The sequence below is a fragment of the Bacillus timonensis genome (assembly GCF_004799755.1).
Classification (GTDB): domain Bacteria; phylum Bacillota; class Bacilli; order Bacillales; family Bacillaceae_L; genus Ferdinandcohnia; species Ferdinandcohnia timonensis_A.
The window spans coordinates 115136-158624 of the sequence record NZ_SLUB01000005.1 but is presented as its reverse complement, the minus strand read 5'-3'; the positions used below and the strand labels follow the sequence as shown (position 1 = coordinate 158624).

General features: G+C 38.2%; 43 protein-coding genes and 2 riboswitches (1 of these 45 only partly in view). Of the genes, 6 read left to right on the top strand and 37 right to left on the bottom strand.

Going from position 1 to position 43489, the window contains the following annotated elements:
- Both E1I69_RS05265 and E1I69_RS05260 read right to left on the bottom strand, forming a co-directional pair.
- Window positions 1–966 (bottom strand): IS110 family transposase (locus E1I69_RS05265; protein WP_136378548.1); only part of this gene is annotated, 966 nt, incomplete at its 3' end.
- A gap of 149 nt (window positions 967–1115) precedes the next feature.
- Entirely contained in the window at window positions 1116–2114 is a 999-nt protein-coding gene (locus tag E1I69_RS05260; RefSeq protein ID WP_136378547.1) for a VOC family protein, read from the bottom strand.
- Window positions 2115–2643: 529 nt separating this feature from the next.
- Here E1I69_RS05260 and E1I69_RS05255 point away from each other — a divergent pair.
- The gene (locus E1I69_RS05255) at window positions 2644–3438 is read left to right on the top strand and encodes an IclR family transcriptional regulator (RefSeq protein ID WP_136378546.1); all 795 of its coding nucleotides are present in this window, start codon (window positions 2644–2646) and stop codon (window positions 3436–3438) included.
- Between the two features lie 139 nt (window positions 3439–3577).
- Here E1I69_RS05255 and E1I69_RS05250 read toward each other — a convergent pair whose 3' ends face one another.
- From E1I69_RS05250 to E1I69_RS05135, 24 genes are all read right to left on the bottom strand, one after another.
- Entirely contained in the window at window positions 3578–4288 is a 711-nt protein-coding gene (locus E1I69_RS05250) for an ABC transporter ATP-binding protein (protein WP_116352940.1), read from the bottom strand.
- Window positions 4281–5036, bottom strand: a complete 756-nt coding sequence (locus tag E1I69_RS05245) for an ABC transporter ATP-binding protein (protein WP_136378545.1) — start codon at window positions 5034–5036, stop codon at window positions 4281–4283. Before E1I69_RS05245 ends, E1I69_RS05250 begins: the two co-directional genes overlap by 8 nt.
- On the bottom strand, window positions 5033–6025 hold the full coding sequence (locus E1I69_RS05240; RefSeq protein WP_136378544.1) for a branched-chain amino acid ABC transporter permease: 993 nt from the start codon (window positions 6023–6025) through the stop codon (window positions 5033–5035). Before E1I69_RS05240 ends, E1I69_RS05245 begins: the two co-directional genes overlap by 4 nt.
- On the bottom strand, window positions 6026–6886 hold the full coding sequence (locus E1I69_RS05235; protein ID WP_136378543.1) for a branched-chain amino acid ABC transporter permease: 861 nt from the start codon (window positions 6884–6886) through the stop codon (window positions 6026–6028). It abuts the gene before it with no gap.
- Window positions 6887–7003: 117 nt separating this feature from the next.
- Window positions 7004–8239, bottom strand: coding sequence for an ABC transporter substrate-binding protein (locus E1I69_RS05230; RefSeq protein ID WP_136378542.1), 1236 nt, complete (start codon window positions 8237–8239; stop codon window positions 7004–7006).
- Between the two features lie 579 nt (window positions 8240–8818).
- Window positions 8819–10216, bottom strand: a complete 1398-nt coding sequence (sufB, locus tag E1I69_RS05225; RefSeq protein ID WP_136378541.1) for a Fe-S cluster assembly protein SufB — start codon at window positions 10214–10216, stop codon at window positions 8819–8821.
- Window positions 10217–10273: 57 nt separating this feature from the next.
- Window positions 10274–10720, bottom strand: a complete 447-nt coding sequence (gene sufU / locus E1I69_RS05220) for a Fe-S cluster assembly sulfur transfer protein SufU (RefSeq protein ID WP_136378540.1) — start codon at window positions 10718–10720, stop codon at window positions 10274–10276.
- A complete protein-coding gene (locus E1I69_RS05215; RefSeq protein ID WP_136378539.1) occupies window positions 10710–11930 on the bottom strand; it encodes a cysteine desulfurase in 1221 nt (406 codons plus the stop codon). The genes sufU and E1I69_RS05215 overlap by 11 nt, the downstream gene beginning before the upstream one ends.
- Window positions 11930–13237: a Fe-S cluster assembly protein SufD gene (gene sufD, locus E1I69_RS05210; RefSeq protein ID WP_136378538.1), complete on the bottom strand. Its 1308-nt coding sequence runs from the start codon at window positions 13235–13237 to the stop codon at window positions 11930–11932. The genes E1I69_RS05215 and sufD overlap by 1 nt, the downstream gene beginning before the upstream one ends.
- A gap of 17 nt (window positions 13238–13254) precedes the next feature.
- Complete coding sequence (gene sufC / locus E1I69_RS05205) at window positions 13255–14040, bottom strand: Fe-S cluster assembly ATPase SufC (RefSeq protein ID WP_136378537.1); 786 nt, start codon at window positions 14038–14040, stop codon at window positions 13255–13257.
- A 405-nt stretch (window positions 14041–14445) separates the two neighbouring features.
- On the bottom strand, window positions 14446–14700 hold the full coding sequence (locus E1I69_RS24600) for a hypothetical protein (RefSeq protein ID WP_162604327.1): 255 nt from the start codon (window positions 14698–14700) through the stop codon (window positions 14446–14448).
- Window positions 14701–14882: 182 nt separating this feature from the next.
- Entirely contained in the window at window positions 14883–15746 is an 864-nt protein-coding gene (locus tag E1I69_RS05195) for a MetQ/NlpA family ABC transporter substrate-binding protein (protein ID WP_136378535.1), read from the bottom strand.
- A gap of 17 nt (window positions 15747–15763) precedes the next feature.
- A complete protein-coding gene (locus E1I69_RS05190) occupies window positions 15764–16432 on the bottom strand; it encodes a methionine ABC transporter permease (RefSeq protein ID WP_136378534.1) in 669 nt (222 codons plus the stop codon).
- Window positions 16429–17451 (bottom strand): methionine ABC transporter ATP-binding protein, encoded by a 1023-nt coding sequence (locus E1I69_RS05185; RefSeq protein WP_136378533.1) that lies wholly within the window; start codon window positions 17449–17451, stop codon window positions 16429–16431. Before E1I69_RS05185 ends, E1I69_RS05190 begins: the two co-directional genes overlap by 4 nt.
- 126 nt (window positions 17452–17577) lie before the next feature.
- A riboswitch (SAM riboswitch) is annotated at window positions 17578–17684 on the bottom strand.
- Window positions 17685–17794: 110 nt separating this feature from the next.
- A complete protein-coding gene (locus E1I69_RS05180; protein ID WP_136378532.1) occupies window positions 17795–19117 on the bottom strand; it encodes an O-acetylhomoserine aminocarboxypropyltransferase/cysteine synthase family protein in 1323 nt (440 codons plus the stop codon).
- A 77-nt stretch (window positions 19118–19194) separates the two neighbouring features.
- Window positions 19195–19296: riboswitch (SAM riboswitch) on the bottom strand.
- A 186-nt stretch (window positions 19297–19482) separates the two neighbouring features.
- Window positions 19483–20760, bottom strand: coding sequence for an MFS transporter (locus E1I69_RS05175; protein ID WP_136378531.1), 1278 nt, complete (start codon window positions 20758–20760; stop codon window positions 19483–19485).
- Window positions 20761–20855: 95 nt separating this feature from the next.
- Window positions 20856–21161 (bottom strand): thioredoxin family protein, encoded by a 306-nt coding sequence (locus E1I69_RS05170; protein ID WP_136378530.1) that lies wholly within the window; start codon window positions 21159–21161, stop codon window positions 20856–20858.
- A 74-nt stretch (window positions 21162–21235) separates the two neighbouring features.
- Entirely contained in the window at window positions 21236–21589 is a 354-nt protein-coding gene (locus E1I69_RS05165) for a toprim domain-containing protein (RefSeq protein ID WP_223254457.1), read from the bottom strand.
- 151 nt (window positions 21590–21740) lie between these two features.
- Window positions 21741–21986 (bottom strand): YusG family protein, encoded by a 246-nt coding sequence (locus E1I69_RS05160; protein ID WP_161974834.1) that lies wholly within the window; start codon window positions 21984–21986, stop codon window positions 21741–21743.
- A 144-nt stretch (window positions 21987–22130) separates the two neighbouring features.
- Window positions 22131–22514: a glycine cleavage system protein GcvH gene (gene gcvH, locus E1I69_RS05155; RefSeq protein ID WP_116352922.1), complete on the bottom strand. Its 384-nt coding sequence runs from the start codon at window positions 22512–22514 to the stop codon at window positions 22131–22133.
- A 100-nt stretch (window positions 22515–22614) separates the two neighbouring features.
- On the bottom strand, window positions 22615–22974 hold the full coding sequence (locus E1I69_RS05150; protein WP_136378528.1) for an arsenate reductase family protein: 360 nt from the start codon (window positions 22972–22974) through the stop codon (window positions 22615–22617).
- A gap of 161 nt (window positions 22975–23135) precedes the next feature.
- Window positions 23136–24920, bottom strand: coding sequence for an acyl-CoA dehydrogenase family protein (locus E1I69_RS05145; RefSeq protein ID WP_136378527.1), 1785 nt, complete (start codon window positions 24918–24920; stop codon window positions 23136–23138).
- A gap of 58 nt (window positions 24921–24978) precedes the next feature.
- On the bottom strand, window positions 24979–26157 hold the full coding sequence (locus tag E1I69_RS05140) for an acetyl-CoA C-acetyltransferase (protein WP_136378526.1): 1179 nt from the start codon (window positions 26155–26157) through the stop codon (window positions 24979–24981).
- A 70-nt stretch (window positions 26158–26227) separates the two neighbouring features.
- Window positions 26228–28612: a 3-hydroxyacyl-CoA dehydrogenase/enoyl-CoA hydratase family protein gene (locus E1I69_RS05135; RefSeq protein ID WP_136378525.1), complete on the bottom strand. Its 2385-nt coding sequence runs from the start codon at window positions 28610–28612 to the stop codon at window positions 26228–26230.
- A gap of 245 nt (window positions 28613–28857) precedes the next feature.
- Here E1I69_RS05135 and E1I69_RS05130 point away from each other — a divergent pair, with 245 nt between their 5' ends.
- Entirely contained in the window at window positions 28858–29007 is a 150-nt protein-coding gene (locus tag E1I69_RS05130; protein ID WP_136378524.1) for a YuzL family protein, read from the top strand.
- Between the two features lie 371 nt (window positions 29008–29378).
- Here E1I69_RS05130 and E1I69_RS05125 read toward each other — a convergent pair whose 3' ends face one another.
- A complete protein-coding gene (locus E1I69_RS05125) occupies window positions 29379–30296 on the bottom strand; it encodes a proline dehydrogenase family protein (RefSeq protein ID WP_136378523.1) in 918 nt (305 codons plus the stop codon).
- Between the two features lie 198 nt (window positions 30297–30494).
- Between E1I69_RS05125 and E1I69_RS05120 the strand changes: the two genes are divergently transcribed.
- Window positions 30495–30824, top strand: coding sequence for a hypothetical protein (locus E1I69_RS05120; protein ID WP_136378522.1), 330 nt, complete (start codon window positions 30495–30497; stop codon window positions 30822–30824).
- A 13-nt stretch (window positions 30825–30837) separates the two neighbouring features.
- A complete protein-coding gene (locus E1I69_RS05115) occupies window positions 30838–31191 on the top strand; it encodes a spore coat protein (protein ID WP_207308508.1) in 354 nt (117 codons plus the stop codon).
- A gap of 36 nt (window positions 31192–31227) precedes the next feature.
- Here the strand turns inward: E1I69_RS05115 and E1I69_RS05110 are convergent, their stop codons facing one another.
- From E1I69_RS05110 to E1I69_RS05090, 5 genes are all read right to left on the bottom strand, one after another.
- Window positions 31228–31476, bottom strand: coding sequence for a YusU family protein (locus E1I69_RS05110; RefSeq protein ID WP_136378521.1), 249 nt, complete (start codon window positions 31474–31476; stop codon window positions 31228–31230).
- Window positions 31448–32254, bottom strand: coding sequence for an IucA/IucC family C-terminal-domain containing protein (locus E1I69_RS05105; protein ID WP_136378520.1), 807 nt, complete (start codon window positions 32252–32254; stop codon window positions 31448–31450). The genes E1I69_RS05110 and E1I69_RS05105 overlap by 29 nt, the downstream gene beginning before the upstream one ends.
- A 2-nt stretch (window positions 32255–32256) precedes the next feature.
- Window positions 32257–33066 carry an ABC transporter ATP-binding protein gene (locus tag E1I69_RS05100; protein WP_136378519.1) on the bottom strand — a complete coding sequence of 270 codons (810 nt, stop codon included), beginning with the start codon at window positions 33064–33066 and terminating at the stop codon, window positions 32257–32259.
- 77 nt (window positions 33067–33143) lie between these two features.
- Window positions 33144–34202 carry a FecCD family ABC transporter permease gene (locus tag E1I69_RS05095; RefSeq protein ID WP_136378518.1) on the bottom strand — a complete coding sequence of 353 codons (1059 nt, stop codon included), beginning with the start codon at window positions 34200–34202 and terminating at the stop codon, window positions 33144–33146.
- Entirely contained in the window at window positions 34199–35203 is a 1005-nt protein-coding gene (locus E1I69_RS05090; RefSeq protein ID WP_136378517.1) for a FecCD family ABC transporter permease, read from the bottom strand. The genes E1I69_RS05095 and E1I69_RS05090 overlap by 4 nt, the downstream gene beginning before the upstream one ends.
- A gap of 285 nt (window positions 35204–35488) precedes the next feature.
- Between E1I69_RS05090 and E1I69_RS05085 the strand changes: the two genes are divergently transcribed.
- Entirely contained in the window at window positions 35489–36460 is a 972-nt protein-coding gene (locus tag E1I69_RS05085; protein WP_136378516.1) for an ABC transporter substrate-binding protein, read from the top strand.
- 41 nt (window positions 36461–36501) lie between these two features.
- Here the strand turns inward: E1I69_RS05085 and E1I69_RS05080 are convergent, their stop codons facing one another.
- From E1I69_RS05080 to E1I69_RS05060, 5 genes are all read right to left on the bottom strand, one after another.
- Window positions 36502–37452: a Gfo/Idh/MocA family protein gene (locus E1I69_RS05080; RefSeq protein ID WP_136378515.1), complete on the bottom strand. Its 951-nt coding sequence runs from the start codon at window positions 37450–37452 to the stop codon at window positions 36502–36504.
- Between the two features lie 96 nt (window positions 37453–37548).
- Window positions 37549–38313 (bottom strand): (S)-benzoin forming benzil reductase, encoded by a 765-nt coding sequence (locus E1I69_RS05075; protein WP_242634534.1) that lies wholly within the window; start codon window positions 38311–38313, stop codon window positions 37549–37551.
- Window positions 38314–38415: 102 nt separating this feature from the next.
- Window positions 38416–39498, bottom strand: coding sequence for a Ger(x)C family spore germination protein (locus E1I69_RS05070; RefSeq protein ID WP_136378513.1), 1083 nt, complete (start codon window positions 39496–39498; stop codon window positions 38416–38418).
- Complete coding sequence (locus E1I69_RS05065) at window positions 39495–40583, bottom strand: GerAB/ArcD/ProY family transporter (protein ID WP_136378512.1); 1089 nt, start codon at window positions 40581–40583, stop codon at window positions 39495–39497. Before E1I69_RS05065 ends, E1I69_RS05070 begins: the two co-directional genes overlap by 4 nt.
- 24 nt (window positions 40584–40607) lie before the next feature.
- Complete coding sequence (locus E1I69_RS05060) at window positions 40608–42092, bottom strand: spore germination protein (protein ID WP_136378511.1); 1485 nt, start codon at window positions 42090–42092, stop codon at window positions 40608–40610.
- 183 nt (window positions 42093–42275) lie between these two features.
- Between E1I69_RS05060 and E1I69_RS05055 the strand changes: the two genes are divergently transcribed.
- Window positions 42276–43489, top strand: the 5' portion of a protein-coding gene (locus E1I69_RS05055) for a S8 family peptidase (protein WP_136378510.1). 166 nt of this gene lie beyond the right edge of the window; the window shows 1214 of its 1380 coding nt (coding positions 1–1214); it begins with the start codon at window positions 42276–42278; the stop codon falls past the right edge of the window.

The following is a 43489-nucleotide window of genomic DNA, read 5'->3' as shown; positions in this document are numbered from 1 at the left end:
GAGTTTAATGAGTTGGCGTGGATCATTGTAGTGTGAAAAGCTTCCGATTTCAGCTAATAAATCAACAATCGTCGTATCTCCAAGTCCTTGAACCGTTGAGAGCCATTCGTACTCTACAGACGTTTTTACAAGTTCAACTAAGTGCTGTGTAATGCTTTGGATTTCTTGTTCTAACTGATGGTAACGGCGAACGAGTGTGGTAATTTCAAAACGGGCCATCTCACGTCCTTCTGTTACACCAATGGAGTTAGCAGCTACTTCAATTAGACGCGTAGCTTTTGGTTTCTGAGGAGATTTCATCCCCTCTACTTTACGGTACATTACGAGCACCTCATCGGGCTGTTTCTGATATAGATCTCCCGGGAACGGGGTGCATTCTAGTACAGCTAGTGCCATTTTTCCGAATTTCGGAAATACCTGTGTAAATTCCGGAAAATAGCGATCTAGCCATCGAATCATCATGTTTTTGACAGCACCTAATTCCTCTGTCAATTTCCCTCGAAAAGTAGACCCTACTCGAAGTTCAGCCTCCACTTCTTTAAGAATACGTGGATAACTGAAGCGCCCGTCTTTTAATAGTCGCGCAATAACCAGCGCATCTTTACGGTCGTGTTTCGATTGTAGATTGTCATCTAACTCCTTTGAACGTTTGACGTGCATAGGATTCGTCATGACAAGAGGAATGCCTCGCTCTTCAAGAAAATAGGCTAAATTGAGCCAGTAGTGCCCAGTAGGTTCAATTCCAACGATGACTTCTGTTTTCTCGTATTCTTTCATGGCTGTCAGAATCCGTTTGTAGAATAACTCAAAGCCATCCCGAGATTGCGTTACAGAAAATGATTTTTGGAGCACTCTACCACGATCATCTACAAAGCAAGCGAAATGTGTACGCTTTGCAATGTCGATTCCTACGACGAGTGTTTTTTCAGTGACTTGATTAATTTTTTGATTTTGTTTAAAATCCATTATGGAGTCCTCCTTGGTTAACAAATTAGGGGTCAATTTCTGCAGATCTTGACACCCCGTATCATACCAAGAGGGCTCTTTTTTGTTCAAGTCCCCGAAAATCCTTCTAACAGGAATGCTCCTTTCTTAAAATCTAGTAAGCAATCTATCTATTTTTTTATTTCCGTACCATAAGTTAAGTAGCTTTTTGGTGGTGTGCTTCCCCACATATCAAGCCCAAACTGCCCCGTTCCTGATTGCCACTCAATCGGCTCCCAGTCTGGTGCGAAAATAAGCATTCCACCTGTCCACAGTTCAACTCGGTTACCAGAAGGTTCAAAGGCATAAAGGAATTGTGCTCCGCTTGTACCGTGCTTTCCTGGTCCCCACTCGATTTTAATGTCATTTTCAGCCATGATATTCAACGCACGCAGCAATTCATCTGGGGAATCCAAGAAATAAGCTACGTGATGAAGAAGTGCCCCTGATTGATTACTGTTACGCATAAGTGCAATTTCATGTGCAATATTTGTTTTGCTTAGCCATGAGCCAAGGCGAACATCTGCTTCATTTTGGATATAGTAACGATGATGGATTCCTAGGAAATTTGTCCACCATTCCTGTTCATTTGCAACATCATTCACCATTACATTCACATGGTCAAAGCGGCGAGGTGCTGCACCTTTTCCAGTGTATTTCATTGGGTGACTTGGCAATTTGGAAGCTGTTAGAGGGTTAGAGTACTTTTCCATTTCCCAATATAGCTCAACAGGAATTCCAGCTGGGCTGTGGAATTTGATAGCATCCCCCTGTCCTAGCTCAGTTCCACCTTCAATCCACTCATATTCTGTTCCTGATTCTCTTAAAGATTTTTCGAATGCATAAAGCGATTTTTCTGAGTTAACTCTCCAACCAAAGTGATCCAGCCCTGACTTTTCAGACTGATTAAGAACCAATGTGTGATGATCCCAGTCTTGCCATGCTCGAAGATAAACCTTATCTTTTTCTTCTGCGGATACATGCAGTCCGAGAACCTCAGTGAAAAACCATGTAGATCTTTCCAGGTTTGTCACATTGATTGATGCATGACCAATGTGTGCAACATTCGATAATTTCAAATCTAGTTCAGTAAGTTCTAGCTCCTTTTGCTTTGCATTTGATAAATTCATGATTTTATACCTCCGTTTTTTCTTATAGATTTCGGATAAATTATCAAGATAGAAATCGCTTGCACCTTTTCTGCCGTTATTCAAATAATTTATCAAACAAAAATATATTTCTTGGCTTGCAGGATTTTGTTCCCGTTCTAGTTCCTATTATATGACTGTGAAAATGCAAACAAAAGCGCTAGATTCCTCTATGTGGAACAATAGTTAAAAAATTAAAATAACTCAAAAAATTATTTTCTTGGTTTAATCATTTATCTTTCTTTCATATAAAAAACGAGTTTCGGTATAAAGCCACCTCCGAACCCGTTTCCGTATCTGCAAAGTGCTAAATCCCTCTATATGAGACAGCCGACAATCTTTGTAGAAAAAATAGAAAACCCTAACGAAATAATTGTAAACGTTACCATTTAAATATACAATCGAATTTAAATGATAGAATATTTAGAACATAACCAACTTTTAACTTAGTTATCAATAACTCTCATAAATTTTTCACTATATGGAACAGCACACGAAAGGGGAATGGAAAATGTCTAAGGAAAGAAGTAATCCACAAATTCTCTCATCCGTTAGTAATGCATTACGTATTCTCAAAAGCTTTTCTACTTTTGAACCCACACAAAAGGTGAGTGATCTTTCTGAATCTCTTGGCCTAGCGAAAAGCACAGTAAGTCGGTTGCTAACCACACTAGCCCATGAAGGTTTTGTAGTAAAAGAAAAAAGCACTGGAAAGTACAAACTTGGATTATCCGTATTAACATTAGGTGGAATTGTTACAAATCACTTGGAAATTCATAAAGAAGCAGCCCCCCTACTACATAAATTAGTGAATGATACCGGGGAAACCGCACATTTATCAATTCTAGATGGAACGGATACAATCTATATTCATAAGGAGGAATGCAGTCATCCAGTTCGAATCCTTACCCATCTAGGAAGAAAAAACCCAGCTTACTGCACAAGCTCCGGGAAAGTACTACTTGCTTTTAACGAAAACAACCTTGTTGAAAAGGTAATCGAACAAGGCTTGCATGCCTATACAAGCAAAAGTATTACAGATCCTGATGAGTTGCGGAAAGAAATGCAGATAATCCGAGAAAGAGGATATGCAATTAGTACCGAGGAGTTAACCGAAGGCACAAGATCTGTGTCAGCGCCTATCCGTGATTATACAGGGAAAGTGATCTCTGCCATAAATGTAGTTGGCCCTCTCCAGCGCATGCCAGACTATAAGGTACCTGATATTGCAAAAAAAGTGTTGAATGCAAGCAATGAAGCTTCTGAACGTTTGGGGTATGATAAGAGATTTCTGGAGGTTAGATAGATTAAAAGATGGGCTCTTCAAGCCACTATAGTAAGAAGTCCCTTCTATCTATAAGTATCAATCCTAATTCAATTCATAAAAACAAGAATTTAATGAAGCAAAAGGTAGACTCGAAATGTGAGTCTACCTTTTTTGGAATTTACGAAACTCCCAAATATTTATGCTGAATATCCTTATTTTCTAACAATTCATCTGGCGTACCATTCCAAACAATCGTACCCTTGTTCATGATTAAGATCTCATCCGCTACCTGGCAGGCAAGTGAAATATTTTGCTCAACCATTAATATCGAAAGTCCGGTCTCTTTTAGCCTACTCACAATCTCACCCACTTGATCAATAATAACCGGGGCGAGTCCTTCAGATGGCTCATCCATTAAAAGAAACTGCGGATTAGTCATCAATGCCCGTCCAATTGCCAGCATTTGCTGCTGTCCACCGGATAGCTGCGTACCCATATTATTTTCGCGTTCCTTAAGAATTGGGAATAGTTCATAAACCTTATCGATATCCCAGTTTACAGCTTTACTATTTCCTTTTCCTTTCCGAGCAGGCATCGTTAAATTTTCTTTAATGGTGAGGGAAGGAAATATTCTTCTTCCTTGTGGTACTAAGCCAATGCCATGACGAGTAATTTGGTGTGTTGGTAAAGCCTGTACTTGTTTATCTTTAAAAGTGATGGTACCGCGTTTTGATTTGACGAGACCAGATATAGTATGAATCGTTGTTGTTTTTCCTGCTCCATTTCGCCCCAAAAGTGCGACACATTTTCCCTCTGGCACGTTAAATGTAACCCCTTGAAGGATATGACTTGTTCCATAATAGGAATGAACATCTTGTAACTCAAGCATGTTTTTTCGCCCCCCCACCGAAGTAAATTTCCTTTACCATATCGCTATTTCTAACTTCTTCAGGAGCACCAGTTAAAATTGGCTCGCCATGATGAAGTACAGTAATTCGATCTGCAATCGCAAAGACTACGTCCATATCATGTTCAATTACTACTAACGCCATCGAGCGGGGCAGTCTTTGAATCATCTCAGAAGTTTGAGTTGTTTCTGCTGGAGACATTCCTGATGTTGGTTCATCTAATAAAAGAAGCTTTGGTTTACTAGCCATCGCCAATAGTACTTCTAGTAAACGTTGTTCCCCATAGGATAGATTGTTTATTTTCACATCACGGCGATGAGTTATCTTCCATTCTTCTAATATCTCATTTGTTTCTTTTTTTATATCAGAACGACTAGTTAGGGAATACCATATATCATGACGATATTTTTTCCTGGCTGCCAATGCAAGATGAATATTCTCTTCCACCGTTAAATCACCAAATAAATTATTCTTTTGAAATGTTCGTGACATCCCCAAATGAACTAATCTATGGGCAGGAAGATTTGTAATATCCTTCCCTTCAAAATGCACCGTTCCTGAAGTAATCGGAAGATGATTTGTAATCGAATTAAAAAGAGTTGTTTTCCCAGCACCATTTGGACCAATGATAACATGCCGTTCGCCTGGCTCTACTTCCAATGATACATCATGTAGTACTTGTAGGGTTCCAAATGATTTATTGATTTTATCTACTTTTAGTAAACTCAACTGATAACCTCCTCCTTTTCTGATTGATTAGTAGAGGAAACCTGATTATTTTTGGGTTTTCTTTTAAAAATCATATCGACACCTAATTTCAACCACTGGATGACTCCGCCTTTTCCAAGTAGGACAAGGAAGATGAGAATGCTGCCCAATATCAATGGCCATCTTTCCGTATAGGTACTGATAAAGTTTTGTAAAAAGATGAATACACCTGCTCCAATCGCAGGTCCAAGCAATGTCCCTACGCCCCCAATGATAACCATGATCATTACTTGACCAGAGAACAGCCAACCAGATAACTCTGGAGAGACGAAAACGTTATAGAAGGAATAAAGTGACCCAGCAAACCCTGCTAATGCTCCAGAAAGGGTATAGGCTAATAGTTTATAAACACGAACGTCATAGCCAAGTGCCCTCATACGTCCTTCGTTTTCCATGACGCCTTTCGTGATTTTTCCTGCGGGAGATTCAACGAATAATCTTAGTAAAATAAAGACAGTGACAAAAATAATCCCCATCACATAATACATCGTTTGCGGATCAAATATATCACCAAACCCCAGATTCATAATAGCGGAAACAGTCATCCCATCCGCTCCACCTGTTATATCCTTCATTTGCCAAAATAGAGTAAATATCAATTGGCTAAAGGCAAGCGTAATCATAAGAAAGTAGAATTGAGAAGTACGAATAAATACTGCCCCAGTAATCAATGCAAGCAATCCAGCGATTAGAACCGCGATAATAATGATTAAATACGTATTAGTCACAAACTGCCCGATTAATGCAACAGAATAGGCACCAATTCCAAAAAAGGCAGCATGCCCTAGTGAATCTAAACCTGCATAGCCCATAATTAAGCCTAAACTCATGGCGAACATGGCCATAATAAAAATTTCAGTTGTTAAATTCGTTCCAAAATCAGAAAGTACTTGCGGCACTATGAAAACGACGAGGAGAAGTAATACAGCATAAAGGATATTTTTCTTCAATTATGCCACCTCTCTTCCAAATAGACCTTGAGGGCGAATGATTAATATAATCATCATGATTAAGAATACAATGAGCATGGATAAGGATGGGAACCAAACTTTTCCAAATATTTCTAATACCCCAATAATTAATGCTCCAATAAACGATCCCTTCCATGAACCTAAACCACCTATAACAACAACTATTAAGGATGTGATAAGAATCTCAGCATCCATTCCTGTATACATACCTAAGAGTGGTCCACCTAATACACCACTAAATCCAGCTAAGGCTGCTCCAAAGATAAATACACCTGTAAATACAACTCCTACATTAATACCAAGAGCACTAACCATTGCGCGGTCATCTACCCCTGCACGAATGACCGCCCCTACACGTGTCTTTGCTTCTAAATACCATAGTAGTACGGCTAATAAAATACCAACAAATACTACAAACAAACGAAATACCGGGAATGCCATATCCCCAATTGGGATGGACATATTAAGAATTGCAGGTGCTGGAATTAATTGCATTTCTGTTCCCCAAATCCACTTAACTGAGTCTGCAATAACTAGCATTAAACCAAATGTCAGCAACACTTGCTGCAGCACTTTTCCATAAACACGTTTGATTAATACTTTTTCAAGGATAAAACCAAATATCCCTACTGAAATAGCGGATAATAGTAGGGCAAACCAAAAGTTAATCCCATTGCTAATAAAGGTAAAGGCCAAATAGGATCCTAGCATAAATAGTGCTCCATGAGATAGATTGACAACATTCATAACGCCTAGAATAATCGTTAGCCCTGCTGCAATCATAAAGTACAGCATTCCATATGCAATACCCGTTATAAGTTGAACTAGAATTATATCCAAGGACTCTCCCCTCTCTTCCTTTAAATGTAGTAGAATAATCAGTTTTTTAATGAATAAATGGGGTTGTCTTTTTGGACAGCCCCATTTATTTAGTTTATCAGAATTTTTTAGTAACCATTATTCAAATGGTGATGTTTCCGGCATTGTTACTTTTTCTTTTGTTTCAATTACCTCAGGAACAAGTTTTCCATCTTTCATCACATTTTTCGTAATATAGATATTCTGAATAATGTTATGCGTTTTTTCATCAATTGTACTTGGTCCGCGTGGACTATCATAAGAAATACCTGGTAATTCTTTGATTAACTTTTCTGCTTCTACGCTGCCTGCTGCATCTAGAGCTTTGTCAATAACTGTTGCTGAGTCATATCCATTAACAGAGAACGTATTTGGAAGCTTTCCGTATTTCTTTTCATAAGCTTCAACAAATTTTTTATTTAAATCATTCTCCAACCAAGGCGAGTATACTGTTCCAGCAAGATATCCTTCCGAACCATCCCCAGTAGGCTCTAACATTAGTAAATCACCAAACTCTAACGTTCCAGACATTGGTATTTTATCTTTTAATCCAAATTCCTTGTATTGTTGAATATAACGAATACCGTCACTACCAGCAAAGAAGGAATAGATTACATCTGGCTCCAGACTAGATGCTTCCTGTAAATAAGTAGAAAAGTCATTTGTCCCTAATTTCGGATAAAGTTCTTTTATTACTTCACCGCCCGCTTCTTCATAGGCAGCCTTAAAGGATCTTAACACTTCAATACCAGCAGGGAAATCAGAACCCATAATAACCGCTTTTTTACCAACATTTTCTGCTACATACTCTCCAAGAGCATATCCATTTTGCCAGTTAGACCAAGATACACGGTATACATAATCACTCTTTTTACCCCAGTTAAGATCGTCTGCTGCTGCGTTTGGTATAATCATTGGAATTTGGTCTTTATTTACTTCATCACGTAATGCAAGAGCGATAGATGAGTTAGTTGTTCCAACTAGAAGGTCTACTTTTTCACTATGAACTAATTGACGATATTTTCTTAAACCAACTTGTGGATTTCCTTCGTCATCTTCAAATTTAAGCTCAACATTTTTACCACCTAATTTTCCACCATGTTCCTCTAAATATAGTTCGAATCCTTCTTTAATACTGTCGGATAATGGTGCCAATGGACCCGTAAAGGATAGGACAAAACCAATTTTAATTGTTTCTCCTTCTGCTGATTGAGGTTTTTCCCCTGTTGAGGTAGATTTTTGTTTTTCCCCTCCGCAGCCTGCAACAAAAAGCATCATTGTTACAAGAAGCAGACACATTAATTTCCATTTTGACTTCGTTTTCTTTTTCTCCATTTTCAATTCCCCCTTTTGTGATTTAAAATTGGTTACTATTTCAAAACTACCCTTTTAAACGCTTACATATTTGTTTTATAAAATATGACAATACCTCATTTTCCCTTTCAACACCTTTCTCGAAATGTTCTGATTTTTCTATCTAACTCGATGTTAATCTGACTTTGTTCCTACTGCAACACCCTTGTTCCGCTATATGCAACTTATCATTTTTTTTATAAAAAATAAAAAACCACCTCAGAATTAAAGGTGATTTCTCAAATTTCTATACCAATTTCCTTTTTCTATCAGTACACAACTCTAGCAAAGGCTGGCTAATATAAAAACAAATTACGTTTCCTTACTAGAATTAATGTAACGATAATCGCAAAAATCAAAAAAAGATTCTATCAATGCGGTTCTGTAATAAATGCTTCAAGATTTCTCTACCGGAGAATAAAACCATGCAGCATGTAAATATTCCACTCCATAAAAAATACCACAGTCCAAATGACCGTGGTAGACCACAAATCTTAAACGTTCTTACAAAAAGGCAAGGGTTTCCCCTTGCTTTTTAGAACGACAATTTTAAACTATTGGTTATCCGATTGAACCTTCCATTTCGAACTTGATAAGACGGTTCATTTCAACAGCATATTCCATTGGAAGCTCTTTTGTAAATGGCTCGATGAAGCCCATTACGATCATTTCAGTCGCTTCTTGTTCTGAAATACCACGGCTCATTAGATAGAATAATTGTTCTTCAGATACTTTAGATACCTTTGCTTCGTGCTCTAATGAAATATTGTCATTTAGAATTTCATTATATGGAATTGTATCAGATGTCGACTGATTATCCATGATTAAAGTATCACATTCAATATTTGAACGAGCTCCGTCAGCTTTACGTCCGAAGTGTACAATACCACGGTATGTTACTTTACCACCATGTTTTGAAATGGATTTCGACACAATCGAAGATGTCGTATTTGGCGCAAGGTGCATCATTTTCGCACCTGCATCTTGGTGTTGACCTTTACCAGCAATCGCGATAGAAAGAGTCATACCACGAGCTCCTTCACCGCGAAGGATAACTGCAGGGTATTTCATTGTTAATTTAGAACCGATGTTTCCATCAATCCATTCCATTGTTGCATTTTCATCACAAACGGCACGCTTTGTAACAAGGTTATATACGTTGTTTGCCCAGTTTTGAATCGTTGTATAACGGCAATACGCGTCTTTTTTAATGATGATTTCAACAACCGCACTGTGAAGTGAGTTTGTTGTGTAAACAGGTGCAGTACATCCTTCAACATAGTGTACACTTGCACCTTCATCAACAATAATTAATGTACGCTCGAACTGACCCATGTTTTCAGAGTTGATACGGAAATATGCTTGAAGTGGCGTATCAACCTTAACACCTGGTGGTACATAGATGAATGACCCACCAGACCAAACAGCAGAGTTCAATGCTGCGAACTTATTGTCAGTTGGAGGAATAACTTTTGCCCAGTGCTCACGGAAAATATCTTCGTTTTCTTTAAGAGCTGAATCTGTATCTTTAAATACGATTCCAAGTGCTTCAAGATCTTCCTTCATATTGTGATAAACAACTTCTGATTCGTACTGAGCAGAAACACCAGCAAGGTATTTTTGTTCAGCTTCAGGAATACCTAATTTATCAAAAGTAGCTTTGATTTCTTCTGGAACTTCATCCCAAGATTTTTCGGATTTCTCAGATGGTTTTACATAATACGTAATCTCATCAAAGTTCAAGGTGTTTAAGTCTCCACCCCATTGTGGCATTGGTTTGTTGTAGAAATGCTCTAAGGATTTAAGACGGAAGTCTAACATCCATTGAGGCTCTTCCTTCATGCGAGAAATTTCTTCAACAATTTCTTTTGTTAATCCACGTTTTGAACGGAAGATGGAAACGTCTTTATCTGCAAAGCCATATTTATAATCGCCAATTTCAGGCATTTTCTTTGCCATTCTACTTCACTCCATTCTCTGTAAGAGACTCTTGAAATAAAGTCTGCAAGAGGTCACTTACGATTCATTTTCCTCGTTCTTAAATCCCTTTTCCATTGCTTTCCAAGCTAATGTTGCACATTTGATACGCGCTGGGAATTTTGAAACGCCCTGAAGTGCTTCAATGTCTCCTAAATCAATGCTATCATCATATTCGTTTCCAAGCATCATTTCTGAGAAGATTTGTGACATTTTTAATGCATCTTCAATTTTTTTTCCTTTAATCGCTTGAGTCATCATAGATGCGGATGACATCGAGATGGAACAACCCTCACCATCGTATTTTGCGTCTTGGACAACCCCATCATCCACTTTTAACGTAAGATGAATCCGGTCTCCACAGGTTGGATTATTCATGTCGATTGTTAAGGCGCCCTCTTGAATAATCCCACGATTTCTCGGCTTTTTATAATGATCCATTATCACCTGTCGGTACAAGGTATCAAGGTTTATCTTAGAATCCATTGCTGAAATACTCCTTTGTTTTTATGAGTCCTTCAACTAGTTTATCAATTTCTTGTTCCGTATTGTAGAGGTAAAAACTTGCACGAGCAGTAGCAGAGACCTTAAGCCATTTCATTAATGGCTGTGCACAGTGATGACCTGCTCTTACAGCGATACCATCTGCATCTAAGACTGTCGCAACATCATGTGGATGGACATCATCAATATTGAAAGTTACGAGCCCTGCACGATGCTTAGGTCCATAAATCGTTAGACCCTCTACTTGCGACAATCGTTCCATTGCATAATTTGCTAGGTTATGCTCATGCTCTAGGATTTGATCAAGACCAATATCCTCTAAAAAGTCAATTGCAGCACCTAATCCAATTGCTCCAGCGATGATTGGTGTTCCAGCTTCAAATTTCCACGGAAGCTCTTTCCATGTTGATTCATAAAGGTCAACGAAATCAATCATTTCACCGCCAGTTTCAACTGGCTCCATTTTTTCAAGTAAAGCTTTCTTTCCGTATAATACACCGATACCAGTTGGTCCACACATTTTATGGCCTGAAAAAGCAAGGAAGTCGCAGTCAAGATCTCTCACGTCAATTTTCATATGCGGAGCAGCTTGTGCACCATCTACAACCATAATTGCTCCGTTTCGATGGGCAATTTCGGCAATTTCTTTAATAGGGTTAATTGCTCCGAGGACGTTTGAAACCATAGTGACTGATACAATTTTAGCTTGATTTGTAACAGTAGCCTCAACATCCTTCAAATCAATTGAGCCATCCTCTTGTAAAGGAATATATTTCAATTTTGCACCAGTGCGTTTTGCAATTTGCTGCCAAGGAATAATATTGGCATGGTGCTCCATATAGGTAATGACAATTTCATCGCCCTCTTTAAGATTATCACGCCCATAGCTTTCTGCAATTGTATTCATTGCAGTTGTTGTTCCCCGGGTAAAAATAATCTCTTGAATAGAGGAAGCATTGATAAATTTACGAACCTTTTCACGCGCATTTTCATAAGCATCAGTTGCTTTTGTTCCAAGGGTATGAACCCCGCGGTGTACATTCGAGTTATATTCTCGATAGTAGCGATCAATTGCTTCGATAACAGGAACCGGTTTTTGAGATGTAGCAGCACTGTCCAAATAGACAAGTGTATTACCATTTACTTCTTGATCCAGGATAGGGAACATGGAACGAATATCTTGGATATTCATTATCTTACTTTCCTTTCGATTACCTCAACAAGTTGCTTTTTAACACCTTCAATTGGAAGTTGGTTGACAACTGGTGCAAGGAATCCATGAATCACTAAGCGTTCAGCTTCCTTCTGAGGAATACCACGGCTCATTAAATAATATAATTGCACTGGGTCAACCCTACCAACCGATGCAGCGTGACCTGCTGTTACATCATCTTCGTCAATAAGTAAAATTGGGTTAGCATCTCCACGAGCTTTTTCGCTAAGCATCAATACTCTTGATTCTTGTTCTGCATTTGATTTAGATGCACCATGTTCAATATGCCCAATACCATTAAAGATTGAGCTGGCGCTGTCTTTCATCACACCGTGCTTTAAAATATAACCTTCTGAATTTTTACCATGGTGCGTAATTCTTGTAGTGAAGTTTTGCTTTTGTTCACCACGACCAACAACTACTGTCTTCGTATCTGCAAACGAACCATCACCAACTAAGTTCGTGATGTTTTCTGAAATCGTATCACCATCATTCATGAGTCCAAGAGCCCATTCGATTTTACTATCACGGCCGATGACCCCACGACGAGTTACATAGGTTGTGTTTCCTGTTGCTAAGGCATCTACAGCACCGTAGGTTACCTTCGCATTGCTACCAGCAATGACCTCTGACACAATGTTTACAATCGTATTTACAGAGTCTGTAGTTGAAATATAGTTTTCAACATAAGTAACAGAACTATTATCTTCAGCCACAACGATTACATGGTTAAAAGTGGCCACTTCGCCATTTTCTTGAATAAATACAGCATGTAGTGGAACGGATACTTCAACATTTTTAGGTACGTAAACGAATGCACCACCATTTACTAATGCTGCATGTAATGCAGTAAGACGATGTTCGTCAACCTTAACAGCTTCTGTCATAAAGTATTTTTGAAGAAGTTCACCGTGTTCACGAGCAGCTGTATGAATATCTGTGAAAATAACGCCACTTGCTTTTACATCTTCAGTTAAAGAAATAAATGCTGGCGTATTGTTTCGTTGAATATATATATTCTTTTCTTCTTCAACATGAATTAAAGATTTAATTTCTTCAGGTAATTCGTCAATTGAGTGATATGGAGCACTTTCTACAACATGGTTTGCAAATTGTGTAAAGTTCCATTTGTCAATTTTCGTTTTATCTGGTCTTGGCATTGGAAGGTCTTCTGCTTTTTCAAGAGCTTGTAAGCGAAGATCCTGTAGCCAACTTGGTTCACCAAGAGAAGACGAAAAACCTCTGACATACTCTTTATCAAATGGTAATTTCGTATCGATTGTCATAATAATCCTCCTAACGCTTACGCTTCTTGATCTGCAGTTTCATCTTCAATTCCTAGTTCCTTTTTGATCCAATCATATCCTTCTGCTTCTAGACGTTGTGCAAGCTCTGGACCACCAGATTTCACAATACGTCCTTGCATCATAACATGTACTTTATCTGGTGTAATATAGTTAAGTAAGCGTTGGTAGTGAGTGATGATTAGGCAACCAAACTCTTCTCCGCGCATTTCATTGATTCCTTTAGAAACAACCTTCAATGCATCGATGTCAAGTCCAGAGTCAATCTCATCAAGGATTGCAATTTTAGGCTGTATCATCATTAATTGTAGGATTTCATTACGTTTCTTTTCTCCACCTGAGAAGCCTTCGTTTAGGTAACGTTGAGCCATATCAGGATCCATTTCTAAGAACTCCATGTTTTTATCCATCGTACGGATGAATTTCATTAGTGAGATTTCATCGCCTTCTTCGCGACGTGCATTAATTGCTGAACGAAGGAAGTCAGCATTTGTTACACCACTTATTTCGCTTGGATACTGCATCGCTAAGAAAAGACCAGCACGTGCACGCTCATCCACTTCCATTTCTAATACATCTTCTCCATCTAAAGAAACGCTACCACTTGTAACCTCATATTTAGGATGACCCATGATTGCAGATGATAAAGTTGACTTACCTGTACCATTTGGTCCCATGATTGCGTGAATTTCTCCACCTTTTATTTCAAGGTTTACTCCCTTTAAAATCTCCTTGCCTTCGATTTCGACATGAAGATCTTTTATTACTAAAGTAGATCCTGCCATAACTACTACCTCCATTAAACAAAAAATATTTTGTAAAGAATTGACAAATAACGTCAAAACTCTATTCTCATTTTATTCTCATTACAATCTTATAACAAATTCAAAGTGTTATCAACCTTTACACATTGCGAATAAGATTACATTTTTGACAATGAGATGATTGACTATTGATTATGAATTTCAATCATTTTTTGAGAATGATAATAAGTACTTAAGTAAGATGTTTCTTCCTTAAAACTTGTCCATCATTAAGATAACATAAATCAATAAGATATGTAAGGACGAGGGGATTAGCACTTTTCTATATATCGCTTTTATCCCTTGGCTTATTTTTCACACATTTAGTGAATTCATTCTATATAAAAACCCAGTGTTGGCCACTGGGTTTATCGTTCGATAATATATTTAAAAATGAACTTTTCGATCAAATTGAGCTACAATCATTCGACCTTGCTTATACTCTTGTTCACGGGTTTTCTCCACACGTAAACGTTCCTTGAATTTTCGACAATAGTCCTCATAACCAATTCCATGTGCCTGATGCATGGCCTTTTCCATTTCGCCCGTATAGTTTAAACGGATTCGATTGATAATGAACCAATCCCTTCGTTGTTTTAAAAACGTTTTACTACAGTTAATGTTAACACCAGCTTCGATCATCCACAAACACGTGTTTAACAGATATTTACTGATTCCCTGTCATATCAACGCGTCGCAAAAACTTATCATATCAAATATGTAATAAAACAATAAATAACTCCCATATCCTTTTATTTACTCAAGGTTTGCCTAGCCAAACAAAAAAATGAGGTTGACCATTATTTTGGTCAACCTCATTTTAATTACTCATTTGCTGGAATTACAGATCCACTATACTTTTCTTCAATGAATTTAGTAATTTCTTCAGAATGAAGTACTTCTAATAATGTTTGGATTGCTTCACTATTTTCTTCACCTTTTGGAACTGCAACTATATTCACATATGGATTATTCTCTGGAGATTCAACAATAAGCGCATCTTTAGTAGGGTTTAGGCCAGCATCTAGTGCATAGTTACCATTGATAGCAACCAGATCTCCTTCTTCTCCCTCATATACTTTTGTTAACAATGCAGGGTCTAGCTCCATTTCGAATTTAAGTTCCTTAGGATTATCAACGATATCATCGGGAGTTGCGTTAACCTTTTCAATGCCTTCTTTTAATGTAAGAAGCCCTTCTTTTTCTAACATAGCAAGGACGCGTCCGTGATCAGCTACGGAGTTACTCATAATTAATGTTGCTCCAGTAGGGATCTCGTCGATAGATTTATATTTCTTTGTAAAAATACCAATTGGTTCAATATGAACACCACCAGCATTTACAATATCATATCCTTTTTCTTCAACTTCTGTATCTAAATATGGAATGTGTTGGAAAAAGTTTGCGTCTAAATCGCCTTCATTTAAAGCTCTATTTGGAAGAGCATAATCTGTAAACTCCTTAATTTCTAACGTAATTCCTTTTTCCTCTAATAAAGGTTTTGCTTCTTCTAAAATCTCTACATGTGGTACAGGAGTTGCTCCAATTGTTAAGGTTACATTTCCAGCATCCCCATCTGATTCACCATTACTATCTTTGTTTTCTGCTCCTTCATTATCAGCAGTTCCACATGCAGCTAATACAAGTACAAAAACAAATACGAGAATTGCTTGTAAAAACTTTTTCATCTTATTTTCCTCCATTATTATCTTTTATCTATTATAGAAGTGATGATATCACCTATAAGCTGAATGATAAATACGATTACTAATATTAAAATAGTGGCTACGAAGGTAACATCGAGGTTAGAACGATGGTACCCTTCTAGGTATGCCAATGTTCCAAGTCCACCTGCTCCTACAGTTCCTGCCATAGCCGTATATCCAACTAAAGCAATTGCAGTGACAGTAATACCTGAAATAATGGCTGGCAATGATTCTGGAATAAGAACCTTCCAGATGATCGTGGATGTCGTAGCACCCATTGATTTCGCTGCTTCGATTACTCCCTTATCTATTTCACGGAGAGCAATCTCTACCATTCTCGCATAGAACGGTGCGGAGCCTATGATTAATGCTGGCAGGGCACCCTTCACTCCTAACATCGTTCCCATAACAAGGCTTGTAAAAGGTATGAGTAAAATAATTAAAATAATAAATGGAATTGAACGGAAGATATTTACAAAAGATGCAATAGTTACGTTCAGCGATTTATTTTCCCATAAATTACCCTTTGATGTTAAAAATAGGGCTAATCCTAAAATAAGTCCGATAATAAATGTTAAGAGCACGGAAATAGCAGTCATACTTAATGTTTCCATTGTAGATTGCCATACGTTTTCCCACTTTACATTGGGAAGATATTTTTCAATCATTCGCTAAGCACCTCCGCTTCAACTTGTTGCTCGCGGATATACTGTATGGCTTTCTCAATTTCACTAGATTCGCCATTAAGATGAATGAATAACGTACCATATGAACCACTTTGTGTTTGTGAAATTTTCCCTTGAATGATGGTTACACTCACCTTGAAATTCCGAATAACATCTGTAATAAGTGGAGTTTCTGCTGCTTTCCCAACAAAGGTTAATTGCACAACCTTCCCACTTGAATATTGCTCTAAAAGATGTTCAATGGTTTCCCTTGTTTCTTCAGGTTCGGTAACCTGCTGTACAAAGATTTTCGTTATTTGAGCTTGAGGCTTTTTAAATACATCTAAAACTCGACCTTGTTCAACAATCTCTCCATTTTCCATCACGGCAACACGGTGACAAATTTTACGAATAACATGCATTTCATGAGTAATCAACACTATCGTTAATCCTAAACGTTCATTAATATCGACAAGCAAGTCCAATATCGAGTCAGTTGTTTGTGGGTCTAACGCAGATGTTGCCTCATCACATAGCAAAACCTTTGGGTTGTTAGCCAGTGCCCGCGCGATTCCTACCCTTTGTTTTTGACCACCACTGAGCTGTGAAGGATAAGCATCCTCTCTTCCTTCTAAACCAACCAGCTTAATAAGCTCTGTAACTCTCTCATCCCGTTTAGTTTTTGGGACTTTTGCGATTTCAAGGGGAAATGAAATATTTTCCCTCACGGTTCGCGACCATAAAAGGTTGAAATGTTGAAAGATCATGCTTATTTCTTTACGCGCATCACGTAATGCTTTTCCTTTAACGGAAGTGATATTATGACCGGCAACTGAAATTTCTCCCTCAGTTGGTGTTTCGAGTCCATTCAGCAGACGAATAAGTGAGCTTTTACCTGCTCCACTATAGCCGATGATTCCGAAGATTTCACCTTCATTGATCTCTAAATCAATATCGTTAACGGCCGTAACAGAATTTGCTTTTGTTTTATATATCTTCGACACATTTTTCAGTGTTATCATGTAGTCACACCTTCTATCCAAAGAAAACTATGTTTAGTTTATGCGATATCGTAAATAATTAACGCCAATAATTGAAAAAGCCTTTCTGCATAAACGAGCAGAAAGGCACAATTCAGTGATTCCTTCCTCTCATCTTCCAAAGCTTCTGCTTTGTGTGAATTGGCACCTTTTCAACAAATGTTGACGGTTGCTGGGTTTCATCGGGCACATCCCTCCACCACTCTAAATAAGAGTCATCATATATTTACATGTAATATCGTCCTAAAATAACACGAGAATTATCTTATCATCTGTCATTTAAGGTGTCAATGAAAAAGTTGTGACTAATGTACCGAAGTAAAACTTAAGCTGTAGGCAATGGTGAAACAGAACTTGTTCCATTAGCTACTTGAATGGCTTGCTCTAAATCTTCTAAAATATCTTCAATATTTTCGATTCCAACAGATAAGCGAACTAGGTCTTCCGTAACACCAGACAACTTTAAATTTTCTGGACTTAATTGCTGGTGTGTTGTGCTAGCTGGATGAATAATCAAACTCTTTGCGTCACCAACGTTTGCAACATGTGACCAAAGCTCAACATTATTAATTAGCTTCTCACCCGCTTCTCTACCACCTTTAATACCAAATACAACGACTGAACCTGCACCTTTTGGTAAGTATTTATCTGCCAATTGTTTGTTTGGGTGATCATCCTCACCAGGATACAATACCCATTCAACCCCTGGATGGTTTTTAAGATATGAAACAACCTTTTTCGTATTGGCAATATGTTCTTTCATACGAACGTGTAATGTTTCAAGACCTAGATTAAACTGGAATGAATTAAATGGACTTAATGATGGACCTAAATCACGAAGAAGTTGAACTCTTGCTTTAATGATAAAAGCTACAGGTCCTAAAGCATCAGCATAGACTAGATCATGGTAGCTTGGATCTGGTGTTATAAATCCAGGAAATTTTGGTGAATTCCAATCGAATTTACCACCATCCACAATAATTCCACCCATTGTTGTGCCATTGCCTAGTAACCATTTTGTTGCAGAATGAACAACGATATCTGCTCCATGCTCAATTGGACGACATAAGTATGGTGTTGCAAATGTGTTGTCAATAATTAAGGGAATTCCTGCTTCATGAGCAATATTTGCTACTGTTTCAATATCAAGAATATCTAAGCTTGGATTTCCGATTGTTTCAGCAAAAATTGCCTTTGTATTTGGCGTTATCGCTTGACGGAAGTTTTCTGGATTATTAGGTTCTACTAAATGTGTCTTGATTCCGTATTTAGGGAGTGTGGTCGCAAATAAGTTATATGTTCCACCATATAGTGTAGAAGCTGAGACAATCTCATCTCCTGCACCCGCAATATTTAAAATAGCTGTTGTGATCGCAGCCATTCCACTAGAAACAGCTAATGCACCAACGCCACCCTCTAATTGTGCTACTCTTTCTTCAAAAACAGTTGTAGTTGGGTTGTGAATACGAGTATAAATATAACCATTTTCTTTAAGTCCAAATAGATTTGCTGCATGTTCAGTTGTATTAAATTTAAATGCATTTGATTGATAGATTGGTACGGCTCTTGCCCCTGTTACTGGATCAGCTTCAAGACCTCCATGGACAGCGATAGTCTCTGGTCTATAGTTTTTTTGTTTCTCACTCATTTGAATCTCTCCCTTTTGTTTTGTTTATAAAAAATAAAAAACCTCTTCGATAAGAAGAGGTGTGTGTACGGTTTCTCTTCTTATCTTTCAGACAAAAAATGTCTGTTGGAATTAGCACCGTGTAAATTACCGGTTGCCGGGCTTCATAGGGCCATTCCCTCCGCCACTCTAGATAAGATTTTCAATATGAAATTTATTACTTTAACAAGTTAATATCATGCTAAACCTTTTTCTATTATATGTCAATAAGAATTTTTAGAAAAAATAAGCAATTTGAAATTTCGTGTCTTATTTCGACACATACTTGTAACAAATTTATACACAAATCGTTTATTTACTTCCTTTTTCCCGGGAAATATGACATATTATGATATTTTCGCTACCTGTTTTTCCTCGTTATGAAAGGATTTCCTACTGAATACAAGCAGGAAATATATCGACCCGATTAGATATAAAACTGAAGTAATTGTAAACACATATGCATAGCCCCAATAAGATCCATGTACCATTACAATTGACGTCGATACTGGTCCCATGAGGGCCCATCCTAATGAAAACACCATCTGATTCACGGAATTCGCAAGACCCTTCATCGAATCGTTCACTCTTCCCATAACAAGAGATGCTTGAATCGGGTTACCCGCATTCATTAGTGCTTGCCTAAATAAAAAGGCGATGGCTGCTATGTATAGATTTTCCGTATACCCTGTTAGTAGAAGAAATGGTAGCGATGATAATTGCAAATACACCACTGCACGTACCTCTCCAACCTTACTCACAATAATGGGTCCGATAATCATTGCAATTGCCGTTGCAGCTTGTCCTAATGAGAGTATGAGTCCGATTACCGTATTGCTTGCAAGAAAGCGGTCTGCAAAATATAAATTGAGATAAGGAATGACTAATCCTGAACCAAATCCAATAATCATTTGTGCGATGGCAAACATAGCAATTAATTTGATTTGCGATTTATTTGTTTTTAATTTTTGACCAAAAGATTCTACTGTTTTCATTTTTGGTTGTTGTCTGCGTTGCTCATTCATTTTAATGATTGGTAGAATTCCTGTAACATAGATGATTGTTGCAATTAACAGCGTGATTCTTACACTCCAAAGACCGCTCATATGAAAAATAAATTGGAAGGTGTCAGACAAGGCACCACCTGCAATGTTTCCAACAACCTGGGCAACCATCATGATTGCCGAATGAAAACTAAAAAGATGAACCCTTTGTGAAGCAGATGAGTTTTCGGCTAACCAAGGGACACCGGATACCTGAATAAAAGCCGTCGACAATCCTGTTAAAAATGCAGTTGCTATCAAAAACTGTTCCACATCCAATATACTTCTAGAAAAGAAGGCTATTGTTGAAACAGCAACACCTAGCACCATCACTTTTTTCCTGCCAAATTTATCACTCATAAGACCTGCGGGGACTAAAATAATGGCAGATGCCAATGCTGTCATGGCGATAATAGTTCCATTCGTTTGCTCAGAGTAGCCCAGTTCTCGCACATAAAAGTTATACATGATTGTAAACATACCCATGCCTAGCTGTGTAAAAATGGTTGCTAAAATAAATAGTTTAATATTTTGGTTGTATGATTTGTATTGTGTCTTCCATTCTGTCACTATGCTGCTCATATGCGCTCCCATGTTTTGAATATTTCGATTCCCTAAACATCATACAACTTTTCTAAAAAATTGCAATAAAAAACAACGCGAAAGTCACGCGCTGTTCAGTCTTTTGAAACTATTTCAAGCAAATAAGGAACCGAGTGGAATGCGTAGTATTTTTCTATTACTTTCCCATTTTTTAGATGCATTAAACAAGGGACACTTTCGATTTGCCACTCGATTGCTTTTTTAGGTAAATAATTGAGGTCGCTTTTTCCGATGGTTACATGTGGTAGTAATTCATCTACTACCGTGATCATTTTGGATGCCACTTGGCATGTTCCACACATCGGTGTATATAAATAAAGCCAAAACTCATCCTTATTGTTAAGTTTCAGATCAATTTCGTTTTCTTTCCATTCTTTCATGTTAACTACAACCTTTATTTTCTTAATTGTCTTTTATTGTAACATGATTTTGGAAGAGACAGATGATGAAAAGCTTACAATAAAAATTCTGCGTGAACATCAATATTTGCTGAAAGCAGTACAGTTGCTATATGATGTTCAGGGGCTGTCGCAACCTCACGATATGTTTTATCGATAAACAAATGCCGTGCTTCAGGGAATTCTCGTTTAAACTGTTTTCTTAGCTTATCCCCTGCACTATCAGCATCCACTAAAATATACACATCTTTGTTAAATAAATGTTCAATTAATTCATCAAGTTTCGAGATACTTATTGTTCCATTCGTACAAATGATTTCAACTGGTTCATTTACTACCGTTTCAATCTTCTTTTTATCTGTTCTCCCCTCAACAATGATTACTTTTTCAAGATCATCAAAAGCCACCATTTCATCACCTTATTTCAAGTGTACATTTATATGCCTATTACTTCTATTCGATTTATATAACTGCTTTTCCTTCATTTTATCGTGAAGATTCATTTTGGTGATAAATACGCCAAAAAGTTATGGAAAAAAAGACAGTGGGTTTCCACTGTCTTTAGCACCAACCATTTTCATCGTCACAATCAACATATTTCATATCTGGGGAAGAAGGTACATCTGCATAGGTAAAAATTTTACTTTCTTCCTGCTCATATCCCTGCTTTAATTCAAATTTAGCTCCTTCATGTGTAAACCGAATTTTACCAATAGGCTCTTTTTCAACAAATAGATCCATTTCGTTATTTCCAAGCTTTCCAACTACTCGGTCAGTCACATCAATTCGAGTATGTTTTAATACCATGATAAACATCCTTCCCTTGGTATTTAAGTTTAGAATGTCCATTAAGATGAACTTCATTCGAGCTGAAGTTGTTGTCTATTGGTTTGGTACAAAAATAAAAAGAACCAGTTAGAAAATTACTTTAACTGGCTCTGTCATTATGAATTAGTCTTCTTTTATCATTTCTTCGTACTGTTCAGCTGTCATTAGGTTCTCTACATCTCCAGCATTTGCAGGTTCAATAACAATCATCCATGCTTTCTCATATGGAGATTCATTTACGAATTCTGGGCTATCATCAAGGTCTTCGTTAATCTCAACAACTTTACCACTAATTGGTGCATAAAGCTCAGATACCGTTTTAACTGACTCAACACTTCCGAATGGCTCGTCTGCTTGAATTTCGTCGCCAACCTCCGGAAGTTCAACGAATACGATATCACCTAATTCAGATTGTGCAAAATCTGTAATTCCGATACGTACTTTATCCCCTTCAACTTTCACCCATTCATGTTCTTCAGAATAACGTAAATCTTTAGGTGTGCTCATTTTGTACCCTCCATTAAATTTGTTTTATGAAATACGTTTTTTTGTTGAAATTGCTCAACAAGTGTTTATGTAAAAGTCCTTAAAAAGGCTTTCATCCGATTTAATTTGTCCAAGTTGCTTCAAAATTCGCTTCATTAAATCCAACCGTTACCTTGTTTCCATCCGTAGTAAGTGGGCGCTTTATTAGCATACCATCAGATGCAAGCAGATCTAGCAACTCATCTTCTGATGCAGAACCGATTTTATCCTTCAACCCAAGTTCACGATATTTTTGACCACTTGTATTAAAGAATTTTTTTAATTCTAATCCACTATTTTGGTACATTTCTTTCAATTGCTCTTTTGAAGGTGGATTCTCTACAATATGTATTTCCTCAAAGGCAACCTGGTGTTCCTCTAACCACTTTTTTGCTTTACGACAAGTTCCACATTTCGGATACCAATAAAATGATAATGCCATATTCTCACCACCTTATCCATCAAGAATATTTTAACATATTAAATTTTGAATGAAAAACCTTTCAATGCTCCACTGATTAATTTCGACTTAATTCTAGTTTATCCTGCAAAGAAAAGAAGAAAAAAAGCCCCTTCTATAAAGGAGCTTCTTGGTACTTGTTATTACACAGTGTATTTTTCAGTCTCGATTAGGGTTGCTGCAATTTCTCGTTTCTTCGCAATCACATTTACAGGAGTAAAGCGAGTTAATTTACGCAAGGCCGATGTCATCATGCGTAATACATCACCTTCTTCCGTCGCAACAAGCGTTTCTTTTGCATGTGCCTCAATTTCATTGAATGCTTCTTGAACAAATACTTGTGTATAAAGAATCTTTTGCTGATTCTTATCTTCACCTGATTTTTTGATTGCTTTTTCTGTGCGAAGAACAACTGATTCCATTGCATAAACATTTGCTGCGATATCTGCAATATTCGCAAGGATTTCTTGTTCTTTTTCAAGCTTTGGACCGAATTTTTGTGCAGCAAGCCCAGCAATCATTAAGCCTACCTTCTTCGCATTACGAACTAGGTACTTCTCTTGTTCTAGAACGCCTTCGCCCACTTCTTCAGGCATTAGCATCATAAGCTCTTCTTGAAGCTGTGTTGCTTTTTCAAGTAATGGTAATTCTCCTTTTAATGCTTTACGAAGGAATGTTCCAGGAACAAGTAAACGGTTAATTTCATTTGTACCTTCGAAAATTCGGTTAATACGTGAATCACGGTATGCTCTTTCAATCTCATATTCCTGCATGAATCCATATCCACCGTGGATTTGAACACCTTCATCGACCACATAATCTAATACTTCTGTATTGAAAAATTTATTAATTGAACACTCAATTGCATATTCGGCAATTGACTTTGCTACTTCTTTACCATTCTTTACTTCTTCGTCTGATAATTGACCCATGCGATCTTCAAAGTATCCGACCGTACGATACACACTGGATTCAGCCGCATATATTTTTGCTGCCATGTTCGCTAATTTTTCCTGAATTAATCCAAATTTTGAGATTGGTGTTTTGAATTGCTGACGTTGATTTGCATATTTAACCGCAAGCTCAAATGCGCTCTTAGCACCACCAACTGCACCTACACCTAACTTATAACGTCCAATGTTTAGGATGTTAAATGCAATTACGTGTCCTCGACCAACTTCACCTAAAAGATTTTCTACTGGGACCTGAGCATCCTCAAGAATCAATGTACGAGTGGATGAACTCTTAATTCCCATTTTCTTTTCTTCTGCACCGGTTGATACACCTGGAAATTCGCGTTCAACAATAAATGCAGAGAATTTATCACCGTCAATTTTTGCATATACAACAAACACATCCGCAAAACCAGCGTTTGTGATCCATTGTTTTTCCCCATTTAAAACATAGTGAGTTCCTTCTGCATTTAATTTAGCAGTCGTTTTCGCACCTAGTGCATCAGAACCTGATCCCGGCTCAGTTAATGCGTAAGCTGCAAGTAACTCACCACTAGCTAACTTAGGTAGGTACTTTTGCTTTTGCTCTTCATTACCGAATAGAACAATTGGAAGAGAGCCAATACCAACATGTGCACCGTGAGAAATCGAGAAGCCTCCAGCTCTTGCCATTTTTTCGGCAATCAATGCGGAGCTTACTTTGTCTAGTCCTAGCCCACCATACTCTTCTGGCACATCCACTCCTAAAAGGCCAAGCTCGCCTGCGCTTTTTAATAATTTTACGGAAACGTCGAATTCATGATTTTCAAGATGTTCAACCTGTGGAAGAACCTCATTTGCGACATAGTCTTCTGTTGTTTTTGCTATCATTTTATGTTCATCTGTGAAATCTTCGGGTGTAAAGACACGGTCTGCTTCAAGTTCTTCGATTAAAAAGCCTCCACCTAAAACGACTTTATCAGTTGCATTTGACATATTGTTTCCCCCTAAAAAGTATTCATTGTAGGCTAACCATGATGGTTAGCCACTAACCCTAAGCTAATAATTCAAATACTCCGGCTGCTCCCATTCCGCCACCGATACACATCGTGACAACACCAAATTGTACGTTGCGACGTTTCATTTCATGCATTAATGTAAGTGTTAATTTTGCTCCTGTGCATCCAAGTGGATGCCCTAGTGCAATCGCACCTCCATTGACATTTACGATTTCTTCATTAAGTCCAAGTTCACGAATGACTTGAAGAGATTGTGATGCGAAGGCCTCGTTTAATTCAAAAAGCCCAATATCGGATAGCTCAAGACCTGCCATTTTAAGTGCTTTTGGAATAGCTGCTACTGGACCGATTCCCATTACTTCAGGTGGTACCCCCGCTACAGCAAACGATCTAAACTTCACGAATGGTGTTAAGCCTAAGCTAGTCGCTTTTTCACGATCCATCACCATGACTGCTGCTGCACCATCACTCGTTTGTGAAGCATTACCAGCCGTTACTGATCCAGTCACTGAGAATGCAGGTCTAAGTTTTGCTAATACCTCAAGATTAGTATCTTCTCGGACTCCTTCATCTTGTGAGAACTGGATATGCTTTTCTACCAATTTATGATTTGTATCAACTTTTCGGAGAGTAACGTCGACAGGAACAATCTCATCTGCAAATTTGCCTGCCTTAATAGCAGCTAAAGCTTTTTGATGACTTCTTACCGCAAATGCATCTTGATCTTCACGACTAACACCATACTTGACCGCAACTTGCTCAGCTGTGTGCCCCATTCCCATATAGTATTCAGGTGCTGTTTCTGCAAGCTTCGCATTCGGTCGCACCACATGACCCATCATTGGGACTAAACTCATCGATTCTGCTCCACCCGCAATGGCCGTATCAGAGTGTCCTAGCATAATTTTTTCAGCTGCGTAGGCAATTGATTGGAGTCCTGAAGAACAATAACGATTCACAGTGATTGCTGGAACGGTATGTGGCAGTCCTGCCAATGCTCCAATATTTCGCGCCATGTTTAAGCCTTGTTCTGCCTCAGGCATAGCACATCCAATGATTAAATCGTCAATATTCCCTTCATAATTTCCTGCACGCTTTAATGTTTCCTTGACAACTAATGCTCCTAAATCATCCGGTCTTACGTTTGCAAGAGTCCCTTTTTTCGCTTTTCCAACCGGGGTTCTGGCACCCGCTACGATGACTGCTTCTCTCAATACATTCCCTCCTCACTTTTTATCCGCAGCAGGAGATTTTTAGATTTCAATCTCCTTTAAGCATGTGTGTTTAGTTACGTAATGGTTTTCCTTTTACAAGCATGTGTTGCATTCTTTGTTGTGTCTTTGGTTCACCGACAAGGCTTAGGAATGCTTCACGTTCTAAGTCAAGTAAGTATTGTTCATCTACTTCGGTACCATAAGGAACATTACCACCTGCTATAACCCACGCGAGCTTCTTCGCAATCTTAAGGTCATGGTCTGAAATATAGCCAGAATATTTCATTGCTTGTGCTCCTAAAAGGAGGGTTGCATAGCCTGTTTCACCAACCACTGGTACCTTCTTACGCACCGGGGCTTTATAGCCTTGTGCAGATAATGCTAATACAGATTGTTTCGCGTCATAGATAAGGTGATCACCGTTAAAGGAGATACCGTCATCTTTTGTTAAGAAGTTATTTGTTCGAGCCTCTTCAGCTGATGTAGAAACCTTTGCCATCGCGATTGTTTCGAATACTTTATTTGCGACGTTTTGAAGGTTAACTTCTACACCTGTAGGCATTCCTTGGAGGTGGTTGATATAAAGCTCCTTGTTACCACCGCCACCTGGGATTACACCAACACCTACTTCAACCAGCCCCATGTACGTTTCGCTTGAGGCTTGAATTTTCGCTGCCGGCAGACAGATTTCTGCTCCTCCACCAAGGGTCATCCCAAATGGTGCTACGACAACCGGTTTTTCACTGTATTTGATATTCATCATTGCTTGTTGGAAATTGCGCACAACTAGTTCAATGTCATAGAAATTGTCATCTTGTGCTTCCATTAAGATCATCGCAAGGTTTGCACCTACACAGAAGTTTTTCGCCTGGTTTCCAATGACTAGGCCTTTATAGTTTTTTGCCACTTCTTCTATGGAGTAATTAATCATTTGAATAATATCGAAACCGATTGCATTATTTGGTGATGTGAATTCTAATAAAGCGACATCATCACCTAAATCTATTAAACTAGCACCACTGTTTTTCTTAATGACGCCATTCGTTTCTTTTAATGTTTTGATATGAATGTTCTTCGGGTTTACCTTACATGCTTTGTATTCCCCATTTTGATAATAAGAAACAGCCCCATTTTCTCTCTTATAAAAAGTGGTATTTCCTTTTGCTAACATCTCTTGAATCCATGCTGGTATTTGGGAACCTTCTGCTTCCATCTTCTTCACAGAGTTTTCAAGGCCGATTGCATCCCACATTTCAAATGGACCTAACTGCCAACCAAACCCCCATTTCATTGCCTCATCAATGGCAACAATATCGTCCGCAATTTCGCCTAGAAGATTAGCAGAATAGATAAGTGCTGGGCTTGTAATATTCCATAAAAGCTTTCCAGCGCGATCTTCTGCATATAAGAGCGTTTTTAGCTTGTTCGCAGTCCCTTTTACTTGTTTAATTGAAGCAGTAACTGGTGTTTGAAGCTTCTTGCGCTCTTGATATTCAAGTGTTTCCGGATTTAGTTCAAGAATTTCCTTCCCCTGCTTTAAGAAGTAACCTTGCCCTGTTTTACTTCCTAACCATCCTTTTTCCTGCATTTTTTTCATGAAGTCAGGAACATTGAAAACTTCTTTTTCTTCTCCGTCCACTTGATCATAAACATTGTTTGCAACGTGGATAAATGTATCAAGACCGACAACATCAAGGGTACGGAAGGTTGCGCTCTTCGGCCGACCAATCATTGGACCAGTAACCGAGTCTACTTCACCAATGCTGTATCCGCCCTTAAGCATTTCACGAACAGTGACAAGCAATCCATATGTTCCAATTCGATTTGCTATGAAATTAGGTGTATCCTTCGCTTCAACGACACCTTTGCCAAGTACATCTTCACCAAATGTTTTCATAAAAGTAAGTACTTCTGGGCTTGTGTTTTTTGTCGGAATCACTTCAAGTAACTTCAAATAGCGTGGTGGGTTGAAGAAGTGTGTTCCTAAAAAGTGCTTTTGAAAATCCTCTGAACGTCCTTCAGCCATTGCTTCAACCGAAATACCAGATGTGTTAGAGCTTACAATGCTGCCTGGCTTTCTTACCTCATCGATTTGGCTAAAAACCTTTTTCTTAACATCAAGGTTTTCAACAACCACTTCTATAATCCAATCCACTTCTGAAAGCTTTGCCAAATCGTCTTCAAAGTTTCCGGTTGTGATAAGCGCGATGTTTTCCTTAGAGGTAAGTGGTGCCGGCTTTTGTTTTAACAGCTTTTGAACGGCTGTATTACTTAACCGATTTCGAACTTCTTTACTTTCTAGTGTAAGCCCTTTCTTTTTTTCTACTTCTAAAAGTTCACGAGGAACAATATCTAATAGTAAGGTAGGTATTCCGATGTTTGCTAAGTGTGCAGCAATACCTGAGCCCATAACTCCAGAACCAAGAACTGCAGCTCTTTTAATGCTTTGGATCATTCACAGTTTCCCCCTTCGATTCATTTTTGAATGAACACTCATTCATTTTTCCTTCAAAAAAAATATCCCTTATTCATTTCAGCCCCTTGAATATTGAATATCCAAAAGAATGAGTTCCTTTATATCTAAATATAAAACAATATTTAAATTTTCGCAATATATTCACGAAACAATTTTTCTTTTTTTTGTTAATTCGTTTTTAAATAGTGAAAAAGGGGATTCTAAAAAATGGAGGTGACAATCAAATGGCGAAAGTTGATAAAAACCCATCTAAACGCGCTGTTAGTGCGGCAAGTGTTAAAGGAAATGCAGGGCCTGATTCCAGAAAGAAATTCGGGAAAACCCAATCCACCAACCAACAATATGGTGCCCATAATACGGATAGCGAGGAATAAGTAGAATTGGCCAAAGCACCTAGGATGGGAGTTTGATGAAGGACTATTCGAAGTGAATTTGTAGGCGAATATGTCTTCATAATTGCGATGAAGACCTTTTTATGCTGAATCCTTCGGTGTTTTGGTCTTCATAACCGCAATGAAGACCTTTTCATGCCAAATCCTTCGGTGTTTTGGTCTTCATAACCGCGATGAAGACCTTTTCATGCCAAATCCTTCGGTGTTTTGGTCCTCATAACCGCGAGAAAACATATTCATACAGAATCCTTCCGTGATCTGGTCTTCATAGTTTAGTCTATTTTCATTCAAAACAAAAAGCAGCGCGAGAAAAACATTTCTTCCTCGCGCTGCTTTACCATTTTTCAAACACCCTACTTCCCAAATACACCCTTCAAAACAAATGCTACATTCGCAGGGCGTTCTGCAAGACGTCTCATGAAATATCCATACCAGTCCGTTCCATACGGTACATACACCCGCATCGTATAGCCTTCTTTCACAAGTTCCTCATGGCGTTCAGAACGAATCCCATATAGCATTTGGAATTCAAATTGGTCACGGCTGATATTATGTTCCTTTACTAATTCCTTTGTATATTGAATGATCGCCTCATCGTGTGAAGCAATTGCTGTATAGTTTCCATTTAAAAGATGCATTTTAATGATTTTCTTAAAGTTTTCGTCCACATCCTTCTTCTCCGGGTATGCTACTTCCGGAGACTCCTTATAGGCACCCTTAACAAGGCGAAGATTAGGATTGAATTTATTTAAGTCTTCAATATCCTTTACAGTCCGATATAAATACGCTTGAATCACTGTTCCTACATTGTCGTAATCTTTACGAAGTTCTTTAAAGATTTCGATCGTCTTTTCACATCTGGAGTAATCCTCCATATCGATTGTAACAAATACATTATTTTCTTTTGCAACATCAAGGATTCTCTGCATATTATTCAACACAACTTCATCTGAAATATCCAATCCCATGGAGGTCATTTTTAAGGAAAGCTGTGCATTCAGTTTTTCTCGACCAATTGCTTTTATTGCCTCGATGGAGCCGTCAGCCATCATATTTGCTTCTTCAATACTATCCACAAATTCACCTAGATAATCAATGGTGACCGCGAGTCCCTTTGCATTTAGCTCTTTTATTTTTCTTACGGCTAAATCGATTGTTTCCCCGGCGACAAATCGTGCAGCACCAAAGCGTAAGCCATATTTTCTCGCAAGTTTTGTAAACGCTTTATTTTTTGATAAAAATAAAAAGAAGTTTCGTAAAACGTGTTCCATTCCAAGTTCCCCCTCGAAACGTACTCTAGTTGCTTTTCTATAAATCTCTTAATTTCACATCTAGTTTATCACGTTTATTTCGACTTGAATATACATCTAAAAAAAATATTAACCGCTTACAGTACTATTGTATGCATTGCATACAAAAACGTTTTAATGGCATCCTAATAGCGAAAATAGGATAAGGAGGGTTTTCATATGCAACAACAGCAATCACAACAGCAGCAACAGCAACAGCAACCTTTTTATACGCCAAAGGGACCGCAAATGTCTGAAGCTCCTGCGGTTATTACGTCGAAAGATCTGTTGTATTTAACCGATATGATGTCGTGGAATCTTTTGGCGTTAAAAAAGGCGCACTTTTATGCAAGTCAATGTCAGATGTCTGAAATCTCACAAGCGTTAGAAAAAGCTTGTCAAATGCACGAGCGCCACTATCGCCAAATTTTAGATCATATGCAAAAGCATACAGGTCAACAGCCACAGCAACCAAACCAAGGCCAAATTCAAAGCCAGCAAATGCAATAAGGGGGCTACATAAATGAATCAGCAAATGAATCAAAATCAAAACCAGGTGAAAAATCCGAAAACGAGTGTACCAAAGACACCACAAATGAATGATCGTGATTTTATCAACGACATGTTGGCAACTGAAAAATATATGACAGCCGCTTATAGCACTGCGTTAAATGAAATGAGTCATGATGGATTATATGAGGATATCCGTTCCATTTTTAATGAAACACAGGATTGTCAAAGAGATCTCTATAATCTCATGTTCAAAAATGGCTGGTATAAGCTTGAGGAAGCCGAAACACAAAAAGTTCAACAAAAGCTACAACAGTTTTATAATTATACAACGACACAGTTTCCAGACCATACCAACCTCCAGTAAGAAAAAAGAGATGAAGCGCGAAAAGGCGCTCATCTCTTACTTATTTTTTGAACGATGTGCTTCATTTAATGTTTTAATTTCTGCAATGATCTCCTTGATGCCCTCTTTAGCATCTGGATAGGTTTGGTTCCAGTGCTGAGCGAGTGGTGGCATTGATTTTGAAATGTGCATATAAAGTGACCAAAGCTTTACTTTTTCCTTTAACTCAGGTGAACTTTCACCAAGTAAAAGCTCTGTATATTTTTCTAGCAATCCATCAACTTGTTCTTCTATTTTTTGATTCATCTGATTTATCTCCTATTTTGCAATTTAACGGACAAGTTTTACAGCGGTCTCCGTTACTTGTTGTCTTATAGTAAAGACAGCATGTTTTCCTTGTGCGGATGTTTTGGTCGTATTCAGGTCGATATGCCTTTACACCCAAATATCGCGATAAAGGGTTGAATGCAATCGGGCCGAATAATTCCCCTTCTGCTCGCTTGACAATATACTCAAAATCCTCTTGAATAATCTCTCGTTTATCATCAAATTTTGGTTTTGTTAATACAGATTCATAGAGCCAATATACATAGATGGCAACATTTTCCCAAAGAACCTTTTTCGATAATCCCGAGTGTGTTGTTAGAGTCATTATGACTTCATGGATGTGATCATGAAAAATAGCGCGAAGTGAATCGTCTCGCCATTTATCTCGTGAATCGGATGGTGCTGACACGGTCTGAAGATCTGTGAAATAAAACTTCGGATTCCAATACCATATCTTCTCTTCTTCACTTGTTTCCAATGAGATGTTGGCCAATGATACATTTAATCGCTTGTTGAATACCGTCATTGCAAACAAATTAAGGACTGCGAAAAATCCATAACGTTTCATGAACATGGATGCAGCTACACGTTTATCTGGCGCTGCTATCTTTTTTCCGACATTGTCTAAATACTGTTTTATGATTTTCTCATCACAAAGCTCAATCACAGGCCTTGATAGGCTTGATTGAAATTGTCTGTCACTAAAACGGAATTCCTTTAATTGTTCGATTTCTGTTTTCAAAAGGAGGTTTGACATCGTTATACTCCTATCCTATCTAATAGACGTCGTCCTTTGCCGTGCGGGATGCATAGAGGTGTTCCGAACAACGGATCAACGGCAATTTCACAATCCATTCCAAACACATCTTTGACAAGGCTGCCATTTACGACATACTCTGGCTTGCCCTGCCCATATATTTGTTTGTCCTTTATCGCTACAATATGATGAGCATAGCGACATGCTAAATTCAAGTCATGTAAAACCATAATGATCGTCCGTTTTTCAGTTTCGTTCAATTCAAATAAAAGGTCGAGAATCTCAATTTGATGCGTCATATCAAGATAGGTGGTTGGTTCATCAAGTAAAATAATATCGGTTTGCTGAGCAAGTGTCATCGCAATCCAAGCCCGTTGGCGTTGCCCACCTGAGAGTGAATCGACGGTTCGCTCGGCAAAATCTGTCATATTGGTAGCCTCTAGGGCATGTTTAACGATTTTTTCATCTTCTTCAGTCCATTGCTTAAGCCAGTTTTGATAAGGGTAACGACCTTGTTTGACCAACTGGAGGACGGTCAGTCCTTCAGGAGCGATAGGTCCTTGTGGGAGAATCGCAAGCTTTTTTGCAACTTCTTTTGTTGCTAGCTTTGCAATCGCCTCGCCTTCTAAAAGAACAGCTCCTTGTTTTGGCTTTAGAAGTCTTGCTAAAGAACGCAGCAAGGTTGATTTTCCACATCCATTTCCACCTATAAAAACAGTGATTTCACCTTTTGGTAACTCAAGATGTAAGTCTTCGATGATAATGGAGTCCCCGTATGATAAAGTCAAGTTTTCCGTCTTCAATGCATTCATCAAGTTCGCCCCCTTACAAATCTATGTTATAAAATCTACAGCTGCCAGAACTGGAGTTTGTCAATAGTAAATAGTCCCTAGCTATTTCTACTCTTATAAAGTAAATAAATAAAATATGGTGCTCCTATTGCAGCCGTAAATACGCCAACTGGAACTTCCGTTGGTGAAAATACAGTCCTACCAATTAAATCTGCTAACATCACGAGGATTCCCCCTAGTAGTGCTGCAGTTGGGATCAATGCACCAAAGGCTGAACCAACTAATCTTCGTGCCATATGGGGTGCCATTAATCCAACAAAACCGATCCCACCGGCAAAAGCTACTGCACTTCCTGTTAATGCTGTACTTGCGAGCAATAAGAGAAATCGTTGCTTCTGTACATCACTTCCAACACCCGTTGCAAGTTCTTCTCCTAGCTCTTGAATGTTTAAGTTACGTGCAAGCATCATGCAGATGATTACTAAAAGAATGACAACAGGACTTAGAATTTGTACATTTGCCCATGTTGACCCATTTACAGTCCCGGTAATCCAGATATTCGCCTGGCTTGCTTGATAAATCGGTCCCATTACCATAAATGTTGTTGTCAAAGCTTGTGTGAGGGCAGAAACCCCAATTCCTATTAATACAAGTCGTATAGGGGAAACTCCATTCTTCCAAGCCAAAACGTATACTAAAAAAGCAATAATAGTTGCACCAACAAATGCAGCAACTGGCATCCATTTAATACTTACGGTTAACGCATTACTTGAATTTGAGAAATATGCTAAAAAAGCAACTACTGCAACAGACGCACCACCTGTAATGCCTAAAATATCTGGTGAGGCAAGTGGATTTCGAATAATTCCTTGTAAAATACTCCCCGCAACCGCCAGCGCCATACCTACTAAAAAGGCAATGATAATTCGTGGCAAACGAAATGATGTTACGACCAATTGCTCCATTCGGGTTCCATATCCAAATAGTGTTTTTACAACTGTAATAGGGTCAATCTTCATTTCTCCAAGACCCGTACTTATTAAAAACAAGATTATTGCAATTGCTATTAAAATAAAAAACGTAACAAGTGCTTTATTATCAATCAAAAATGAGATTTTTCCCTTTTTACCCATACGAATGGCTCTATATTTGTTCATGCTTTATGAAACCCCTTCCTCGCTACATAGATAAAGAAAGGTGTTCCAATTAGGGCCGTCATAACACCTACAGGCACCTCTTCAGGCATGACGATATACCGAGCCGAGATATCTGCTAATAGTAGTAATACTCCACCAAGAATACCGCTAAATGGAAGAATCCAACGATGGTCAATACCGACCAAAGCCCGCGCAAGATGTGGAATGACAATACCGATAAACCCAATTGGTCCTGCAACGGCTACTGCCCCACCAGCTAACAGGATGATCGTTATAGCTGTTAATAGCTTAACTGTACCTGTTCGCTGTCCAAGTCCTTTTGCGACATCTTCACCCATTGATAAGATATTGATTTTATTCGCTAAGAGCAATGATGCGACCCAAGCCACTCCTAAATAGGGAAGAACACTTGTGAGCATTTCGAGCTTTCTTCCTTGAATGGAGCCTGCAAGCCAGAATAATACTTGGTCTAGTGCCATCTCATCAATGACGAGCAATCCTTGTGTGAAGGAAGAAAACATGGCAGCAATCGCTGCACCCGCTAATGTTAATTTCATGGGGGTGAGGCCTTCCCGCCCAAATGATCCAATGAAATAAACGATAAACGCTGCAACCGCAGCCCCTAAAAAAGCCACCCAGGTAAAAGCGTGTAAGGAGTTGATTGAGAAAATAGATACAGCCGCGACAATAAAAAAACCCGCTCCAGCATTGACTCCAAATATTCCTGGTGATGCTAATGGATTCTTCGTTAGGGCTTGCATAAGTGCTCCTGCTATTCCTAAACTCGCTCCAACAGCTGCAGCAATGAGGGCACGTGAGAGTCGAATGGTTTCAATGATAATGTGTTCGTTCGAGCCATTATAAGCTGTAAACGTTTCGTATGCCATTTTCCAAGATGTATCAGTATATCCATAAACAATGCTTGCACATATCGATAATAGCAATACTAAGATTCCGAGAACAAGTCCTGTAAACTTCGCTTGATTTGATTTTAAAACCATTTATTTAATACTCCTTGAATAGTTAAAAGACATGTATGACTTTGGGTAAACATGTTTATGTTAATATTAGGTGTTTTTTGTAATGTTATACATCTTCCATGTGTCCTTGCATCATTGTGTTAAAGACAAGAAAGTTAGTAGTTTATTTCTCTTTTAGTCTATTGGAAATGAGAATGATTGTCAATGGAATGAAAATCATTCTCAAATTTATATTGACTTACATTTCAAATCACTTTATTATCATAAGTAAATGAAAATCATTATCAATTAACAGGAGGATACATAATGAATTTTAGAAAGAAAACTTATCTTGGATTTCTTACGTTGGCTGTATTTTCACTAGTATTGGCTGCTTGTGGAGCTGCAGATAATACCGACAAGAATAAGGCAGTTGAAAGTCCTAATACATATACAGTTGAACATGCGATGGGTTCAACACCGATTAACAAAGATCCAAAACGAATAGTTGTTTTAACAAATGAAGGCACAGAAGCCTTACTTGCAATGGGAGTTACGCCTGTTGGAGCTGTTCGTTCTTGGATAGGAGATCCTTGGTATGCTCATATTGAGGATCAAATGGAAGGTGTCAAAGTTGTTGGTGAAGAAAGCAATGTTAATATTGAAGCAATTGCCGCACTCGAGCCTGATTTAATTATCGGGAATAAAATGCGTCAGGAAAAGATTTATGAGCAATTAAAATCGATTGCTCCAACTGTTTTTGCTGAAGACTTACGTGGGGATTGGCAAAAGAACTTTACCCTCTATTCGAAAGCAATTAATAAAGAGGAAGTAGGAAAGAAAGTTCTCGCTGATTTTAACGACCATTTAAATAGCGTTAAAGAGAATATTAATACGGATACTGAAGTTTCTGTTGTCCGTTTTATGGAAGGTCGAACTCGGATTTATTATACAGATTCTTTCTCAGGAGTTATTTTTGAACAATTAGGCTTGAAGCGTCCACAGCAACAGGTTGATTTATTTGCGCAAGACCAAAATGATCAATTTGCTCGAGAAGTTGATCAAGAAAAGATTCCATTAATGGATGGGGATGTCATCTTCTACTTCACCTATGAAACAGGTAATGGCGAAGCAACTAAGGTTGAGGAAGAATGGATTAATAATCCGCTTTGGAAGGGATTAAATGCGGTGAAGGAAGGTAATGTACACAAAGTAAGTGACCCTATTTGGAACACTGCAGGTGGTGTTCTAGCAGCTAATCTCATGCTTGATGATATTGAAAAATACATGGCAAAGTAAAAAGAGACTCCCGCCGTCAGATCGGTGGGAGCTTTTTGTTTTTATTTATCTCTAAGTTTTTCTAATATGATCTGTGCCTCATATCCATCCTTAAATGTATATAGGTGACTTTCTTTCCCCGCAATTGCAGCAACGAGATTGTCTATAAGGGTTGAGGTGTCTTCCTTTTCATTTTCTATCGAATGGATCTCCTCACCTAGCTTACCACCTTTAAGGGTCCCCCAATCGATTAGTGAAAGGCTCCCTTCCGTACCGTAAGCCGTATAGGCAATTCGCTCTGTACCAGCAATCTGACTCATGCCATTGATTAAGAATGGTGTTCGATTTGCTAATGCTAATGAGGCAATAACGCCGGTTTCACATTTGGTCGTATCCTTAGGAAGTTCTAACCGGCTATTTATATGTGTAATGGAACCAAAAATACGTTGGGTTAATTGAATAAAATGAACCCCTACCTCCAAGACAAAACCACCTTGTTCACGACCCGCCACCCAATCATTCTGCTGCCAGAGACGTGGCCAGTTAGGGAAATTCATCGAAAGTTCTAGTTTACGTAATTGTCCTATGTATCCTTCTTTAATCATCTGATCAAACGTGTTTGCTGGACTACTATAGTTCAGCGGGAAATTCATAGCATGAATGATTCCGGCTTGCTCAGCTTTTTCGAACATTTCCTTAGCCTCTTCAACCGAATTCGCGAGAGGTTTTTCACATAACACATGAACCCCTTTTTCAATGACATCCATAGTAACGGCATGATGATATTTTGGTGGAACAGCTACATAAACTAAATCCAATTCCTCTTCCGCCAGCATTTTCATGTGATGATTGTACCAGTTAATCCCACCAAGCTTTTCTGCCATCTTTGAAGCACGCTCTTTATCCGTATCAACGACCGCTTGAACGGTTGTATATTTATTGGCGTTAAAGCCTTGGATAAGTCTTTCTCCAATAGCTCCAAGACCAATGACTCCTACTCTTATTTGTTCCATTTTACCTCTCCCCCTCTTTCTCCATTATAATTCCGCCCCTTCTAATCGTCTATGAAACGATCATAAAAATAACCCCTCTTAAAGGGGGCTATCGTTTTATACGTATGATTTTATATCATAGACATGACCATTGATTAATTCTTGATTAAGGATTAGGTCAAGGATTACACTAGCAACAAAATCAGGCGATCTTAGCATGCCCTTCTCATTGAATTCAATAAATTGCTCGACCTCAGTGAAATCCTCCTTCTTTGATTTTCGGATCACCTCTTGCATTTCTGTATCCATGACACCAGGTGAAAAGGAAATCATGGTCACTGGGTGCTCAGCGACCTCTTGCTCAAAACCAACTGATTTTGTGAACATATCAATTCCTGCTTTTGACGTAGAGTATGCAGTCCATCCGTGTCTTGCACGGTTAGCAGCACCTGATGAAATATTCACAATCACCTTTTGAGTCGCGAACGTTGCTGTATGTCGAATAAAATAAGAACTTACTATCATTGGAGCCAACAGATTGACATGAATACTTTCCGTTATTTCTCTCGGACTCGCCTTTCCAATCGGCTTAATCGGATCAATCGTTCCAGCATTGTTAACTAAGTAGATGCCTTCTGCGTTTGAAAAATCAATAGATGAAAAAATTCGTTCCATCACTTTTTCAATTTCTTCCGTTTTATGGAGGTCACAAGAAAAGTAATAAAGATTGATTCCTTTTTCAAACGCCATTTCTTTTAATTCATTGTTTTGTTTTCTTGAGATACAAAATAAGGTATGATTCTTGTCCATAATTTGTTTTACCATGGATTCTCCCAATCCCCTAGATGTACCAGTGATAATAAAATATTTCAAATAAGACACTCCCAATAGACTTTTATCTTTTCCACCACTTACAAAAAGTATATCATACCCTATTGAACACTTGTTGAGAGGAAAAAGGCAAGCAAATTGTACTTTACAATTTTATTGAGTAATTCCCGTCTCAATTAGTTTTACCTTAGCATGAACAGCTATTTCTATATTCGGATAATCAAGTTGCCATTTTTCAAAATTCAAACCACGAACAGAATGTCTAGCCATATACCCAATCCCTACTGGGTCAATATTTTTTTCCTGAAAATGTTTTAGCATTTCTTCAGATTTCTCCTTAATAATACTCTCGAGTTGAGTGATAATCTGTTTGGTGATTTCTGGAGTTGCTTTTTTTCCGGAAAACTCACTTAAAATTCCTTCAAACTTAATTGTAATGTTTACCTTTGGAGACCCATGCACTTCCTCTACCTTTATTTTCCTTTTCGTTTTGATTCGCTTGACGGACGCATACTCATCCGTATCCTTTAATCGTAATGTATAAGACCCTTCACCGTAATTTTCTACCATCGCCTTAAAAAAAAATAAATTTTCTTCTTCAATTTTCGATACCATCGTTCCATTATCAAACAAAGCTAACCCTGTGATTTCCATCTTATCTCCAATTAATTTTAAAGTGGGGAGATAGGGGTCCAGCCCTTCCATATAATGCGAATATAAAAAGGTATGAAGATCTGACTTCGGAACATCTTGCTTTGTAATGTTGTGTTCTAGAATCACGGAAAGATATTCCCCTGTTCCCCTGTTTCCTAAATCTTTTTCTAATACCTCCCTTGTCTTTCCCTCAATAATTCCTAAATACACTTTCGCACCAACACTCGCATCACGTTGAAGCGCATCAACGTATCGTAAAATCCCATTCTTCGCTAACTCATCTTCATATATAGCAACTCGTAGACCACCTGTTACCAATGGGTCGGCTGATTGTTTTTGTAATACATTTATAATTTCTTTTGCCAAGACTGATTCGTCAGTAAAACTAGCATTGTCAATACTTTTATCCGAATGGAAAACAGGGATAACAGCTGTACCGCTAATTTTTTGTCCTTCAGCGCGATCAAACCCAACAGCTGCAACGATATTAACCTCATCTATGATTTCTTCCGGTACTTTACCGTATACAATCGTAACGACTGTAAAAGCAGTTAGCACAATTCCAATAAAAATCTTTTTCATTTTTTCTCCCTCACTTTACGAATGACAAGCGTGAGCACAAAAAGGATAGGAATATATAAAAATACAAAATAAAAACCAAAACTTGACATGTATTCGTTAAGCATATCTATTTGTTGACGTGTTTTAAAAAAACTACCAATCACCCAAACAACAGGTAAAATGAAAAGAAGCACCTTTCGTTGTTGAACCGAAAATACTTTTTTAATGCCTCTGCTTGCCCCCCAGATTGTAAGACAAATATTAGGAAGGATGATAAAAAACCATGTTGCCACTCCAACATATTCAAACCTCTCCACAAAAGGCATCACAATTGTTTTAAACATGGATAACGTTGCCCAAATATGTTTATCGAGCTGGCCAGAACTATAGAACATAATGGATGTAATCATCGTAATTAAATATAAAACTGTCGTAGCTAACACACCAAGTTGGGCCCATTTCTGAGAACTTTTGGGATTTTTTATAAATGGATAAAAGATTAACAGTGTTTCAAAGCCTATGATACTCAGGGTCATGTCCTTTGTTCCTTTGGCAATTTCTATAAAAGAATGATTCAAGATGGGCAGTAAGTTTCGTACATGTGCAAATTCTAAAGGATAAAAGACTAATAAAAGAATGTAGACCGGCACGACAACGCTAAAAAAACTAATTCCGGTTACAGTTCTAAATCCACCTAAAATAATATAATACGTAAGGATTAAAGCAAATAAACTAAAGACCCAGGCATTTAACTCTGGAAACATCCAAACTTGTACAACTTCAATATAAGTGCGTAAAACGGTGATTGCGACTGCCATAAGATAAATGACAAATATTAGGCTGAAAAAGCCTCCAATCCATTTTCCGAAAACCTCTTTATGAACTTCAATTATGTCCCCTTTTGAATCATTTAATATTTTATACATCATCCATACAATAACATGGACCGCTGCTCCTGCCAGAATAATCGAGATCCAACCGTCATAACCTGCTGATTTTGCAATAATTCGCTGGAAACCAAGTATCCCTACCCCTATCTGCATGGAATGAATTAAGAAAAATACAAAAAAAGGAGATACTAATAACGATTCTTTTATCCTTTCCATAGTTGCAACTCCTTGGATTTTCGACTACTCGTCAATATCCTTTTTCTTCTCCGCTTTCTTTTCGCTAAAACGGACAGTGTCTCCTGGACGAACAAAAGTTGGACGCTTTGAAAGCTGCGAAAAAGGCAGCCGAACAAAGGCATCCTTTAAATCTCTAATCCGAAGTGGGTAAAGCGGCTCTAAAAATGGGCGACCTAAGGAAGTTAATCCAATTAAATGGGTTAACATAAAACAGAAACACATCACTATTCCTAATAGCCCCCATAGCTGCGCTAAAAGAAGAAATGGAAACCGGATTAACCTGATTGTATTACCCATTGTGTAAACTGGTGTTGTAAATGATGCTAATGCCGCTAAGGCAATCATAATCAACAACACATTACTCGTAAGTCCAGCTTCAACAGATGCCGTTCCAATCACGATACCACCCACGATACCGATTGTTTGACCAACCTTGGCTGGTAACCGTGCCCCAGCCTCACGTAGCAACTCAATGGTTATTTCTAAAAAGAGGGCCTCTAAAATGGGCGGCAATGGAACCTCTCGTCTTGAGATAACCAAGGTTGCAAGTAAATCTCGTGGAATTAATTCATGATGATAAGTAAGAACGGCTACATAAATGGGTGTAATTAATATAGAAAAGATGACTGAAAAAAGTCGAAGCATCCGAACAAATGACCCAATGTACCAATTCATGAAATAGTCTTCAAACGATGAAAAGAACTCAACAAGGGTTGTTGGTGCTATAATCGCTTGGGGAGACCCTTCAGAGAGCACCACTACTTTTCCCTCCACTAATACGGAAGCAGTACGGTCTGGACGCTCCGTTTCAAGCACTTGTGGAAAAGGAGAATTCGTATTATCCGCAATTATTTCCGAAATAAAAGAAGTATCATTAATCGAATCATACTCGAAATCATGGAGCCGCTGTAAAACGGTTTGTACATTTTCCTTTTCCACAATGTCTTCAATATAAAGTACGGCCACCTTCGTCCTTGATAACTTACCAACTGTTAGTTCTTTCACACGCAATTCAGGTACCGGCAATCGTTTTCGTATTAAATTCAAATTGGTATCCAGTGATTCGACAAATGCCTCTTTTGGACCATTTACACTGAATTCCACTTCAGGCGTACTAACCGATCTTTTTTCAAATTTCACTGCATCAATAAGAGCACAATAGCCGTCATGCTTGTGAAATTGAATCATGATACTGCCTTGCAATAGTTTATTTTCGATATCGTTTATCTTGTTTGTAATAACAATTTCCTTATTAGGAAGAATGCCTTTAAGTTCTCGAATTGAATAAACTTTCGTATAGAGCAAATAAGGCAAAATTTGTTCATTGAGGGTTTGTGTATCAATTATATTGCGCTGATAACAAATCCAATATGGACGAATCGCTTGGCTATTAAATTGGCAAGTAAAGTCTTCTGATTTCCGAAAGGTTTGATAGATTTCCTCCGTTAATCGAGGTTTTTTATGTTCTTTTTTGAACCAATTTGCCATAATAATCTCCTTCTAACTTCCACATTGTCTCTATTGCTACTTCCCTTCTGTTAGTTATTCCTTGAAATGTATGGAATTTATGCATAGAACTTCTATTTACTTTGAATTTATTGGAATGAAATTGAGGCATGAAACTGTGTGTCCCGCAGGATAATAAGAAAAAGTGGGTTTGAGGTGAAGTAAATGTGGAATAAAAAAAGAATTGCGATTGTGGCGTTGGCCATCACAATTGGACTAACGTTATTTGTTTCTTTTTCATACTTTAATAACGGGGATAAGGAAAGCCCTAAATCGTTTTCTACCCCTAACAGTTCTGTACAATTAAACAATGAAACGATTGATACGTCTCCGCAAATTATGAATGTCGATTCGATTCAACTCTATAATAATGTTCAAAAACACTTAGACAACCATAAAGAAATTGATGTGATTGATCATAATGGTAAAGATAAAAGCCATTATCATCACCATCAAGTTATTGTTGATTTTAAAAACCATCTAACACAAGCTGAAATTAAACAAATTGAAAAGGATATCGAAGGAAAGCTATTACGTAAGCTTGATTCCTCCTATATTTTTGAATCAAATAACCTGAAAACAGGTGAAATGATTTCATATTTCGAAAAAAACAAAAACGTTGAGTTTGCTGAGCCAAATTATATTATGATGCAAAACCAGGAGCATCCAAATGACCTTTTGTACAATGATTTTCAATGGAATTTACGGATGATTGATTCGGAGAACGGCTGGGGCATTACGCAAGGATCGGATAAAGTAAAAATTGCAATTGTGGATACAGGAGTGGATCTGGATCATCCTGACCTCGTTAATCGAATTGCAGATGGTTATAACGTTCTTAAGGACAACAATGTTCCAGATGATGACAATGGACATGGCACACATGTTGCCGGTATTATTGCTTCCCAAACAAACAATCACGAAGGAACAGCTGGCATCACATGGTTTAACCCCATTATGCCAGTTAAAGTAATGGGCTCTGATGGATATGGGTCCACCTTCGACATTGCCCGCGGCATCATTTGGGCAACTGACCACGGGGCAGATGTTATCAACCTTAGCCTTGGCAACTACCAGGGATCAAAGTTGTTAAAACGAGCCGTTGAATATGCATACAAACACGACGTAGTCATGGTCGCGGCATCAGGAAATGACAATTCAAGTCAGCCAAGTTATCCTTCAGCATATCCACAAGTATTAAGTGTCGCTGCTGTTGACTTAAACGGAGATAAAGCCGAGTTTTCGAATTACGGGGATTATATTGATGTGGCGGCACCAGGTGTAACGATCCCAAGCACCTATATTGATGAGCAATATGCTGCATTATCAGGTACATCAATGGCAGCCCCACATGTGGCAGCTCTTGCAGCTTTAATGCG

Coding starts and splice junctions, on each gene's coding strand:
- E1I69_RS05260 (WP_136378547.1), bottom strand. CDS start 2,114: ATGAATTTATCAAATGCAAAGCAAAAGGAGCTAGAACTTACTGAACTA.
- E1I69_RS05255 (WP_136378546.1), top strand. CDS start 2,644: ATGTCTAAGGAAAGAAGTAATCCACAAATTCTCTCATCCGTTAGTAAT.
- E1I69_RS05250 (WP_116352940.1), bottom strand. CDS start 4,288: ATGCTTGAGTTACAAGATGTTCATTCCTATTATGGAACAAGTCATATC.
- E1I69_RS05230 (WP_136378542.1), bottom strand. CDS start 8,239: ATGGAGAAAAAGAAAACGAAGTCAAAATGGAAATTAATGTGTCTGCTT.
- sufB (WP_136378541.1), bottom strand. CDS start 10,216: ATGGCAAAGAAAATGCCTGAAATTGGCGATTATAAATATGGCTTTGCA.
- sufU (WP_136378540.1), bottom strand. CDS start 10,720: ATGGATTCTAAGATAAACCTTGATACCTTGTACCGACAGGTGATAATG.
- E1I69_RS05215 (WP_136378539.1), bottom strand. CDS start 11,930: ATGAATATCCAAGATATTCGTTCCATGTTCCCTATCCTGGATCAAGAA.
- sufD (WP_136378538.1), bottom strand. CDS start 13,237: ATGACAATCGATACGAAATTACCATTTGATAAAGAGTATGTCAGAGGT.
- sufC (WP_136378537.1), bottom strand. CDS start 14,040: ATGGCAGGATCTACTTTAGTAATAAAAGATCTTCATGTCGAAATCGAA.
- E1I69_RS24600 (WP_162604327.1), bottom strand. CDS start 14,700: ATGATCGAAGCTGGTGTTAACATTAACTGTAGTAAAACGTTTTTAAAA.
- E1I69_RS05195 (WP_136378535.1), bottom strand. CDS start 15,746: ATGAAAAAGTTTTTACAAGCAATTCTCGTATTTGTTTTTGTACTTGTA.
- E1I69_RS05190 (WP_136378534.1), bottom strand. CDS start 16,432: ATGATTGAAAAATATCTTCCCAATGTAAAGTGGGAAAACGTATGGCAA.
- E1I69_RS05185 (WP_136378533.1), bottom strand. CDS start 17,451: ATGATAACACTGAAAAATGTGTCGAAGATATATAAAACAAAAGCAAAT.
- E1I69_RS05180 (WP_136378532.1), bottom strand. CDS start 19,117: ATGAGTGAGAAACAAAAAAACTATAGACCAGAGACTATCGCTGTCCAT.
- E1I69_RS05175 (WP_136378531.1), bottom strand. CDS start 20,760: ATGAGCAGCATAGTGACAGAATGGAAGACACAATACAAATCATACAAC.
- E1I69_RS05170 (WP_136378530.1), bottom strand. CDS start 21,161: ATGAAAGAATGGAAAGAAAACGAAATTGATCTGAAACTTAACAATAAG.
- E1I69_RS05165 (WP_223254457.1), bottom strand. CDS start 21,589: ATGGTGGCTTTTGATGATCTTGAAAAAGTAATCATTGTTGAGGGGAGA.
- E1I69_RS05160 (WP_161974834.1), bottom strand. CDS start 21,986: ATGGTATTAAAACATACTCGAATTGATGTGACTGACCGAGTAGTTGGA.
- gcvH (WP_116352922.1), bottom strand. CDS start 22,514: ATGAGCACACCTAAAGATTTACGTTATTCTGAAGAACATGAATGGGTG.
- E1I69_RS05150 (WP_136378528.1), bottom strand. CDS start 22,974: ATGGCATTATCATTTTATTGGTATCCGAAATGTGGAACTTGTCGTAAA.
- E1I69_RS05145 (WP_136378527.1), bottom strand. CDS start 24,920: ATGTCAAATGCAACTGATAAAGTCGTTTTAGGTGGAGGCTTTTTAATC.
- E1I69_RS05135 (WP_136378525.1), bottom strand. CDS start 28,612: ATGATCCAAAGCATTAAAAGAGCTGCAGTTCTTGGTTCTGGAGTTATG.
- E1I69_RS05130 (WP_136378524.1), top strand. CDS start 28,858: ATGGCGAAAGTTGATAAAAACCCATCTAAACGCGCTGTTAGTGCGGCA.
- E1I69_RS05125 (WP_136378523.1), bottom strand. CDS start 30,296: ATGGAACACGTTTTACGAAACTTCTTTTTATTTTTATCAAAAAATAAA.
- E1I69_RS05120 (WP_136378522.1), top strand. CDS start 30,495: ATGCAACAACAGCAATCACAACAGCAGCAACAGCAACAGCAACCTTTT.
- E1I69_RS05115 (WP_207308508.1), top strand. CDS start 30,838: ATGAATCAGCAAATGAATCAAAATCAAAACCAGGTGAAAAATCCGAAA.
- E1I69_RS05110 (WP_136378521.1), bottom strand. CDS start 31,476: ATGAATCAAAAAATAGAAGAACAAGTTGATGGATTGCTAGAAAAATAT.
- E1I69_RS05105 (WP_136378520.1), bottom strand. CDS start 32,254: ATGTCAAACCTCCTTTTGAAAACAGAAATCGAACAATTAAAGGAATTC.
- E1I69_RS05100 (WP_136378519.1), bottom strand. CDS start 33,066: ATGAATGCATTGAAGACGGAAAACTTGACTTTATCATACGGGGACTCC.
- E1I69_RS05095 (WP_136378518.1), bottom strand. CDS start 34,202: ATGAACAAATATAGAGCCATTCGTATGGGTAAAAAGGGAAAAATCTCA.
- E1I69_RS05090 (WP_136378517.1), bottom strand. CDS start 35,203: ATGGTTTTAAAATCAAATCAAGCGAAGTTTACAGGACTTGTTCTCGGA.
- E1I69_RS05085 (WP_136378516.1), top strand. CDS start 35,489: ATGAATTTTAGAAAGAAAACTTATCTTGGATTTCTTACGTTGGCTGTA.
- E1I69_RS05080 (WP_136378515.1), bottom strand. CDS start 37,452: ATGGAACAAATAAGAGTAGGAGTCATTGGTCTTGGAGCTATTGGAGAA.
- E1I69_RS05070 (WP_136378513.1), bottom strand. CDS start 39,498: ATGAAAAAGATTTTTATTGGAATTGTGCTAACTGCTTTTACAGTCGTT.
- E1I69_RS05065 (WP_136378512.1), bottom strand. CDS start 40,583: ATGGAAAGGATAAAAGAATCGTTATTAGTATCTCCTTTTTTTGTATTT.
- E1I69_RS05060 (WP_136378511.1), bottom strand. CDS start 42,092: ATGGCAAATTGGTTCAAAAAAGAACATAAAAAACCTCGATTAACGGAG.